Here is a 55,349-nt window from a genome sequence, read left to right on the forward strand (position 1 = left end):
CTTGTCGAAGCCGTACTGCTTGAGGTCGACGAGCGCCTTGCCGAGGGCGAACTGCGGGATGGCGTAGTACTCGACCTGGGCGACGTCCGGCGCGCCGGAACCCGCCTTGATGGCGTTCTGCAGCTTGGTGTACTCGGTGGTGTTGGTGCCGGCGTTGAGCAGCTTGACCTTCACCTTCGGGTACTGCTTCTCGAACGCGGCGACCTGGGCCTCCGCGGACGGCGTCCACGACCAGTACGTGATCGTGCCGCCCTCCTTCAGGGCGGACTCGATGTCGGAGGAGCTGCCTCCGGATGCTGCGGTGCCTCCTGAGCAGGCGGCGAGCGACGCGCCGAGCACGGCACTGACGGCGATGGCCGTCGCGACGCGTCGAAGCACCGACGAACGCGAGATGCGCTTCATGGTGTTCCTTTCACTTCATTCACTTCATCGGGATGAGGGTGTGTGCTGGGCAGGACGCCCGTGGGAGGGGTGGTGCGGGTGCAAGCAGCGGTCTCCCGTCACTGCTTGACGCTTCCGGCGCTCAACCCCGACTGCCAGAACCGCTGCAGGAAGAGGAAGGCGATGACGATGGGCACGATGGTGAGCAGCGAGCCCGTGATGACGAGGTTGTAGATCGGCTGCGCTCCGACGCCGATGGCCTGGGCGCTCCACTGGCCGAGACCGACAGTGAGCGGGTACCACTGCGGGTCGCTCAGCATGATCAGCGGCAGGAAGTAGTTGTTCCAGGTGGCGACGATGGCGAACAGCAGCACCGTGACGATGCCGGGGGCGAGCAGCCGCAACGAGATCGTGAAGAAGGTGCGGAACTCGCCTGCGCCGTCCATCCTGGCGGCTTCGAGCAACTCGGTCGGGATCGCCTCGGACGCGTACGTCCAGACCAGGTAGAGGCCGAACGGGCTCACCAGGGACGGCAGGATGACCGCCCAGGGCGTGTTGGTCAGGCCCACCTGGCTGAACATCAGGAAGGTCGGGACAGCGAGCGCTGTGCCAGGCACGGCGATGGCGCCGAGGACGATCGCGAAGACCGCGCGCTTTCCGGGGAACGTGTACTTCGCGAGACCGTAGCCTGCGACCGTCGCGAGCAGCGTCGCGCCTCCCGCCCCGACCACCACGTAGAGCAGTGTGTTGCCGAACCACTGCAGGAAGATCCCGTTGCGATAGCTGAGGGTGTCCGCGATGTTCTGGAACAGCGAGAATCCGTTGCCGAACCAGAGGCCGAACGAGGAGAACAGCTCCGGCTGCGTCTTGGTTGCGTTCACGATCAGCCAGACCAGCGGAACGATCGAGTAGATCGTGAAGATCACCATGACGATCGTGAGCACGATCGACCGGCGCTGGCGGGGGTTGCGGCGGCCGGAGCCGGCTCTGACAGGGCGGCGGGAGGCACCGGATGCGCGGCGCGCCGGGGTGCGGACCTTGCGCTCGGGGGCGATGACGGCCATCAGGCGTTCTCCTTCCTCGAGCCGCGCAACTGCACGACGTAGGCGATCACCGCGGTGAGGACGCCCATGACGATCGCGACGGTGGCCGCGTAGTTGAATTGCTGACCGGCGAACGAGAGGTTGTATGCGTACATGTTCGGGGTGAAGTAGCTGGAGATCGCGTTCGGTGCGAGGGGCTTCAGCAGGTTGGGCTCGTTGAACAACTGGAAGCTGCCGATGATCGAGAAGATCGTCGCGATCACGATAGCGCCGCGCACCGCGGGGATCTTGATGCTGAACACGGTGCGGAACGCACCAGCCCCGTCGATCTCGGCCGCCTCGTACAGCTCGCCGGGGATGACCTTGAGCGCCGCGTAGAAGATGAGCATGTTGTAGCCCATGAACTCCCAGGTGACGATGTTGCCGATGGAGCCGAGGATCCAGGAGCCGCTGAGCGGGGCGAAGCTGGTGCCGAGCAGATCGTTGATGCTTGCCGTGAGGCCGAACTGGTCGCCGTAGATGAAGCCCCAGATCAGGGCGGCGACGACGCCGGGGACCGCATACGGCAGGAAGATCGCGATGCGGAAGAACCCTGCTCCGTGCAGCCGGGCGCTGTCGAGGGCGAGCGCCGCGGTGAGCGAGAGCACGAGCATGATCGGCACCTGCACCACGAGGAAGACGGTGACGCGGCCGAGGGACTCCCAGAACTTCGCATCGGTGAAGACGGCGATGTAGTTCTCGAGTCCGGCGAACACGGTGCCGCCGACGAGCTGCTCGCGGAACAGGCTGAGGTAGATCGCGTAGAGGACGGGGGCGATGATCATCGCCGCGAACACGACCATGAACGGTGCCACAAACGCCCAGCCGCGCCAGTCGCGACGGTGGCGTCGGCGTGGCGCGCTCAGGGCGGCGCTACGGGGTGCGGACGTCGTTGTCACAGGGACCTTCCTTGTCGTTGCAGCGATGTTTACGTCAACATCAGCGGGGCTACACTAACATGTTGACGTCAACATGGCGCAAGTCCTTCTTTCGGATCTGCCAGAGTTGACCCAGAGATCCGCACAGACGTTCCGGGAAAGGGCAGCGCGATGACCGAGCAGAACACCGCGCGCAGCCGCGCCAGACGCGGGCCGTCGCTCGCCGATGTCGCCGGGCACGCCGGGGTCTCCACGCAGACCGTCTCCCGCGTCGCCAACGGCCTCACCAACGTCGAGCCGGCCACCAGAGACCGCGTGCTGCACTCGATGCAGGCACTCGGCTACCGGCCCAACCGCGCAGCCCGCGCGCTGCGCTCCGGCCACTTCCGCAGCATCGGCGTCGTCATGTTCACACTGTCGTCGTACGGAAACATGCGCACGCTCGACGCCATCGCCGTCTCCGCCGCACGCGCCGGATACTCGATCAACCTCGTCCCCGTCGAGCACCCCACCCAGCAGGATGTGTCCGTCGCGTTCTCCCGGCTGCTCGAGCAGGCGGTCGACGGCATCATCATCGTCATCGAGGCGCACATCGTCGACAGGGCGGACGTCGAACTGCCTCCCGGCCTGTCCGTCGTCGTCATCGACTCGACGGCGCGCGCCGACTACCCGCAGGTCGACACCGATCAGGCCCAGGGCGCCAGGCTCGCCACCGAGCATCTGCTCGCCCTCGGCCACGAGACCGTGTGGCACATCTCCGGCCCTGCCGACTCGTACTCCGCCACCCGGCGAGCACAGTCCTGGCGCTCTGTGCTGGAGGAGGCGGGCAGACCGGTGCCTGAGCCGATGCTCGGCGACTGGTCGACCGCAGCCGGATACGAGCACGGCAAGACGATCGCCGCGCATCCGGAGATCACGGCCGTGTTCGCCGCGAACGACCAGATGGCGCTCGGCGTGCTGCGCGCCCTGCACGAGAACGGCCGCCGCGTGCCGGAGGACATCAGCGTGGTGGGCTTCGACGACATGGCGGAGTCCGACTCGTTCTGGCCGCCGCTGACCACGGTTCACCAGGAGTTCGAGGCGACGGGCCACCGCGCGGTCGAATTGCTCATCGCGGAGATCGAGTCCCGCCCGGAGCCCGCCGCGGCCACCGTCCTTCCGACGCGGCTCGTCGTCCGCGCATCCACCGGACAGGCGCCGACGCGCTGAAACTGGGGCCCCGACCTGCCCGATGGATCGTCTGGCCGATGGATTGTCTGGCCGGAGATTTGTTTCCGCTGCAGAATGTCGATGGCGTGCGTCCTCGTTCGACGTGGGGGTGAAGCGTTCGCAATCGAAAGGATGAACGATGAAGTACATGATGTTCGTTGTCACCGACTCCAACCGCGACACCGAGTCGGATGAATCGGATGTGAACCTCTGGGTCGACGAGCTCGACGCCAGCGGCAAGCGCATCATCGGCGAGGTCCTCGAGCCGCCGGCGAAGTCGACGATCGTGCGCGTGCGCGACGGCAAGCGCCACGTCACGGACGGCCCGTTCGCGGAGACCAAGGAGTGGATCTGCGGCTTCGACATCCTGGAGTGCGAGAACCTGGACGAGGCGATCGAGATCGCGTCCCGTCACCCGATGGCGCGCAACGGCCAGCTGGAGCTCCGCCCCTTCATGACCTGGGAGTGACCGGCCGCCGCAGCGTCGGTCAGGCTCGGCGGTAGCGGTGCTCGGGGCGGCCGGTGGTGCCGTAGCGCAGAGCGACCTCGACGAGGCCCCGGGCGGCGAGCGCCGCGAGATAGCGCTGCGCCGTCGCCCGCGAGACGCCCGTGACGGCGGCGACGTCCGCCGCCGTCACCTCGCCGCCGTCGAGCTGGGCGAGCACGAGCTGCTCTGTCGCCGACCGCGACGACGAGGCGGCTGCCGTGTCGCCGGAGTGCAGGATGCGCAGTGCGCGCTCGACCGCTTCCTGGTCGGCTCCTCTGTCGTCGCGCAGCACGTTGCGGTAGCGCAGGTACGCGTCCAGCCTGTCGCCGAGCAGCCGGGCGTCGAACGGTTTGATGAGGTAGGTCAGCGCCCCGGATCGCAGCGCGCGGCGGATGGTCGCCCCGTCCGTCGCCGCGCTGATCACGAACGCGTCCGTGTCGAGCTCGGCGAGCAGCGCGAGGCCGTCGCCGTCCGGCAGGTAGACGTCGACCAGCACGAGGTCGGGCGTCTGGTCGCGCACGACGGCGCGCGCCTCACGGGCGGTGTGCACCGCATCCAGCGCCGTGAAGCCGGGCCGGACGGCGACGACGTCGCGGTGCAGGCCGGCGACGTGGAAGTCGTCGTCGACGACGAGAACGCGGATGTCGTCGCTCACGGGAGACCCCTTTCGATCGGTGGATGCGCTGACTCCGCCCGCATCGTGCCTGGCAGCCGCGCGCACAGCACCGCGCCGCCGCCCGACCCTGCCGCCCCTCCCGCGTCCACCAGCCACACGTCTCCCCCTCGCCGCCTGGCGATGTCACGGCAGAGCGGGAGCCCGAACCCGTGCCCGTGGACGGCGTCGGCCGGCGCCGGCTGCCTGTCGTCCCCGCGTTCGAACAGCACGGCAGGGTCGGCGACGCCCCTGCCGGAGTCTCCGACCGTCAGGAACAGGTCATCCCCGTCGTCCAGCAGCTCCACCTCCACCCACCGGGGCTCGTCCCCGTCGACCGCGGCGCTGATCGCGTTGTCGACCAGGTTGCCGAGCACGGTCGCCACGTCCTCCGGCTCTGCGACGGCGCCGGTGACCAGCGTCTCCGCCCCGAGCGTCAGCAGCACGCCGCGCTCCGCCGCCTCGATGCCCTTGGCCCCGAGCAGCGCCTGCAGGTACGGCTCCTGGATGCGGTCGGCGTGCTCCACAGGGAACTTGAGCGGACCGCGGGCGACCACGTCCGCGAGATAGCCGCGCGCATCCTGCACCCTGTCGGCGTCGATCAGCCCGGCGACGACGTGCACGCGGTTCGCGAACTCGTGCCGCTGCGCCCGCAGCGCGTTGGTCATGGTCGCGACGGCGTCGAGCCGTCTGGCCAGCGCGTCCAGGTCCGTCCTGTCGCGCAGCACGGCGACCGTGCCGAGGTCGCGGCCGCCGCGCTCGACCCTGCGAACGTCGACGTAGACCACGCGGCCGCCCGTGACGAAGACGTCCTGCACGGCGGTGTCTCCCGTCGCCGACTCCAGCGACAGCGCGAGCGGCGCGGGCAGTCCGAGTTCGCGCACCGGTGAACCGATCGGATGCGCCAGCCCCAGCATCCGCGCCGCCCGCTCGTTGCAGACGCTCACCTCGCCGGCCGGGGTGATGGCGAGCACTCCCTCTCCGACCCCGTCGAGCACGGCGGCCTGGTCCTGCACGAGCGCGCTCAGCTCCTCCGGCTGCAGTCCGATGGTCAACCGGGTGAGCCTGCGCCGGATGAGCACGGACGCGACCACCCCGATCGCGAGCGCGACCACGGCCGTCACTGCGATCCCGCCGAGCAGCGAGGGAAGCTCGGTGAACACGCTCGCGGCGGCGAAGCCGACGCTCACCTCCCCGACCGGCACGCGACTGCCGACGCCTGGCGCGTAGACGGGCACTTTCGCGCGAGCCGACTCCCCCAGGGTCCCCGTCTCCCAGGCCACCGTCTCCCGCCCGGCCACGGCGTCCTCGAAGCTCGTGCTCACCCGCTCGCCCAGGCGGCTCTCGTCCGGGTGCGCGAGCCGGATGCCGTGGTCGTCCGTGATCACGACGAACAGCGCGCCCGTGCGGGTCCGCACCGCTTCGGCGAGCGGCTGCAACGGGCCGGCGGCGACGGCCGCGTTGGTCGGCGTGCCAGGGTTCTCGCTGAACTCTGCCACGGAGGCGCGCACCTCCACGTCCTCTGCGACCGTGCGGGCGATGGCCAGCGCGGACGACTCCGCCTCCCGCTGCAACTGCTGCACGCCGAGCACGGCGAACACACCGGCGCTCACCGCGACGACCGCGGAGACGGTCGCCAGCTGGAGGAGCAGCACATGGCTGGCGAACCGCATCCCGAAACTCCTTCGTGTCCCGTCCAGGCTAGGCGTCCGCACCGCAAGACGCCGAATGAGCAGAATGCGCAGAACCCGGAGAATGCGCAGATCGTGCGGGAACGCGCGATACCCGGCTGCGCGCCGCCTCCCCTCGTAGCGTGTCAGCGTCGCATCCGCTCGACAGCTCCATCCACTACGACAAAGGAGTCGGCGTGCTCGTCATCCTCGGATTCGCCATGATCCTCACCTTCATGGCACTCATCATGACCAAACGGCTGACGCCGATGGTCGCCCTCATCCTGGTGCCCACCATCTTCGGCCTGTTCGCCGGGGCAGGGCTCGGGCTCGGCGACATGATCATGAAGGCGATCGGCGGCCTCGCCCCGACCGCCGCCCTGCTGATGTTCGCGATCATGTTCTTCGGCATCATGATCAATGTCGGCCTGTTCGACCCGCTCATCCGGTTCATCGTGCGGTTCCTCGGGGACGACCCCGCGAAGGTCGTACTCGGCACGGCGGTGCTCGCCGGCGCCGTCTCCCTCGACGGCGACGGCTCGACCACGTTCATCATCACCACGTCGGCCATGCTGCCGATCTACCTCCGGCTCGGGATGAGCCCGGTCGTCCTCACCTGCGTCGCCGGGCTGGTCAACGGCACCCTCAACATCGTGCCGTGGGGCGGACCGACCGCACGAGCGGCCTCCGCCCTGAACGTCTCGCCGACCGACATCTTCGTGCCCATGCTGCCGTCGCTCGGGGTCGGCCTGGTCGTGGCGTTCGCCCTGGTGTGGATGCTCGGAGTCGGCGAGCGCCGCCGCCTCGGCACGCTGGCACTCGCCACCCCGATGCTGCGCGAGCCCGTCGCGGCCGGCGCCGGTGCTGGTGCCGGAACGGCCAGCTCCGGCAGCGCATCCACACGATTCTCGCTGTTCCAGGGCGGACGACTGGTGCGCGGCTCGCAGGCGGCGCCAGGCGCCCGCGGCGCGGTGGACACCACGGGAATCGTGACCGTCTCCGGTGCACGGCCGGACAACGGCGACACGGCGATGGCCGACACCATGCTCGACCCGAACCGCCCGTCGCTGCGGCCGAAGCTGATCTGGGTCAACCTCGCGCTCACCGTCACCGTGATGGTGCTGCTCGTGCTCGACGTGCTGCCCCTCGCGTACATCTTCATGGTCGGAACGGCGCTCGCCCTCGTGATCAACTTCCCGAAGCTGCGCAGCCAGGCGGACGAGATCGTCGCGCACGCGCCCAGCATCGTCGGCGTCGTGTCGATGGTGCTCGCGGCCGGCGTCCTCGTCGGCGTGCTCAACGGCACCGGCATGGTCACCGCGATGGCCAACTGGGTGGTTCAGATCGTCCCGGCGTCGATGGGACCGTTCCTCGCGGTGATCACCGGACTGCTGTCCATCCCGATGACGTTCTTCATGTCGAACGACGCCTTCTACTTCGGCATCCTCCCGATCCTCTCGGAGACGGCCGCCAACTACGGCATCAGCCCGGTGGAGATGGCGCGGGCGTCGATCGTCGGCCAGCCCGTCCACCTGCAGAGCCCGCTCGTCCCCGCCATCCTGCTGCTGGTGTCACTGGCGAACGTGAACCTCGGCGACCACCACAAGAAGGTGCTCTGGCGGGCGCTCCTGGTGTCCCTGGTGATGCTCACCGTCGGGGTGGTGCTCGGCGCCATCCCGTTCGGCTGACGCCTGCGCGCGCCGGTCGATCACTCAGACGGTCGACCGGCGAGCAGCATGGCCCGGGGACACAGCATTCCCATAGGATCGGGGCCATGCTGCTCGTTCCGCTGCTCGCGCTCACGCTGTTCGTCTTCGCCCTGGTGGACATCATCCTGCGTCCGTCCGACCAGGTGCGGCACCTGCCGAAGCTGGTCTGGGTGTTCATCGTGATCCTGCTCCCGCTGATCGGAAGCATCCTGTGGTTCGCGCTCGGCAGGGAGTACGGGCCGCGCGAGCCGAGGCAGCGGCGCACCGTGGTGGTGCGGGAGGCCACGCCGCAGCGCGTCCAGCACGCGCGGACGCTCAGCACAGAGGAGCAGCTCGCCGCCGTCGAGAAGGAGATCGCATACCACGAGCGTCAGGAGCGCATCCGGCAGCTCGAGGAGGAAGTGCGACGCCGCAAGGACGCCACGGGAGACCCCGCCGTCTAGAGCACGAGCTCGCGCCGCACGATCTGCTGCGCCACCATCGTGAGCTGCATCCCGTTGCTGCGGGCATACGACCGGATGCGCGTGAACGCCTCGTCCACGGGGATGCGGTGCGAGTACGACACGACGCCCTTCGCCTGCTCGATGACCACCCTGCTGTCAAGCGCGTGCTGCAGCTGGTTGCGCACCACGTCACTCTCGGCGAGCGCCCTCTGCTGCATGATGCCGATCGTCGCCACGTCGGCCATCGCCTGCGCGGCAACCGTGTCGATCTCCGTCATCGAGCCCGTCTCGTCGCCGAACAGGTTGAGCGAGCCGATCGTCGCGCGCCGCAGCCTCAGCGGGAACGCGTGCACTGCGTGGAAGCCCTGCTCTGTCGCCTCCGCGTGGAACTGCGTCCAGGTGTCTGCGACGAGCGCCAGATCGGGCACCGCGACGGCCGAACCGCTCCGGTAGCATTCGACGCACGGTCCGCCGTCCGGCCCGAGCTGCATCAGCTCGATCAGGCCGCTGCGCTCGTCGGTGGAGGCGACGACGTGCAGCTCCCCTTCTCCGTCAGCGAGCAGGATGCCGGCCTGGCTGATACTCAGCAGCTCCTGGCAGCGCTCGACCAGCGTCTGCAGCAGATCGACGATGTCGTAGTCGGCCACCAGTGAGTCGGCGAGCACGGCGAACGTCTCCAGGATCCGGCCCTCGCGCGTAGTCTCCTGCATCGTCCCTACCTCTCGCCCTCTGCGGCGAAGTCCAGCCGCCACCCGAGGATGTCCTCGGCGACCTCGCGCATCGTCATGTCGTGCGCGAACGCGTGCGCGCGGATCACCAGCTCCGCGTCCTCCGGCGTCACCCCGAGCTGCGCGATGACGGCGCCCGTCGCCTGGTGGATGCGCCTGCGCGAGAACTCTCCGCCGTCTCCGTCCTCGTCCGGCTTCCTGTCGAGCCTGCCGAGCAGGTCGCGCAGCAGGAGCCGTCCGGCGTCTTCTGCGAGCTCCGCCGCCCGCTTGGTGTCCGCATCCCTGAGCCGGACGGGCTGGGAGCTGTAGAGGTCGATCACCCCGAGGTTGAGCGGCCCGATGGCGAGCGGGAAAGCGAACAGCGACGCCACGGGGAGCCCGGCCGCTGCGTGGGCGAACGACGGCCAGCCTGCTCCTGGCGCCCTACGAAGATCGGGGGTGAGCACAGGGCGCCTGGTGGCGAGCGCCTCCCAGCACGGGCCCTCGCGCAGGTCGAACTGCAGTTCGTCCAGGCGCGCGGCGACATCGTCGGTCGCGCACACGGTCTCCGGCGAGACCAGATCGCCGATGGTCGAGACGGCGGCGCCGGTCACCGGCAGCGCGCGGAGGAACGGTGCGCAGTATCCGGCATCGCCCACGGTGGCTCCTCGATCGTCGCTCACGTCGTCGCACCACCTTCCGTGTCCTTCTGCCATTGTCCCGCATCCCGTGGTGCGCGCGTCCAGGCTGGGGCACGGCAGTTTTGTTTCAGTTTTCGACAGCGCGTTGGCGCTCTGGACGATAGCCGAGGACAGTTGTCCCATGAGTGGCATTCACGCGCGACCTCTCGCCGACCTGCGCGAACGCAGGACCAGCATCAAGTGGCACCGGTTCCCCGCCGACGTCCTTCCGATGTCGGTGGCCGAGATGGACTTCGAGATCGCGCCGGCCGTCGCTCAGACCGCGATCGATCACCTGCTGCGCTCCGACACCGGATACCTCGACTCCCCCGGCCCGCTGGCAGAGGCGTTCGCCGAGTTCGCCTCCGGCGCGTGGGGCTGGCAGCTCGACGAGTCCAGGGTGCATCTCGCCACGGATGTGACGGTCGGCGTCCTGGAGACCCTGCGGCTCGCCGTTCCCGGCGTCGGCGGTCGCGTCGTGCTGACCCCGCCCGTGTACGCGCCGTTCTACGAGATGGTCGGCGAGGCCCGCGCAGAGGCCGTCGAGGTTCCGTTGCGCGAGGACGCAGGCTGGTCGCTCGACCTTCCCGCGATCGAGCGCGCCTTCGCCTCCGGGGTGGATGCGTTCCTCCTCTGCAACCCGCACAACCCCACCGGCCGTTCGCACGACAGGGAGAGCCTCGCGGAGCTCGCGCGCCTCGCAGCGCAGTACGACGTCCTCGTGGTGAGCGACGAGGTGCACGCCCCGCTCGCGCATCCAGGCTCTCCGTTCACACCCTTCGCTGTGGCGTGTACCGGGGCGGGGGTCCGCTCCGTCACCGTGACCTCCGCCAGCAAAGGCTGGAACCTCGCAGCCCTCAAGTGCGCCGTCGCCGTCGCGAACGACGCAGACTCCGCCGCGATGCTCACCCGGTTCCCGGAAGAGCTCGCCGCCCGCACCAGCATCATCGGCCTGCACGCCAACATCGCCGCATACGAGGCGCAGACCTGGCTGCACCAGACCATCGACCGCATCACGGACAACTACCGCCTGCTCGTCGGCGAGCTGAGCATCCACCTGCCGGAGGTCCGCGTGGTGGAGCCGGATGCCGGTTACCTGGTCTGGCTGGACTTCCGCGCCATCGGTCTCGGCGACGACCCTGCCGCGACCCTGCTGGCCGATGCACGGGTCGCCCTCAACTCCGGCCCCACCTTCGGCCAGGGCGGCCACGGCTTCGCCCGCATGAACATCGCCTGCGACCCCGCCACCATCACCGAGGCGGTCCGCCGCATCGCCGCCCTCGTCCACGCCCGCAGCACCCAGTCAGCGCGCACGTCCGTCCCAGCCTGATCGGCAGGAAGTCTCAGCTAGCCCGCGGCCACCAGGCCTCGCTCCAGGTCTTCGATCACGTCGCGCACGCTCTCCAGCCCGATCGACAACCGGACGAGCCCCGGCGTGATCCCCGCGTCGAGCCGCTCCTGCTCGGTGAGCTTGGCGTGGATCGTGCTGCCCAGGTGGATCGCGAGCGTGCGAACGTCGCCGATGTGCGTCATCGGGCTGACCAGCTCCAGCGCGTCGATGAACCGGCGCGCCGCCGGCCGCCCGCCTGCCAGGTCGATGCTGACGATCGACCCTGGCCCGAGCGGCAGGTACTTCCCCGCGCGCTCGTGGAACGGGCTGGCGGCGAGGCCGGGGTAGTGCACGGCCGCCAGCTCCGGCCGCCCATCCAGCCACTCCGCGATGGCCTGTGCGTTCTGCACGTGCCTGTCCATCCGCAGCGACAGCGTCTCGACGCCGTGCAGCAGCAGGAAGCTGCTCGTCGGCGGAACGGTCGGCCCGTACTCCAGCACCGTCACGGTGCGCAGATAGGCGAGGTACGCCCCGGCGCCGAAGCGCTCCACGAACGACGGGACACCCGGCCTCGGCGCATCCACCAGATGAGGGAAGCGCTCGGCGTTGGCGGCCCAGTCGAACCGGCCGCCGTCGATCACGGCACCGCCGATCACGGCCCCGTGCCCCGCCAGCCATTTGGAGGTGGAGTGCACCACGATGTCCGCTCCCCACTCGATGGGGCGACAGAGGTAGGGCGTCGCCACCGTGCTGTCCACCACGAGCGGCACGCCTGCGCTGTGCGCGATCCCCGCGAGCCGCTCCAGGTCGACGACCTGGTTGAGCGGGTTCGGGATGGTCTCGGTGTAGATTGCGCGCGTGCGGTCGGTGACGCGCGCCGACCACTCCGCCTCGTCGGCGTCGTCCGGCACGTACTCCACGTCGAGCCCCTGCCGCTGCAGCGCGCCGCGGAACATCTCCCGCGTTCCTTCGTACAGCGACGACGTGGCCAGGATGTGATCGCCGGCCCGCGCGAGCGAGAACAGCGCTGCGGCGATGGCGGCCTGCCCGCTGGAGACGACGATGCCGTCGACTCCGCCCTCCAGGTCGGCGAGCCTGCGCCCTGCGACCGCGTTCGTCGGGTTCTCGTTGCGGGAGTACGCCCGCATCGCGCTGCGCCCGGCGAAGCGCTCCTCTCCGTCGTCGAAGTCCGAGAAGACGTAGCCGGCGGTCTGGTAGATCGGCGTCACCCGCGCACTGGTCTGCGCATCCACGACGGCGCCGGCGTGGATCTGCCTGGTCTCGAAGTCAGCCATGGAGCAACTGTACGAACCGCGGAACGGATGCGCGTACCTTCGCGCAACATTCGGTCGTACGGGAACCGGCTCAGTCCGGGTCGCTCGGGTCCACCGGCGCGTGATGGTCGAGGGCGACCACGCCGCGCTTCCAGTACCCGCTGACCACGACCTGCTCCTGCGGTAGCCCCAGCTCGCGCCTCAGGTAGTGCCGCAACGGGATGAGCGTGCCTGCCTCGCCCGCGAGGAACACGAACGTGTCCTCGCCGATCGGCCTCAGCGCGCGCAGGGCGACCTCGACAGGGGATGCGCCACTCGGGTCGCTCAAGCCACTCGCCCTGCTCAGCCACCGCGCATCCACCCGGCCTGCGACGGCGGCGGGCAGGTAGGCGGACACGCTGTCGTCGGCCACGTCGAACAGCGCCGTCACCGGCACGGAGGGGCCGACGGCGTCCAGCCACTTGCTCGCGGCTGGCAACGCCGTCTCGTCGGCGACCAGGATCAGCCGGCCGATGCCCTCCGGGGCGAGCTGCGATCCGCGCGGTCCGCCGATGGCGACCACGTCGCCCGGCGTCGCTCTGACCGCCCACGCAGAGGCCGGGCCTTCGTCGCCGTGCAGCACGAAGTCGATGTCGAGCTCTGCCGGGTCCCCGTCCGCCGCGGGGCGGAAGGCGAGCGGCGTGTAATCCCGCGCGATCGGCGTGCCGCTCTCCGGCGGACGGATGCCCTCCGGTGTCACGGTCGGCACCACGAGCATCCCGGACTGGTGGTCGGGGAAGAACACCTTGACGTGGTCGGCCGGTCCTGCACTCGCGAAGCCGTCAAGATCCTTCCCGCCGAAGGTCACACGGACGATCGACGGGACGATTCTGCTCACACGGCGGACGGTGACGTGGCGGACGGCGAACTCGTGCCGAAGGCGCTGACGAGCGAAGGTCATCTCCTGAGACTCCAGTCGACGGGGGGGCGAACTGTTGATGAGGCCAACCTAACCTAGCCGACATGCGACACCTTTCAGGCCACGCAGCGCAGCGATCGACCGAGGCCGATTCCACCGAAAACCCCACAGCCACCGCCGCGCGGTCCAGAATGTCTCCATGACCAGCTTGACCGTGATCGAGCGGTCGCCAGACCCCGACCTTCCCGAGTCAGGTGCCCGCCGTCCCTCCATCGCAGAGCGCATCCGCAATCTGGGCCAGAATCGGATCGGCGCTCTTCTCCTGCTCCTGGCGACCGTCATCGCCATCGTCTGGGCGAACGTGTCGTCCAGCTCGTACGACGCGCTGTGGGAGACGCACTTCACCGTCGGCGTGCAGGACATCCATCTGGACTTCACGCTGCACGCGCTCGTCAACGACGCGCTCATGGCGATCTTCTTCTTCACGGTCGGGCTGGAGGTGCGGCGCGAGTTCGCGATCGGCGAGCTGACGAGCTGGTCGCGCGCCGTGATCCCCGTGGTCGCCGCTGTCGCAGGACTCGTGATGCCAGCGCTCCTGTTCGTGCTGATCAGCGCCGGGTCGGGTCAGGAGCACGCCTGGGGTGTCGTCATCTCCACCGACACGGCGTTCCTGGTCGGTGCGCTCGCGCTCGTCGGACCGCACGCGCCTGGCAGGCTCCGCGTCTTCCTCCTGGCCCTCGCGGTCGTCGACGACATCGGCGCGCTCAGCATCATCGCCCTCGTGTACACCGAGAACTTCAACCCGCTGCCGCTCATCGTCGCGGCGGTGTGCCTGGTCGGCGTCTACTTCACCCGCTACCTGCGCGGCGGGCGCGGGCCGGTGTATGCGACGCTCGCCGTCATCGTCTGGTTCTCGTTCCTGGCGTCCGGCGTGCATCCCACCCTCGCCGGTGTCGCCATCGCCCTGCTGGTGCCGGTGTACCGCCCGAACCGCCGCGATGTGGAGCACGCCCTCGACCTCGCCAGGACGTTCCGGCAGTCGCCGAACACCGAGTACGCCAGGGCGGCGGCGAACAGCCTCCGCGAGTCGATCTCGATCAACGAGCGCCTCCAGTCCGCGTATGCGCCATACGTCGCGTACGTGATCCTGCCGCTGTTCGCCCTCGCGAACGCCGGCGTGCAGCTCAGCGGGGACATCCTCGCCGCCGCCGTCACCTCACCGGTGAGCTGGGGCATCCTGATCGGCCTGGTCGGCGGCAAGTTCATCGGCGTGTTCGGGTCGAGCGCGCTCCTGCGCGCCTTCCGGATCGGCGACTTCGGAGCCGGTCTCTCACTCGACAGGGTGGCGGGCGGGGCCGCGCTGTGCGGCATCGGCTTCACGATCTCGCTGTTCATCATCGACCTCGCCATCGACGACCCCGGCGTCCAGAACGAGGCCCGCGTCGCCGTGCTGACCGCATCCGTCGTCGCGTTCCTGCTGTCCACGCTCATCTTCCGCATCTCGGATGCCCGCCACCCAGGCAAGGAGAGCGGCCGGGTCCTCGCGCGCCCCGTCGACCCGCGCCGCGACCACATCTACGGCAGGGCGGACGCTCCGTACACGCTGGTGGAGTACGGCGACTTCCAGTGCGGCTTCTGCCTGAAGGCCACCGGCTCGGTCGAGGAGGTCAGGCGCGAGATCGGCGACCAGCTCCGCTATGTCTGGCGTCACGCCCCGCTCACGCGCTACCACCCGAACGCGCAGGCGGCGGCGGAGGCCTCGGAGGCCGCGTCCCTCCAGGGCCGCTTCTTCGACTTCGAGCGCAGCCTTTTCGCCGACCAGGAGCACCAGCTCCCGTCCGACATCATGAGACGCGCCACCGACCTGGGCCTCGACGTCGAACGCTTCGAGTCCGACCTGAACTCCGCCGAGGTCGCCGCCCGCGTCCGCGACGACATGCTGGATGCGGAGGCGATGGACATCACCGCGGTGCCGACATTCTTCGTCAACGGCCGCCGCCATGTGGGCCCGTACGACGCGCAGACGCTGATCCGTGCTTTGGAGGCGACGGCGCCGGGCACGAAAGACTTGGGCTGAGCTACAGCGGCGCCCAGTGCACCTGAAGAGCCTCCCACGTGCCGACGTTAATCCGCTCGACTCCGACACCGACGGCCTTCTCGCCCGTGGCTGACAACCTGAAGATAAATTCGCGTCCACCTTCGACAAGCTGTTTGAGCTTCTCGGCTGTCACGAAGTCATCGAGTTCTCTGTACGCACTAGGCGTCGCATTGAAGACAATCTCTCGGAGAGGCATCACTGCACCGCGGATGTAGGTCGAGTCGACAGAGTGTGTCTCAAACACGCTTTCTTGCCTGTTCCAAGCGATTACGCAAAGCCGACCTGATCCGGCGATTCCCTGGCTCGAGGGCACCGCTACCACCACATCTGCCCACCGATTTTCGAGCGCACCGAACGCAGAGTGCACCGATAGGGATGCGGCGGCTTTCTCGACCCGTCCCCCTACGTACTCGCTTAGGCAGTTGTCTCCCGACCACGCTGATTCAGCCTCGATACCTAGCTGGATGAGGTTCCCAAGAATTCCCGTCGGCGGCACAGCACTTCCGGGGTCTCGATCCACGACCGACACCTTCGCATCCTTCGGGGCTTGGTTAACGAGTTGACTTGCGACACGGTCCTCCGCGGGAAGCGAATAGCCCATGAGCGTGATCTCCGAGGCAGCGGCGACGAGCGAGCGCGCCTGCCTCCAGAGTGTGTGGCTGAGGTAGGACGAGTAAAAGCCATCCTTACTTGTTATTGGCGGCACGAGGTATCGATCTAGCTTGGTTGCACCGTCGAAGTCGGAGTCGGGCGTCATCGGAACAAGCGATCCGAACACTTGCTTCTCTCGAATGCGAATCAGTGTGGAACCGCTGGAATCGCCAGCCGCCCAGTACCACGCAAGTGAACCGTGCAGTTTCAATATTTCAAAGGACTGATCTGTATGTCCCGCCCCCATATCTCCCAGAAACTGCGCTTGCGGAGCAGGCGGAGCGGGAAACACAACATGGTCGCCCATCACGTAATGCACTTGCCCGTCTGTGGAGGTCGTCGTAGGAGGGTTGCCGTTAACGGCGCGCTCAATCAACGTGTCGTAATTGAAGGTGAGGATGACGGCTCGTTCCTGGTGCCACAAAGCGACGAGTTGACGAAGCCAAAGCGGGCATTCCGACGTTGACGCCACGGCCATCGTCTCATCGAGCACATGAGCGATCTCCGCAACGATATGGGCGCCATGCGCAGCGCGGGTCGCGTTCTCATAACTCTCCAAGAACGGAAGTGGCGTCATTTGGAGTGTTAGCCAATCCTCGAATGATTGTCCAACGCGGAGATCAAAGCTCACCTGCGAGCCTAGGCGAGACGCCAGAGCCTCTCCGAGTTCGTTGGTAATAGGCATAGCACGGTGAATCGCCTTCGAGAAACCCGCGCCCAGCACGTAGACGGGACGGCGAGCAGCAGCATCTCTCATGCCCCAAATCTACCGAGGCTGACCAGCGTACGAGTCGAGCAGGCGACAGCGGTGCGAAAGCGCACATCAATTGCTAATTTGATCGGGCATGTTGGTCGCAGACACAGCCTCGGCGAGCGAGGACCCCGTGGCAAATCTGCGCATCCGATTGTTGTAGATCCCGAGCTGTTCGATTGGTGCCGCCCGGACGCGTTCGAAAGAACTGGAATCCGACGGCACCGGATGCGCGCGGCTCGTCCACGCCCCGCTGAGAGAGCCGGCCACGGGACTCGAACCCGTAACCCCCGCTTTACAAGAGCGGTGCGCTACCAATTGCGCCAGGCCGGCAGTCGACGGTCGCCCGTCGTCGGCACCATCCTAAGGGATCGCGCCCGTCCGCTCCGTCAGCCTGCGCTGGGGCTCGGCGTCGGGGTCGCGGTCGACGAGTACTGGTCGCCCTGCGCCTGCAGCACGAACGCTTTGAAGTCGGCCGCGCTGGTGAGCGAGCCGGTGTACTGCTTGCCGTTGACGAGCACCAGCAGGGCGTTCGTCATCTTCTTGACCGTCGAGTTCGGGATGGGGCCGCTCAGTGCGCGGTCGCTCGCGGTCGTCGCCCAGGTCTTGAAGCGGCCGTCGTCGATGCACGACGAGATCTCGCTCGTCTTGCCGGCGCCTGCAGCACTCACACGCTTCTTGATCTGCGCGTCGGTGAGGCCCGGGCCGCCCTCCTTGGGCTGGCTCATGAACATCGTGGCGTTGAACTTCCAGAACGCGTTCGGCGAGTAGTTCGCCACGCACGCTGCCGCGTTGGCGGCACGCAGCGAGTACTTGGTCCCTGCCGAGTGGCTGGTGTAGATCGCGACGGGGTGCACCTCCATCGTCACGGCGCCGTTCTTGACGAGCGGTTCGAGCTGCTTGAGGTTGGTGCGCTGGAAGTCGCCGCAGAGCTCGCACAGGTAGTCCGCGTACACGCGGATGTCGACCACGCTGCCGCTGGGGTCTGGGGTGGATGGGATCGGCTTGGCGTCGGCCGCGAGCGCCGGGGTGGGCGTCACCTTGAGGCCCGAGCCGATCAGCACGCCGTCGCTCGCCATGTTCTTCGGGCCGGGGACGGTGGGCCGGATCGCACTCACGATGATGAGCGCAACGACCGTCACGACAGCGAGCACGCCGATCACGATTCCGCCGGTCAGGAGCGTCTTGTTCCTGCGATCCTTCCGCTGCTGCGTCGTGCGCAGCTGGCGGGCCTTCTCCCTGGCTGCCTCGCGCCGCTCGTTCGCAGGGCGGCTGTCGTCGGGACCGTCGGTCATGGATGTCACTTTCAGGGGGATCGCTAGGGGGTACTGCGCTTCGGGTGCAGTGTTCGGCTTCGCGTGCGCTGCACGCAACCGGACGATCGTAATTCGGCAGTCTGGGAATCGCCCAGACGCCAGCTGAACGCGCGCGGAGCCCGGGGGTTCGCGCGTGGTCACGACGCCGTCGCCGATGTCATACTATGGGGTCGTGGCACCGTCGCCTCAGGATGACAGTTCCACCTACCCATTCACAACGGATCGTCCGGCACGTACCTGCCGGTGAAGGAGTAAGAAAGAAATGGCGTCAGTCACCTATGACAAGGCAACCCGTCTGTACCCGGGTTCCAACCGCCCTGCAGTGGATGCACTCGACCTCGAGATCGCCGATGGCGAATTCCTCGTTCTGGTCGGCCCCTCCGGCTGCGGCAAGTCCACCTCGCTGCGAATGCTCGCCGGCCTCGAAGAGGTCAACGACGGCAACATCTTCATCGGCGAGCGCAACGTCACCGACGTTCCGCCGAAGGACCGCGACATCGCGATGGTGTTCCAGAACTACGCTCTCTACCCGCACATGACCGTCGCAGAGAACATGGGCTTCGCGCTCAAGATCGCCGGCGTCAACAAGGACGAGCGCGCATCCCGTGTGCTCGAGGCCGCCAAGCTGCTCGACCTGGAGCCATACCTCGGCCGCAAGCCGAAGGCGCTCTCCGGTGGTCAGCGTCAGCGCGTCGCGATGGGCCGCGCGATCGTCCGCAGCCCTCAGGTGTTCCTCATGGACGAGCCGCTGTCCAACCTCGACGCCAAGCTCCGCGTCCAGACCCGCACGCAGATCGCGTCGCTCACCCGTCGCCTCGGCGTCACCACGGTCTACGTCACCCACGACCAGACCGAGGCGCTGACCATGGGCGACCGCATCGCGGTCCTCAAGGACGGCGTCCTGCAGCAGGTCGGCACCCCGCGCGACCTGTACGCGCAGCCGAACAACGTGTTCGTCGCCGGCTTCATCGGAAGCCCGGCCATGAACCTGTTCTCGGCTGACGTCACCGACGGCGGTGTCAAGTTCGGCACCTCGGTCGTCCCGATCGAGCGCGAGGTCCTCGCGAACGCCGGTTCGGCCGTCACCATCGGTGTCCGCCCGGAGGACGTCGTCGTCTCCACCGCAGAGAACACCGGCCTCAAGGTCACGGTGGACCTGGTCGAGGAGCTCGGCGCCGACGGCTACCTCTACGGTCACTCGGAGATCGACGGCAAGCGCACCGACATCGTCGGCCGTGTCGACGGTCGTATGCACCCCAACGCGGGCGACACCGTCTACATCACCCCGAAGCCCGGCCACGTCCACGCGTTCCACGCGGAAAGCGGCGAGCGCCTCGGCGGTGCGGTCGTCGACTGAGGTCGTAACGCAACCTGACAGTGCCGCAGTCCTTCACGGACTGCGGCACTGTCTTTTTCCCCGCTGCTCGTTCCCCGCCTCCAGCGCTCCCACCCGCATCCGATAGGTTTTCATCATGGCAGGCTCCCTCAACATCACCGCGGCGACCGTCGATCCCGCCCTCCTCGACCTCCCGTGGAACCTTCCACTCGACGAGTGGACGAGCGAGCACATCGCGGTCCTCCCGAAGGGCATCTCGCGCCACCTCGTCCGCTTCGCGAACCTGTCCGGCTACGTCATCGCCATCAAGGAGACGACGGCGGAGATGGCCACCCGCGAGTACGAGATGCTGCGCACCCTGCAGCGCGTCGACATCCCGTGCGTCGACCCCGTCGCGGTCATCAAGAACCGCACGGACGACGAGGGCGACCCGTTGAAGGCCGTGCTGGTCACCCGCCACCTCAAGTTCTCGCTCCCCTACCGCGCGCTGTTCTCGCAGACTCTGCGCCCCGACACCGCGACCAGGCTGGTGGATGCGCTGGCCGTGCTGCTCGTGCGCCTGCACATCGTCGGCTTCTTCTGGGGCGACGTGTCGCTGTCCAACACGCTCTTCCGTCGCGACGCCGGTGCGTTCGCCGCCTACCTGGTGGATGCGGAGACCGGCCAGCTCTACGACGGCGGCCTCTCCAACGGTCAGCGCGAGAACGACCTGGAGATCGCACGCGTCAACATCGCCGGCGAGCTGATGGACCTCGAGGCGGGGGGCCGCGTCGACGAGGAGCTCGACCCGATCAAGGTCTCCAACGGTATCGTCGCCGCGTACCGGTCGCTCTGGAAGGAGCTGACAGGCAGCGAGTCGTTCAAGTCGTCCGAGCGCTGGCGCATCAACCAGCGGGTGGACCGCCTCAACGACCTCGGTTTCGACATCGAGGAGCTCGCGATCAAGACCTCCGACGAGGGAACCACCGTGCGCATCCAGCCGAAGGTGGTGGACGCCGGGCACCACCAGCGCAGGCTGCTGCGGCTCACCGGCCTCGACACCGGCGAGAACCAGGCCCGCCGTCTGCTCAACGACCTGGACTCGTACTCGGCGACGCTCGGCAAGCAGGGCCTCGACGAGGAGGCGATGGCGCACGAGTGGCTGATGCGCGTCTTCGAGCCGGTCGTCCGGGCGATCCCCGCCGACCTCAAGGGCAAGCTGGAACCGGCGGAGGTCTTCCACCAGCTCCTGGAGCACCGCTGGTTCATGTCGCAGGCTGAGGGCAGGGATGTGCCGCTCGCCGAGGCGCTGACGTCGTACATCAACGACATCCTCCGCCACCGCCGCGACGAGGCCACCGTGATCGCGCCGCCGACGGAGACCATCAGCATCCCGATCCTCGCCTCGGAGACGGGAACGGGCGACGAGGACGACGACGCCGACGACTGGCGCAGCAAGGTCTGACCCGCCGCACCCCTCACCCGCCTCACAACGACGAGATGCCGGTAACGGCGCTGAGATCAATCGAAATCGGCGCCGTTACCGGCATCTCGCTGTTCGCGGGCTACTTCGTGCCGGCCTCGGCGCGCAGCTTCGCGATCTCGTAGAGGGTGACGCTGGTGGCGATACCCGCGTTCAGCGACTCGGTGGTCGCCGTGATCGGGATGGACACGATCGCGTCGCAGGTCTCCGTGACGAGACGCGACAGCCCCTTGCCCTCGCTTCCGACCACGATCACCACGGGCCGGTCGGCGAACGACAGCCCGGGCAGCGACACGTCGCCTCCGCCGTCGAGGCCGAGCACGAAGACGCCTGCCTCCTTGAACGCCTTGAGCGTCTGGGTGAGGTTGGCGGCCATCGCGACGGGGGTGCGCGCCGCGGCGCCGGCCGACGTCTTCCACGCGGACGCGGTCATGCCCACGGAGCGACGCTGCGGGACGATGACGCCCTGCCCGCCGAACGCGGCCGTCGAGCGGATGATCGCCCCGAGGTTGCGCGGGTCGGTGATCCCGTCGAGAGCGACGAACAGCGGCGTCTGGCCCTTGCGGATGGTGAGGTCGAGCAGGTCGGCCGGGTGCGCGTACTCGTACGGCGGAACCTTGAGCGCGACACCCTGGTGCACCGAGTCGCGACCGGCGAGCCGGTCGAGCTCCGGACGCATGACCTCGAGGATCGGGAGTCCGCGGCCGGTGGCGATCGACAGGATCTCCTTCACCCGCTCGTCCATCTCGACGCGTGCGGCGATGTAGAGCGTGCTGGCCGGAATGTGCGCCCGCAGCGCTTCGACGACCGAGTTGCGGCCGGTGACGATCTCGCTCTCGTCTCCCGACTTGGCACGGCGAGCAGCGCCGGACGCACCGCGGGGAGTGGTGTCGCCGCGCCCACGGCCCTGGCCGGAGCCCTGTCCTCGGCCCTCGCCCGGCTTGCCGCGCCCGCCGGCTGCGACGTAGCGCTCGCGCGCCGCCTTCGCCTTGCCAGCGGGGTGGTACGGACGGTCCTCCGCCTTCGGCGTCGGCTTCTTGCCTTCGAGAGCCTGCCGTCCCTGGCCGCCGGAGCCCACCTGGGGACCCTTGCGGCTTTTCCTCACGGCCCCGGCGCGGGGCTTTCCACCCGAGTTCTTCATGATTCGATGCTCCAATGCGACCCCGTCTGGGTGTCTTCGATGGTGATTCCCGCGCTCGTCAGTTCGTCGCGGATGCGGTCTGCTGCCGCAAAGTCTTTCGCCTGCCTGGCCGCCTGCCTGTCGGCGAGCAGTCGCTCGACCAGCTGACCGAGTGCGGCATCCGCCGCAGACGACCCTGCCGTGTTCCAGTGTGGGGACAACGGGTTGATGCCCAGCACCTCCGCCATCGCGAGCGCGTGCCCGCGTGCTGCGGCGGCGGCTTCCAAGTCTTCCGCATCCAGTGCCGCGTTTCCTGAACGCACCGTGTCGTGCAGCACGGCGATGGCCTGCGGCACGGCGAGGTCGTCGTCCATCGCCTCCGCGAAGGCGTCGGGGACGGTCTCGACGCCGCTGCCTGCGAAGCGCGTTCCCGCGAGCCGCCGGTCGACGCGCTCGAAGAACCCGGAGATGCGCTCGAGCGCCGCCTCCGCCTCCTCCAGCGATCCGTCGTGGAAGTCGATGGTGGACCGGTAGTGCGCTGCCCCGAGGTAGTACCGCACCACCAGCGGCCGTGCGGCGCCGAGTAGATCGGCCGCGTAGACCGAGTTGCCGAGCGACTTGCTCATCTTCTGGCCGTTCACGTTCACCAGGCCGTTGTGCACCCAGTAGTTGGCGAACGCATCCCCCGCCGCCGTTGACTGGGCGATCTCGTTCTCGTGGTGCGGGAAGCGCAGGTCGAGGCCCCCGCCGTGAATGTCGAACTGCGGCCCGAGGTAGCGGCGCGACATGGCTGAGCACTCGATGTGCCAGCCGGGGCGGCCATCGCCCCACGGCGACGGGAACGCCGCGGACTGCGGCTCGTCGGCCTTGCGGCCCTTCCACAGGGCGAAGTCGCGCGGGTCGCGTTTGTCGCGAGGGTCGGCGTCCGCCGCCGCCTCCATGTTGTCGATGCTCTGCCTGGTGAGCTCCCCGTACGCCGGCCAGCTCTTCACGTCGAAGTAGACGTCGCCGGAGCCGTCCGCCGCCGCGTACGCGTGACCACGCTCGATCAGCCTCGCGATGATCTCCTGCATCTGCGGGATGCTCGCGGTCGCCCGCGGCTCGTAGGTGGGCGCCTGCACGCCCAGCGCCGTATACCCCGCAGTGAATTCGAGCTCGAACCGGTACGCGAGCGCCCACCACTCCTCCGCGCTCCCCGATGCGCGGGCGGCGGCGGCGTTGATGAGGATCTTGTCGTCGATGTCTGTGACGTTGCGCACCAGCGTGACGTCGTATCCCCGGTAGGTCAGCCAGCGTCGCAGCTGGTCGTAGACGAGAGCGGAGCGCAGGTGGCCGATGTGCGGCGACGACTGCACGGTGGGTCCGCAGACGTAGATCCCCACTTCGCCGTCGCGGAGGGGGATGAAGTCGCGAAGGGCACCGGCCTTCGTGTCGTAGAGTCGCACAGTCACGGCATACAGCCTACGGGCCGGGCCGCGCAGGTGCCGCGCGAGCGATCGAACATGTCGACAACTCGTCAGAACTGCGGGCTGTGGAGAACGAGAGCTGTGGCGAACGCCGCAATGCCCTCTCCGCGGCCGGTGAATCCCAGGCCGTCCGTCGTCGTCGCCGACACCGACACCGGGGCGCCGAGGATGCCGCCGAGCAGCGCCTCCGCCTCCTCGCGTCGCGGCGCGAACTTCGGCCGGTTGCCGACGAGCTGAACGGATACGTTCCCGATCCGGAATCCCGCCTGCTCGACGAGCCGCCTGGTCTCGGTCAGGAACACCGCACCGTGCGCGCCGACGAAACGAGGGTCGCTCGTGCCGAACACCCCGCCGATGTCGCCCAGCCCTGCGGCGGCGAGCAGAGCGTCCGTGATCGCGTGCGCGACCGCATCCCCGTCGCTGTGCCCGGCCAGCCCCGCCTCGCCCGGCCAGTGCAGTCCGGCCAGCCAGAGCTCCGCATCCTGGTCGAACGCGTGCGTGTCCGTGCCGAAGCCGACGCGCGGCACGGCCTGCGAGACGCCCGAGACCAGCTCCTCAGCGCGGCGGAGGTCCCACGGCGTCGTGATCTTGAACGCCAGCGCATCCCCGGGGATGACGGAGACGGCCCGACCGGATGCGGCCACCAGCCCCGCGTCGTCCGTCTCGTCCGACTCCGCGGCGGCGTATGCGGCCTCCAGATCGGCGCGGGGGAAGCCCTGCGGGGTCTGCACCGCGGAGAGCACAGAGCGGTCGACGGTCTCGTGGATCTCGCCGTCGGCGCCCACCCGCTTGATGGTGTCGCTGACCGGCAGACCGGGCACGACGCCGTGGCCGCGCGCATCCACCGCTGCTGCGACGGCGTCGAAGAGCGAGGACGGCGTGAGCGCGCGGGCCGCGTCGTGCACGAGCACCACCTCGACGGAGGCATCGAGCGCCGCGATTCCCGCCGCGACCGACTGCTGGCGCGTTGCGCCACCGGACACGACGGTCACGGGCGCGCCGAACGCACCGGATGCGAGCTCCTCCGCCTCTGCGACGAGCTCGGCGGGCGCGACGACGACGACCTGCGCAGGCTCGCCCATTCCGGCGACGGCATGAACGGACCGCTCGAGAAGAGTAGAGCCCCCGAGAGCCACGAAGGCTTTCGGGAGCTCTGCACCCAGGCGCGTGCCATTACCGGCGGCAACGATCACCACCGCGAGGCGCGGCGACACTTAGGAGGCCAGGACCTCGTCGAGCAGGCTCGATGCCTTCTCGTCGTCGGTCTTCTCGGCGAGCGCGAGCTCGGAGATCAGGATCTGACGAGCCTTCGCGAGCATCCGCTTCTCACCGGCGGACAGGCCGCGGTCCTGGTCGCGGCGCCACAGGTCGCGGACGACCTCGGAGACCTTGATGACGTCGCCGGAGGCGAGCTTCTCAAGGTTCGCCTTGTAGCGGCGGGACCAGTTGGTGGGCTCCTCGGTGAACGGAGCGCGCAGCACCTCGAACACGCGGTCGAGGCCCTCTTTACCGATGACGTCGCGGACGCCGACCAGGTCGACGTTCTCAGCGGGCACCTCGATCGTGAGGTCGCCCTGAGTCACATTGAGCTTGAGGTACAGCTTCTCTTCACCCTTGATGATTCTCTTCTTGACTTCGGTGATAGTCGCAGCACCGTGGTGGGGGTAAACGACGGTTTCGCCAACCTCGAAAAGCATAGATTGATGTCCCTTCAGCAACTACTAGGATACCACATGAGGCACATGCTAAGGTTCGCCTTCGCGCGCCTGAGCGCCCGTGCGCATACGCTAAACTCGAACAGCATTCCGCTTCCTCACACGGCGCATTCGCAGGCCGAGCGGAACGATCTGGAGGGTCATTCAGTGAAAGCTCGTGTCGCAGCGTCCATCGCCCTTGCTCTGGCGGTCGCGTTCGGAACGGCGGGTTGCGGCTTCATCGCACCGCAGGCCACCACGAAGCACTACGACGCCAGTGACGGGGTGAGCGGCAACGTCGGCCAGATCGACGTGCGCAACGCCATCATCATCACGGATGCGAAGGACGGCACCGTCGGCAACCTGGTCGTCACGCTCGTCAACAACGACTCGAAGAGCATCGATCTCTCCATCCAGGGCGGCGACCAGAGCGCCGCGACCGCGCAGGTCACGGTCAATCCCGGCCAGGTCAAGCAGCTCGGCAGCCACCCGCAGTCCAGCTCCAGCAGCAACGTCTTCTTCGCCAACTTCGACGGCAAGCCCGGCTCGCTCTACAACGTCTTCTTCCAGTACGGAGACGAGACGGGCGTCAACCTCAAGGTCCCCGTGCTCGACGGCGCGCTGCCCGAATACCGCGACCTGGTTCCGCCGACCATCCTCCCGGCCACCAAGTAGCCCCACACGAACAATCGACTCCGGACTTCTTCATGCGACGCGCCGAGCGAAGCGTGAAGAAGTCCGGAGTCGATTGCGTTTCTACGCGTTGAAGCGGTAGCCGAGCCCGCGCACCGTGACCAGCATCGCCGGCTCGGACGGGCTCTCCTCGATCCGCGACCGGATGCGCTTGATGTGCACATCCAGGGTCTTGGTGTCGCCGAAGTAGTCGCTCCCCCACACCCGGTCGATCAGTTGACCACGCGTCAGCACGCGTCCTGCGTTGCGCAGCAGCAGCTCCAGCAGCTCGAATTCCTTCAGCGGCATGGAGATCTCCGAGCCGTTCACCTGCACGGTGTGCCTGTCCACATCCATGCGCACGGAACCGGCCTCGAGGATCGCCTCGTCGATCGCCTCCTCCGCCTCCACCCTGCGCCGCAGCACGGCCCGGATGCGCGCGAGCAGCTCGCGGGACGAGTACGGCTTGGTCACGTAGTCGTCGGCGCCGAGCTCCAGCCCTACCACGATGTCGACCTCGGAGTCCTTCGCCGTCAGCATGATGATCGGCACGGACGAGCGGGTGCGGATCTCCCTGCACACCTCGGTGCCGGGGATGCCGGGGAGCATCAGGTCGAGGAGGACCAGGTCCGCCCCTCCCTTGTCGAACTCGGCGAGCGCAGTCGGCCCGTCCTCTGCGACCGTCACGTCGTAGCCTTCGCGCTTCAGAAGGTAGGCGAGCGGCTCGCTCAGAGCGGCCTCATCCTCGACGAGCAGGATGGATGTCACGTTGGTTCTCCTATCGGGGGACGAACAGTGGATGCTTCCGGCAGCCGGATGGTGAACGTCGAGCCGCGGCCGGGCTGCGACCAGACGCGCACCTCTCCGCCGTGGTTCTGCACGGCGTGCTTGACGATCGCGAGGCCGAGGCCGGTCCCTCCCGTGTTGCGGGAGCGGGCCTGGTCGACGCGGAAGAAGCGTTCGAACACGCGGTCGAGGTCGTCCTCGGGGATGCCCTCGCCCTGGTCGGTGACCGCGATCTCGACGACGCCGTCGATCACGCGCACGCCGACGCCGATGCGCGAGTTGTCCGGGGAGTACTGGATGGCGTTGGAGATGAGGTTGTGCACGGCCGTCACCAGCAGAGGCTCGTTGCCGATCACCTCGGCCCCCTTGTCCCCGCGCACCGCGAGCTCGATTCCGCGGGTCTCCGCCGCGACCCTGTTCTGGTCCACGGCGGCGCCGACCACGGAACGCGCACTGATCCGCTCCGCGTTGCCGATCGCATCCGTCGCCTGCAGCCTGCTGAGCTCGATGATGTCCTGGGTGATGCGGGCGAGGCGATGCGCCTCCTGGGTGAGCCGGTGGGCGAAGCGACGCACCTGGTCAGGGTCGTCGGACGCCCCGTCCAGCGCCTCCGCCAGCAGGCCGACGGCGCCGATCGGCGTCTTGAGCTCGTGGCTGATGTTGGCGACGAAGTCGCGCCGCACCGTCTCGAGCCTGAACGACTCCGTGCGGTCCTCGGCGAGCAGCAGCACGTACCGCGAGCCGAGCCTGGCGACGCGCACGCTCAAGTGGATGTTCGCGTCGCCGAACGGGCCGCGAGCGAGCTCGCAGTCCTCGGTGATCGGATCGCCGTTGCGGCGCACCCTGTCGACCAGCTCCACCAGGTGGGGATGCACGAGGGCGCCGTTCCAGACCAGCCCGATCGCGTGCGCGCCAGGCGACGCCTTGATCACGTTGTTCGACGGGTCGAGCACGACACCGGCCGATTCCAGCGCATCCAGCACCTGATCGACACCGTCGGGAACGCTGGGGCTCACCACCTGCACGGCGTGATCGCCCCGTCTCGCGGCGATGTGCAGGATCCACACGAATCCGGCGCCGACCACGAGGCCGAGTGCCAGAGACAGCAGCACCAACCAGGCGGAGTCCATGAGGCAAGCGTATGGGATGCGCAAACCGGCCACCGCACTCGATGCGCGTCGACCCGCGTGTTTTCGCGGGTACTTTAGACAGTGTTCAGGCTGACGGCACCAACCGTTAACCTGGCGAAGGGAACATGCTCACGAGGTCAGAAGACCCCGCATCCCGCGTGCGTGCGCACGCCAGGAAGGACCACACCCCATGCGCGAAGTATTCCAGCAGGAGCTGGCGGAAGTTCAAGACCGTCTCGTCGAGATCGCGGAACTCGTCGTCGTCTCCATCCAGAATGCGACGCAGGCGTTCAACAACTCCGATGTCAGCCTCGCCGAGGACGTCATCGCCAACGACAACAAGATCGACGAGCTCACCGTGCTCCTCGACGAGCTGTCCATCCAGATCCTCGCCCGCCAGCAGCCGGTCGCCCGCGACCTGCGCATCGTGGTGAGCGCCCTGCGCATCAGCGCGTCGCTGGAGCGGATGGGCGACATGGCCGAGCACATCGCGCAGCTCGCGCGCTACCGCTTCCCCGACAAAGTCGTTCCGAAGAGCCTGCGCTCGACCTTCGCCGAGATGGGTCGCCTCGACGTGCTGATCGCGCAGAAGCTCACCGATCTGCTGCGCACCCAGGACCTCGCGCTGGCCGACGAGATCCGCAACGAGGACGACCAGATCGACGAGCTGCACGTCAGCGTCTTCGACAAGGTCCTCGGCGAGACCTGGAAGGGCCAGGCCGTCGACACCGTGGATGCGACGCTCGCCTCGCGCTACCACGAGCGCTTCGCGGACCACGCCGTCTCCATCGCCAAGAAGGTCCAGTACCTCGGCACCGGCGACTGGGCTCCGGAGATCGCCTCCTAGCCTCCACACACATCGAGTCCGAACTTGTTCAGGCGACGCGCCGAGCGCGGCCTGAACAAGTTCGGACTCGATTGTTTCTACTTCTTGCCCTGGGCGGCGACCGCCGCGGCGCCCGCTGCTGCGGCCTCCGGGTCGAGGTATGCGGCGGGGGCGATCGGGCGGAAGTCCTCGTCGAGCTGGTACACGAGCGGGATGCCGGTCGGGATGTTCAGCTCGGCGATGTCGTCGTCCGAGATGCCGTCGAGGTGCTTGACCAGGGCGCGCAATGAGTTGCCGTGCGCGGTCACCAGCACCGTCTTGCCTGCTGCGAGGTCCTTCGTGATGTCGGACTCCCAGTACGGGAGCATCCTGTCGATGACGTCCTTCAGGCACTCCGTGCGCGGCAGGTCGGCACCGAGGCCCGCGTAGCGCGGGTCGTGAGCCTGCGACCACTCGCTGTCGTCGTCGAGCGGCGGCGGCGGCACGTCGAACGACCGACGCCAGAGCTGGAACTGCTCCGGGCCGTACTTCTCCAGCGTCTCCGCCTTGTCGAGGCCCTGCAGCGCACCGTAGTGGCGCTCGTTGAGGCGCCACGACCGCTTGACATCGATCCAGAGCCGGTCGGCGACCTCGAGGGCGAGGTTCGCGGTCTGGATCGCGCGGGTGAGCACGGAGGTGTAGAGGACATCGGGGTGCAGACCGGATTCGGAGAGCAGCTCTCCAGCACGCTTGGCTTCTGCGACGCCCTGCTCGCTGAGGCGGACGTCCACCCAGCCGGTGAACAGGTTCTTCTGGTTCCACTCGCTGTTGCCGTGGCGGAGGAGGATCAAAGTGTGAGGCGCGGACATGCCTCCTAATCTATCGCTTCGCGTTTGGCAGACTGGACGTATGGCATCCGGCGCGATCGGCACGGTCACCCGTGGCACGACCAACACGAACAGGCTGCGCCGCGTCGACCGCTGGATCGCGACGCTCCCCGTGCTGCGCCGTGCGGCCGACCCTCTGGTGGTCGACCTCGGCTACGGCGCCAGCGGCGTCACAGCGCTGGAGCTGCACCAGCGCCTGGCCAAGGCACGACAGGATGTGGAGGTCATCGGCCTCGAGATCGAGCCCGGCCGGGTCGCCACAGCGCGTGCCCAGCTCGCTGCCGTGCGCGCGGGCGGCACCGGCTTCGCGGCGGATGCGCGGATCGGCTTCGCGCTCGGCGGCTTCGAGGTTCCACTCCCAGGCGACAGGCTGGCCGCGGTGATCCGCGCATCCAATGTGCTTCGCCAGTACGACGAGGCCGAGGTGGTTCCCGCCTGGCGGCGGCTGGTCACCCGGCTGCAGCCCGGCGGTGTGCTGATCGACGGCACCTGCGATGAGATCGGCCGCATCTCGGCCTGGGTGGACGTCACGGCGGACGGACCCCAGCACCTCAGCATCTCGCTGCGGCTCGCCGAACTCGACGCCCCGTCGATCGTGGCGGAGCGGCTGCCGAAGATCCTGATCCACCGCAACGTTCCCGGCGAGTCTGTGCACCGGCTGATGCTCGACCTCGACCGGCTGTGGCGCATCCACTCGCCGCTGGCGGCGTACGGGCCGACGCAGCGCTGGATCGCCGTGGCACAGGGGATGCGCGACGCCGGCTGGCCGGTGCGCGGCGGCCGCACCCGCTGGCGGCTCGGCGAGCTCACGGTCGACTGGGCGGCCGTAGAGCCGCGCAACTTCTCCTGGTAGCCGCTACGAACGCGGCTGGCGCGTGACGGCTCCGAGCCGGGGCAGCCGGGGCACGTTGGCTTCCGCGCCCGCCTCGGGCGGGACCACGATCTCCTGAGCCGCCGCGACGGCGGTGCCGTCCGCATCCACCACCAGGGTGGCGCCTGCAGGCGTCGACCGCTTCACGACCGCGAGCGCGATCGGCCCGAGCTCGTAGTGCAGCGCGGACGACGTGACCGTCCCCACGTCCTTGCCGTCGAACGAGACGGCAGCACCCCGCTCTGGATGCACGCCCTCCGATCCGTCGAGGTGCAGCATCACGAGGCGGCGAGGCGGGTGGCCGAGGTTGTGCACCTTCGCCACCGTCTCCTGCCCGCGATAGCAGCCCTTGGTGAGGTGCACGGCGGTGCGCAGCCAGTCGAGCTCGTGCGGGATGGTCTTCTCGTCGACCTCGGTGGAGAACCGCGGACGCCACGCGGCGATGCGGAGCGCGTCAGCGGCGAGCGTGCCTGCGGCAGGGAACTCGCCCGTCGTCACCCTGGAGGCGATGGAGGAGAGCGCATCCCTGGGCACCAGTCGCTCGCTCCACGTCCACGACGCTCCCGGATGCTCGCCCTGCGCGTACTGGTGGCCGCCGGGGGTGACCGCGTGCCACGGGTCGTGCCAGATCAGCGGGACGCCGTTGGGTGCGGCTATCGGCAGCGCCGGATCGCCCAGCGTACCGATGGTCGCGAGGTCCGCGGTGCGGTCGGCGAGTTCGACGCGGAGCATGAAGCGCATCCTGTCGAGCCACGCGAGCAGGCCTTCTGCTTCGGCACGGTCGACGAGCAGCCAGAGCGTCTCGCCGTCCTCGATCAGGCGGACGGCGTGCTCCAGCCGGCCGGTGACGTCGAGCAGAAGGGTCTCGGACGATTCGCCGGGCGCGAGCCCGAGCAGGCTCTGGCTGGTCAGCGAGTTGAGCCAGCTCAGCCGGTCGGGGCCGGTGATCGTCAGAACGGCGCGATCGGAGAGGTCGACGATCGCCCTGCCCTCCGCAAGGGCGCGCTGCTCGACGAGCGGGTTGCCGTAGTGCGACGGCACACCGGACTGCGCCGTGTCGACGGCGCCGGGAAGCGACAGGAAGGGCGAAGACGACATCACTCCGCCTTCGCGAGGCGGGCGGAGGCGTGCGTGCGCAGCTCCTGGCCGAGCGCGGCGATGTCCCACGCCCACAGCAGGTGCGCATCCACCAGGCCGTAGAGACGGGTGGCCGCCGTGTAGTCCTTGGCGCCCGCTGTGCGGACGACCGCATCCGTCGCCAGGTCGATGCGCGGGCCGTTGACCTGACCGAGGTAGAGCTCGCTCACGCCGTCGGGATGGATGATCGACACGTCGATGTCGAAGCCGCCGTGGGAGTTGCGAAGCGTCTCGACCGACTGGGCGGTGGAGAACGGCCGCGCGCCCTGGCCTGGCAGCATCGCCGGACCTGAATCGCCCTCGATCAGTTTGCGGCTGAGCCGCCAGTATCCGGTCTCAGCGGCGAGCGGCGTATTGCCCTCGTCGAGCACCCACGATGTGGAGGAGTAGTTGAGGTACGGCTGGCCGTCGTGGCTGAAACTCACGCGCTGGCCGAATTCGAGCTGGGTGTGGTCGTCTCCGACCGCGTAGTCGAGCACACCGGTGCCCTCCCACACTCCGATCAACCAGGAGAGGGGGACCAGTTCGGCGGGCAGATCGGTCGGGATCTCGATCATGGGAGTCGCGAAGCGCTTAGCGCTGGCCCCTGAACAGGTTGTAGACGACGACGACCGAGACTCCGGCGATGGCGAGCGATGCCAGACCGAGGAGTCCGACGAAGAAGAGTTCGAGGGCAACCAGCATGCGGCCAGTCTAGTCAGTGTGCGCGGGCTGTCGCGACGGGCGGGCCGCCTCGACGGCGTGGCTGCCCCCGTGGTCGCCTACTGCGCGGCGGCGACGATGCCGAGGACGACCCCGAAGATCCCCAGGATGACGAACGACCCCGTCACCGTGGCGGCGAGCCTGTTCACGAAGCCCTCCTTCTGCTGGGTGGCGAGCTGGGCGATCAGTCCGAGCAGCACGCAGGCGGCGAGCGCGAGGGACAGCCAGGATGCGTACCGGTCGACAGGCGAGATCGCGGCGATCAGCACGGCGAAGACGAGGGCGAGCAGCCAGACGGCGCCGATGCTCCCGTAGCGGACGCCTGGGGAGAGCGTCGCGTCGCCGTCGAAGGCTGCGGCCGGACCCATGCTGCTGTCGCTCACCCCTCCATTGTGCCCCGAACGCCGGGAAAGGGTTCACACGCATTTCCGGTAGCATTGCCGCACAGCACGTTCAGGAGGCTTGAGTGGCGCAGTTGTTGATCCTCACCTCTGCGCCAGACGCGGAGGTGCTCCCCTCCCTCGCGCTCCTCAGCCATCGCACCAGGCAGATCCTCGCTGAGCCGGCGTCGCTCGTCAACGCGCCCAGCTGCGACCTGATCTTCGTGGATGCGCGGCGCGATCTCGCCGGAGCCAAGTCGCTCTGCAAGATCCTCACCACGACCGGCATCACGGTGCCGCTGCTGCTGGTCCTCACCGAGGGCGGCCTCACCGCCGTCAGCGCCGACTGGGGCGTCAACGACGTCGTGCTGGAGACCGCTGGTCCCGCCGAGGTGGATGCGCGCATCCGGCTGGCGATCGGGCGGCAGACCCAGGAGCACACGCAGACCAAGATCCAGGCGTCGGGCGTCACCATCGACGAGGCGAGCTATTCCGCCAAGGCGCACGGCCGTCAGCTCGACCTGACCTTCAAGGAGTTCGAGCTGCTGCGGTTCTTCGCCACGCATCCGTCCAGGGTGTTCACGCGCGAGCAGCTGCTCAGCGAGGTCTGGGGATACGACTACTTCGGCGGCACCCGCACCGTGGATGTGCACGTGCGGCGGCTGCGCGCCAAGCTGGGCGACCTGGAGTCGCTGATCGGGACCGTGCGCAACGTCGGCTACCGGTTCAACGTGTACGAAGAGGACAACGACCGGCTCCCTTCGTCGGTCAGGTCCTGACCCCACCGGCTCTCTGCACAGGGTCCGTTTATCCACAGTTAACCTGGTGCGGTGCCGCCGCTGTGCACACGGTGCAATGATGTTGGGATGGACGGCGAGCGCACCACACTGGAGAACGGCCTTCTGGACAACGGGCTGAGCGGCAGCTTCGGCAGCGACTTCGACGACGACTTCACGCCGTTCGTCTACGAGCCGGACCCCGATCTGCCGGAGGACAGGTACCTCGACAGGGAGCTGAGCTGGCTGGCGTTCAACCAGCGCGTGCTCGAACTGGCCGAGGACCCGACGCTGCCGGTGCTGGAACGCGCCAACTTCCTCGCCATCTTCGCCACGAATCTCGACGAGTTCTTCATGGTGCGCGTCGCGGGCCTCAAGCGCCGCATCGCGACCGGCCTCGCCGTTCCGACCAACGTCGGCCGCGCGCCGGTCGACGTCCTCGCCGACATCTCCGAGAAGGCGCACGAACTGCAGTCGCGGCACGCGGCCGTCTATCGCGACCAGGTGCTGCCTGCACTCGAAGAGGCCGGGATCACCGTCGCCAAGTGGGATGAGCTCGACGACGCGGACAAGGCGCAGATGCGCGAGATCTTCTCGCAGCAGATCTTCCCCGTGCTGATGCCGCTCGCCGTCGACCCTGCCCACCCGTTCCCGTACATCTCCGGGCTCTCGCTCAACCTCTCCGTCCGGGTGCGCAACTCCCGCACGGGCAAGGAGCAGTTCGCGCGCCTCAAGGTGCCGCAGATGCTGCCCCGCTTCGTGCGCATCGACCAGCGCGAGACGGTCGACCAGATGCGGTTCATCGCGCTCGAAGACCTCATCGCCAACCACCTGGGCGACCTCTTCCCCGGCATGGAGATCCTCGACCACCACGTGTTCCGCGTCACGCGCAACGAGGACGTCGAGGTCGACGAGGACGAGACGGAGAACCTGATCCAGGCACTCGAGCGCGAGCTGCTCCGCCGCCGGTTCGGTCCGCCCATCCGGCTCGAGGTCACAGAGGACATGGACCAGGTCACGCTCGGCCTGCTCGTGCGCGAACTCGACGTGACGGAGCAGGAGGTCTACCGCCTGCCATCGCCTCTCGACCTCGGCGGACTCTTTGTGCTCGCCAAGATCGACCGGCCGGATCTGCACTACCCCAACCACGTCCCGACCACGGCCGCCCAGCTCATGCCGAGCGAGCCGAACGCGAAGCCGGACATCTTCTCCGCCATCGCAAGGCAGGACATCCTGCTGCACCACCCGTACGAGTCCTTCGCCACCAGCGTGCAGGCCTTCCTCGAGCAGGCAGCGGCCGACCCGCACGTCCTCGCGATCAAGCAGACGCTGTACCGCACCTCGGGAGACAGCCCGATCGTCGAAGCGCTGATCGACGCTGCGGAGTCCGGCAAGCAGGTGCTCGCCCTCGTCGAGATCAAGGCGCGCTTCGACGAGCAGAACAACATCTCCTGGGCCCGCAAGCTGGAGAAGGCCGGCGTGCACGTCGTCTACGGTCTCGTCGGGCTGAAGACGCACTGCAAGCTCGCCCTGGTCATCCGCGAGGAGAAGGGCATCCTCAAGCACTACAGCCACATCGGCACGGGCAACTACAACCCCAAGACGTCACGCATCTACGAAGACCTGGGGCTGCTGACCGCCGACGACCAGGTGGGCAAAGACCTCACCAGGCTGTTCAACGAGCTGTCCGGCTACGCGATCGAGAAGAAGTTCAAGCGCCTGCTCGTCGCTCCGCTGCACCTCAGGAAGGGGCTGCTCAAGCGCATCCAGATCGAGACGGCGAACGCTGCGGCGGGCAGGCCGTCCGGCATCAGGATCAAACTCAACTCCATCGTCGACGAAGCGATCATCGACGCGCTGTACCGCGCGAGCGAGGCCGGCGTTCCCGTCGACCTGTGGGTGCGGGGCATCTGCGGGCTCCGCCCGGGCCAGAAGGGACTTTCGTCGAACATCCGGGTGCGCTCGATCCTCGGCCGCTACCTGGAGCACTCGCGCATCTTCTCGTTCGTGAACGACGGCGACCCTCAGGTCTACATCGGCAGCGCCGACATGATGCACCGCAACCTCGACCGCCGTGTCGAAGCGCTGGTGCGTCTCACCGACCCTGCGCACCTCACCGAACTGGATGCGCTGTTCAACCGCGCGTTCGATGACCGCACCTCCGCGTGGGAGCTCGACGAGAGCGGCACCTGGACGCGCCACAACCTCGACGACGGAGGCCAGCCCCTCGATGACCTGCAGAATAAACTCATGCAGCAGATCAGCCACCGTCCACGCTCCACCCGCACGGGCTCGAGGCGGTGAGCGCGGCCATCTACGCCGCGGGCGCCCTCTGCTGGCGCGTCGTGGACGAGAAGATCGTGGTGCTCGTCGTCCACCGAGCCAAGTACGGCGACGTCACCATCCCGAAGGGCAAGGTCGACCCCGGCGAGACCCTGCCCCAGACCGCCGTGCGTGAGATCGAGGAGGAGACGGGGCTGCGCGTCGCGCTCGGCGTCCCACTCGGCATCTCCACGTACCCGATCGCCAGCGGTCGGGAGAAGATCGTGCACTTCTGGGCGGCCGAGGTCGGCGACAAGGCCATCGCGCAGTCGACCTTCGTCCCCAACTCGGAGATCGCCGCCATCGAGTGGGTCACGCTGAAGAAGGCGCGCGGCTACCTCACCTACGAGCGCGATGTCGAGATCCTGGACGAGTTCGAGAAGCTCGTGCGGCAGGGAGTGACGTCCACGTTCGCTCTCATCGCCCTCCGGCACGGCAAGGCGGCGCCGCGCGGCGACTGGGACGGCTCCGACGCCTCGCGCCCGCTCACCGACCGCGGGGTCAAGCAGGCCTGCTCCGACGTTCCGACCATCTCGGCCTGGCGTCCGAAGCGCATCGTGACGAGCGACGCCGTCCGCTGCGTCGCGACCGTCGCGCCGCTCGCGGCCTCCACCGGCATCAAGCCGCGCCACGAGCCAGGCATCAGCCAGGACGCATACGAGGACGGCCGGGGCGAGGTGCGCGGCGTCATCGGCAAGCGGGTGCGCTCCCGCAAGACAGCCGTGCTCTGCAGCCACGGCCCCGTGCTCCCCGAGATCATGCGGGAGATCGCCCTCGCCACGGGCACGATGCCCGGCGCCTACCTCAACGACGCCGCCGACCTCGACACCGGCGGCTTCTCGATCGTGCACCTGTCGGCCAGCAACCCCGCATCCGGAATCATCTCGATCGAGACGTACGCACCTGTCGCGTGACGGGCGCGTGCGGCTGAGGTCGCGCGGCTGACCGTCACGCGGCTGACCGTCGAGCGGCTGACCGTCGCGCGGCTGAGGCCCTTGGCCGCCCGTGGCCGCCATCCGCTCGTCCTGAAGGGCGTCTCCGCACAGGCCCTTCCCCGCTCCGCGTCCCCAAGAGCACACTCCGCGTTAACCTCCCGTTTACCGCTGCGGGGGACTCTGGACAGACACCGGGAATAGCGTCGCAGGCGGGTCGCACCGGCCCCGTCCTGTTGTTACTGATTCCCCGGAAGGGACAACTGTGAAACTCAAGCGTGTTGGCGCTCCTCTGGCCATCCTGGCCGCTGTCGCCATCTCACTGACCGCCTGCGCGTCGAACGAGGGCAGCACCCCGGCGACGACGACGGCGAAGCCGTCGAACCTCTCCGGCACCCTCAACGGCATCGGCTCCTCCGCCCAGGGCGCAGCCCAGACCGTGTGGGCCGCCGGCTTCCAGACCGCCAACCCCAAGGTCACCGTCAACTACGACCCGCAGGGCTCCGGCGCCGGCCGCACCAGCTTCATCTCCGGAGCAGCCGACTTCGCCGGCTCGGACGCCGCTCTCAAGGACGCCGAGCTCGCCAGCACCTTCGCCGGGTGCGCAGCGGGTTCCAAGGGCATCGACCTCCCCGTCTACATCTCCCCGATCGCCATCGCGTACAACCTCGACGGCGTCAAGGACCTGAAGCTTGACGCCGCGACCATCGCCGGCATCTTCTCCGGCGCGATCACCACCTGGGACGACGCCAAGATCAAGGCGCTGAACTCGGGCGCATCGCTTCCGTCCGCGCCGATCACCGTCGTGCACCGCTCCGACGACTCCGGCACCACCCAGAACTTCACCGAGTACCTCGCGGCGAACGCTCCGGACGTGTGGACCAAGCCGGCAGCGCAGACCTTCCCGTTCCAGGTCGGCGACGCAGCCAAGGGCACCTCCGGTGTCGCTGACGCCACCAAGAACGCGAAGAACTCGATCACCTACATCGACGAGTCGGGTTCGGCCGGACTCAGCATCGCGCAGCTCAAGGTCGGCGACAGCTTCGAGAAGCTCAGCGCCGACGGCGCGGCGGCAGTCGTCGCAGCGTCCCCGATCGCCTCGGGCCGCGGCACCAACGACCTGGCCATCCAGATCAACCGCAAGGACACCAGCAAGGGCGCATGGCCGCTCGTGCTCGTCTCCTACGTGATCGCCTGCCAGGAGTACAAGGACTCGGCCAAGGCCGACCTCGTCAAGGGCTACGTCGACTACATCATCAGCGACGACGCCCAGAAGGCGGCCGCTGAGCAGGCAGGGTCCGCCCCGCTGTCCTCCGACCTCGCCTCCAAGGTGAGCAAGGCTGTCGCAAGCATCAAGTAATGACAGTGCCACTCGGCCTGGGCTCTCCGCCCAGGCCGAGTGGCGCATCCTCACCACCCGAAAGTGAGAGCCAGATGAGAAGCTGGGCCGTGACGAAAGATTGGCAGGAATGACCGCCGGAACCGCAGGCGCCATCAGACCGAGGGCGAAGACCCGCCTCGGAGATCGCGTGTTCTCCACGAGCACCATCGTCGCCGGCTCGCTCATCCTCGCGGTGCTCGCCGCCGTCGCCCTCTTCCTCGTCGTGCAGAGCATCCCTGCTCTGTTCGCCGGCATGGGAGAGCTGCCGAACAACGCCACCAACTTCTGGGCCTGGGTGTGGCCGCTCGTCTTCGGCACGATCTGGGCCGCGATCATCGCGCTGCTCATCGCCACCCCGCTCTCCATCGGGATCGCGCTCTTCATCTCGCACTACGCCCCGCGTCGCGTCGCGCAGACGCTCGGCTACGTCATCGACCTCCTCGCCGCGGTCCCGTCCGTCGTGTTCGGCCTCTGGGGCATCGCGACACTGGCGCCGTTCGTCCAGCCGTTCTACGCCTGGCTCGGCGACAACCTCGGCTGGTTCCCGCTCTTCGCACCGCCCGTCTCCGGCACAGGCCGCACCATCCTCACCGCCGCGATCGTCCTCGCCGTCATGGTCATCCCGATCATGACCGCGATCTGCCGCGAGATCTTCCTGCAGACGCCCCGACTCCACGAGGAGGCGGCGCTCGCCCTCGGCGCGACCCGCTGGGAGATGGTCAAGATGGCCGTGCTCCCGTTCGCCAGGTCCGGCATCATCTCGGCGATCATGCTCGGCCTCGGCCGCGCCCTGGGTGAGACGCTCGCCATCGCGATGGTCCTCTCCCCCGCACTGATCGTGAAGTTCGCCGTCCTGCAGGCGCAGAGCCCGAACACGATCGCGGCCAACATCGCCCTGCAGTTCCCCGAGGCGACAGGGCTCTCCACCAACGCGCTGATCGCATCCGGTCTCGTGCTGTTCGTGGTGACACTGCTCATCAATATGCTCGCCCGCTACATCGTCAGCCGCCGCAAGGCCTTCTCTGGAGCGAACTGATGACCGCCACCACCTCCGCTCCCCTGACCAGGCCGATGACCAACTCGCTGACCGCAGGCAAGCTGCCGCGCGGCTCAGCGTGGATGATGCTCGTCGGGTCCTGGATCGTCTTCATCGCGATCTTCGCGATCCTTGCAGCGAGCGGCGCGACCAAGGACTTCAACGCCGTCGGCGCGATCTTCTTCGGAACGGTGCTGTTCGACGTGGTGATCTTCACCACGTCGCTGCTCGTCGAAGGCGGACGCAAGGCGAGGGACAGGCTCGTCACGTCGCTCGTGGCGACCGCGTTCATCATCGCGCTGCTCCCCCTCGTGTCGCTGATGTGGACCGTGATCAGTTCCGGCCTCGCCCGCTTCGACATCCAGTTCTTCTCCGAGTCGATGCGCAACGTGATCGGTGCGGGCGGCGGTGCGCTGCACGCCATCGTCGGCACGCTGCTCGTCACGCTGATGGCGGCGATCATCTCGGTGCCGATCGGCCTGCTCACGTCCATCTACCTCGTCGAGTACGGGCGCGGGATGCTCGCCCGCGGCATCACCTTCTTCGTCGACGTGATGACGGGCATCCCGTCGATCGTCGCCGGTCTGTTCGCATACGCGCTGTTCGCCCTGTTCTTCGGGCCGGGCATCCGGAGCGGTTTCATGGGGTCCGTCGCCCTGTCCGTGCTGATGATCCCCGTGGTCGTGCGGTCGAGCGAGGAGATCCTGCGCCTGGTGCCGAACGAACTGCGCGAGGCGTCGTACGCGCTCGGCGTCCCGAAGTGGCTGACGGTGCTGAAGATCGTCCTGCCGACGTCGCTGGCGGGCCTCTCCACCGGCATCATGCTCGCCATCGCCCGCGTCATCGGCGAGACAGCCCCGCTCCTCATCGTCGCCGGCTTCACCACGAGCATGAACTACGACCTCTTCTCCGACCGGATGATGACCCTCCCCGTGTTCGTGTACACGCAGTACACGCAGGCGGCGGGCCTGCACGCGCAGGACTCGATCGACAGGGCATGGACGGGCGCTCTCGCCCTCATCATCATCGTGATGCTCCTCAACCTGGTCGGCCGCATCATCGCCAAGGCCTTCGCCCCCAAGTACGGCCGCTGAACGCGTCCACCCGAACCCAAGGAATCCACGTGTCCAAGCGCATCGAAGTCAACGACCTCAACGTCTACTACGGCAACTTCCAGGCCGTCGAGGGCGTCTCGCTCACCATCGAACCCCGCACCGTCACCGCGTTCATCGGCCCGTCCGGCTGCGGCAAGTCGACGTTCCTCCGCACCCTCAACCGGATGCACGAGGTCATCCCAGGCGCGTACGTCGAGGGCGAGGTGTCGATCGACGGCAACAACCTCTACGGTCCCGGCGTCGACCCGGTGCTCGTACGCCGCCAGGTCGGCATGGTGTTCCAGCGGCCGAACCCGTTCCCGACGATGTCCATCCGCGAGAACGTGCTCGCCGGGGTGAAGCTCAACAACCGCCGCATGGCGAAGCCGGAAGCCGACGAGCTCGTGGAGAGCTCGCTGCGCGGCGCCAACCTCTGGAACGAGGTCAAGGACCGCCTCAACCTTCCAGGCTCCGGCCTCTCCGGCGGCCAGCAGCAGCGTCTCTGCATCGCGCGTGCGATCGCCGTCTCCCCGGACGTGCTCCTGATGGACGAGCCGTGCTCCGCGCTCGACCCGATCTCGACCCTCGCTATCGAGGACCTGATCGAAGAACTCAAGAACGACTACACGATCGTGATCGTCACCCACAACATGCAGCAGGCGTCGCGAGTCTCCGACCGCACCGCGTTCTTCAACATCGCGGGCACGGGCAAGCCGGGCAAGCTGATCGAATACAACGACACCAACATGATCTTCTCGAACCCGAGCGTGCAGGCGACGGAAGACTACGTCTCCGGTCGCTTCGGCTGATCCGGACCACTTGTCGCGCGTAACGCAATCGGCCCCGGAGTAGTGCATCGCGCAGGACGACCGGGGTCGATTCCGTTTCAGCGTGTCGGCGTGTCAGCGCGGTGGAGCTTGGTGGGCGCTGTGGGCGGTGTGTGCTGGCTGTCCTGATTGCCTCAGTCGTAGACGTTTCGATACGCGGGCAGCTTACGGGTCAGTAGTGGTACCGAGCCTGCAGGATGATCACGTAGGCGTCGTCAACGAGGTACACGAGACGGTTGGCTTCATCGATGCGTCGTGACCACGCGCCTGCCAGCGCGTGCTTCAGAGGTTCCGGCTTGCCGACGCCCTCGAACGGGTCATCTCGCAGGATGTCTTCGATAAGGAAGTTGATGCGCTTGAGTGTTCGACGGTCCTGGCCCTGCCAGTAGACGTAGTCCTCCCAGCCGCCGGCGGTCCAGGCGAGCTTACGGTCACTCACCGGTCGGGTCGTGCTCGGTGATGTCTCCGGAGCGAGCGCTCTCGATGGCGTCGATCAGGCGTCGTGCGTTCTTGGGGGAGCGCAGGAGGTAGGTGGTCTCGAGCAGCGAGTCGTACTCGTCCTTCGACATCAGCACGGCGGAGCCGCGCTTGGACGTGATCTCGACTTCGGTCTGGTCGAGGTTGACGCGTTCGATGAGGCCGAACAGGTCGCTGCGAGCTTCGCTTGCTGTGATGGCCATGATTCCTCCAAGTGGTACAAGATATCGTACCACTTCGGCTGAGGGCGGCGGCGCGCGTTTTTCGATCCCAACCCGTGGGCGCGACTACTCGGGCCGCGGGGGCTTGGATTCCTGTGATTCAGTGAGTGGGCCCGGTGGGGCTCGAACCCACGACCCGCGGATTAAAAGTCCGATGCTCTGCCAACTGAGCTACAGGCCCTACCCATCTAATCTAGCGTGGTTTCACGAGTGCTCGTGTCGGGCGGAGAATGGGTGCATGACCGAGCGTTTCCACAAGCCGACCACGTTTCCGAGCGGGATGTTCGAGGCGTTCATGGGCGGGGAGGACCCTGCCCAGATCAGCAGGGTCGCGCACGAGACGGCGAACGCCCTGCTGGCCAGAGTGCGCTCCGATCCCGATCCTGAGGTGGTGGACCGACTGGTCGCGTTCACCGATGCGCACGGCATCGACGCGGTCGCCGAGCTGTGGTCGCGGTCGAGCGCGAAGAGCCTGCCTGGCGCGCTGTGGCGGATCTACCTGCTGCGGCTACTGATCCGGCAGGATGCGGCTGGTACCGCCCTGCTGTATCAGCGCGGCACAGAGGTGGTCCCGTCCATCGACCCCGTCGTCGCCGGTGCTCCGTCGCCGGCTGGGCCGGCGGAGGTCACCGAGTTGGCCGACGCGATCCTGCGCGGGGTGTTCGAGGGCGACTTCGCGGTCGCTCTCGATCGGGCGGCGGCGTTCTGCCGGGTCACGGCGGCAGGGTGCGTGTCGGTCGCCGACGACCAGGAGACGACGAACGCCGAACGCGCCAGCGAGCTGACGACGCGCGCCCTCCGCTTCTCGCGCACCGCAGAGGAGCTGACGTCGTGCGCCAAGCTCTGGCGGAGCGAGTCGCTCGAATAGTCCGCGGTACTCTCAGCCCTATGGACGACGGCAACCCCAAGCAAGCCTGGTGGATCATCGGACGGTCGGTGACCGCAGCGGTGCTGATCACCGTGTTCTTCGCCGCATCGTTGGCGCTGGCGATCACCCGGCTGTTGCGCACCGACCTTCACGACGCCAGCCCCGTGCTGACGTGGGGCGGAACTGGGTTGTCGATCGTGGGCGTCGGCCTGGGGATCGCCAGCATCGTGTACCACCTGCGCAGAGACCGCCGCCGCACCACCGAGCGCGACCGCGGCGACCGGGATTAGTCAACCCCGCCCCGCGCATCCGGCGTTCTCGGCCCGCGAACGCCACGCCGCGTCACCCGGCCTCAGCCTCGGGTAAACTTCTTCAGCCGGGCCGCAGTAACCCCGGGCTCCAAAATTAGCCGCTCCGAGCGGCCTCGCGCCGAGAGGCGTTCTGCGGCCCGGTTTTTCGCGCCCTGCGGAGGTGCTGGAAGCGGATGCGGCCTCGACCTGCAATGCTTGCAGTGCACCGAGAGACAGGAGACGACGTGGACGACGAGGTGACCGTCTCCTTCGACGACCTCCTGTCCCGCACGGCCACCGGTGACCAGGCCGCGTTCTCCGTCCTCTACGACCACATCGCATCCCGGGTTCTCGGACTGGTCAGGCGCGTGCTCGTCGACCCCGCCCAGTCGGAGGAGGTCACCCAGGAGGTCTTCCTCGAGGTGTGGCAATCCGCTTCCCGCTTCGATCCGAATAAGGGTCGAGCGTTGACGTGGATCATGACGATGGCCCACCGGCGCGCGATCGACCGTGTCCGTGCCGCGCAGGCGTCGCGGGACCGGGATGTCGCCGTCGGGATCCGTGATCTGCCGACGGCGTTCGACGAGGTGTCGGAGACGGTGGAGGTGCGCGTGGAGCACGAAAGGGTGGAGGTGGCGATGGCGAAGCTGTCCGAAACCCAGCGCGAAGCCGTCACGCTCGCCTACTACGGCGGCCTCAGTCAGAGCGAGGTCGCTGCCACGCTCGGCATCCCGCTCGGCACAGCGAAAACTCGGCTGCGCGATGCGATGATACGGCTACGAAACGAACTGGGGGTGACCTGATGACCGACGAACCACGCCGCTCCTCGGAGCGCCTCGGCTACGAACTGGGTGCAGACACCCCGGACGAGGCCCGCCAGTTCGAGGCCGTCGCCGCGGAGCTCGGCCTCGCCGCAGAACCCGTCGCCCCGCCGCCGTCGTTGAAGGCCGACCTGTTCGCCAAGCTCGCCTCCACGCCGCAATTGCCTGCGCTGGATGCGGCTGCCCCCGGCAGCGCGCCCGCCCCAGTGGATGCGCCTGCTCCGGTCGGCACGCCCACCCCGGCGGACGCGCGCCCCGCGGAAGCGTCTCACGCCCAGGAGATCCCCGCGCAGTCCCCTGCAGAGACTCCAGCGGAGACCAAAGCGCGCACCCGCTGGTTCACCCGCCCCATGACCATCGCGGCGGCGGCAGCGGCAGCCGTCGTGCTCTTCCTCGGCGGCACCTTCCTCGGCAGCTCCCTGGCCGGCAACAACTCGTTCCAGCAGCAGCAGGCGTCCTCTCTCGCACAGATCAACGCGGCACCGGATGCGCAGCGCGCCACCGCAGAGATCTCCGGCGGAGGAACGGCCACCCTCGTCTGGTCGGGCGACCTCGGCAAGTCGGCGCTCGTCGCGACCGACCTCCCCGCCCTCCCGAACGACAAGACGTACGAGCTCTGGTACATCCGCGGCGGCGAGGCGACGCCCGCCGGAACGATGACGGCCGCCGACTCCGGGTCCACCTGGCGCGTGCTCACCGGCACGATGAAGGCGGGCGACACCGTCGGCGTCACCGTGGAACCGCGCGGCGGCTCCGACCAGCCGACCACGCAGCCGATCGTCGCCATCAACTCCTGACACGAGGAGCGGGCGAACCCGCCACTGTTCCTCCGGCCGAGGCGCACACGGCGCCGGCGGGTATGAGGATGACATCGACACGGATCGTGGCGTTATCGCCGTCGGGGACGAACTCGAACTCGAGTGTGCCGTGCTTCTGCGCCGAGCCTTCGAAGATCGCGGACTGGCCGTCCCCGCCCGCCATCGTCCCGCTGAAGGTAAGACCCTCGACCGGATGCCGGGTGAGCCACGCGGACGCCGCGACGACGTTGGAGCTGTCCGTCGACCACCACTTCGTCGCCTGGACCAGCCAATCGCATCCCGCTGACGTGGCCGGCTGCTCCGGTCCCGACGGAGGCGCAGAAGCGAGAATCCGCACGCCTGGCGGGGGTGCGGCGGCCGCGATCCACTCTCGCGCGAGGGCGATGGCGTCAGGATCTGTCGGGGGCGTGGCCGTGGCGACTCCGCCTGGGCCAGGGACCATCGTCGGATCCGGCGACGGCGGCGAGGCCTGAACGCTCGACTGGCCTCCCGATGGGGTGCCGGTGGGCGATTGACGGCAGGCACTGAGCACCAGCGTCACCGAGACGGCAACGACGATCAGTGCCACGATTCGTACTCTCATCGGCCGGGAGCAGTGCGGAACCGCGTCGACCATGTCGGAGCTCCCGGTCACGCGACGCCCGTCACCCGCCCGCGCTCGAAGAGGTAGCCGACCGCAACCGCCCCTGCGACGCACAGCATCACCGGTGCGAACATGTCCGGGCCCTGGTTGGTGAACTCCATCACGAGGAGGAGGGCCGTCAGCGGGGCGCGCATGGAGACCGCGAGGAACGCGGCCGCGCCGATCAGGGCGAAGACCGCGACGGGGGCGCCCGGCCACACGAGGTTCCAGGCGGCGCCGATGGTGAGGCCGAAGCCTGCGCCGACCGCCAGGGCGGGGGTGAGGGTGCCTCCGGCGGCGCCGGAGCCGATCGTGCCGGCCGTCGCGAAGACCTTGAGGAGGGTCAGCACCAGGATCAGCAGCACGGGCAGGGATGCGGTCAGCGCGAGCTGGCCGAGGGAGCGGCCGTTGCCGAGGATAGCGGGGAACCACAGCGAGACCACGCCCACGGCGGTGAAGACCAGGGGCATCACGATCAGGATGCCCCATGACTTCGGGCGGATGCGCTGCGCGAACTGCATCAATCGCACGAAACCGATCGCCGCGAAACCGATCACCGGACCGGCGAGGATCGCCCAGACGACGATGGACGGCGACAGCGGGAACTGCTCGATCGGGTAGAGCGGGTTGGCGGGGACGACGACGCGAGCGACCAGGGTGGCGATGGCCGAGGACGCCAGCGCGGGCAGCACGGTGGCGAAGCTGATCTCCGCCAGCAGGATCTCCACGGCGAACACCGCTCCGCCGAACGGCACGTTGTAGACGGCGGCCAGTCCGGCGCCTGCGCCGCAGGCCACCAGGATGCGGCGCTCGCGGGCGTTCACGCCCGCCCTGTCTGTCAACCAGTCGGCGACCAGCGCGCCCAGCTCACGCGGGGCGACCTCGCGGCCGATGGATGCGCCGAGCCCGACGATCACGACCTGCAAGCCGGCGTTGGCGATGGTGACGAACCAGGGCATCCTGCGGCCGTTGACGGCCGACTCGACCGAGACGATCGCGTGCTTCGGGCGGAGCCTGCCCCAGCGGCGCAGCGCCCACCAGCCGACGCCGCCGATCACACCGGCGACGGCGAGCGCCACCACTCTGCTCACGGGAGGCGCATCCAGCAGCCCCTCGATGAAGGTGCCCTCCGAGTAGCCGAACGCCAGGTGCTGGATGGAGTGCAGTGCCAGATAGACGAGGCCGCCTCCTATCCCCGACCCGATGCCGACGAGGGCGGTCACGACCACCAGTCGGAGGATCCACTTCGGGGTGCTGGGCAGGGCGACGGGCACGCTCCAACGGTACTGGGTCAGCCGGCCTCGTCGATCAGCGCGCGCAGATATCCCGCGTACCCGCCGTCCACGCGGCCGATCAGTCTGGCCGAGGTGGTCACCGGGTGCTGCTCGGTCTCCGCGATGCGCGCATCCCGTGCCCGAAGGCGTTCGACGAGCGCGACGTCCTCGTCCATCGTCACGGGCGCGAAACCGCCGACGGCCAGGTAGAGGTCGGCGCGGAGGCCGAGGTTCGCGCCGTGCACGTGGCCGAGCGTGGCGCCGGGGTGGTGCTTGGACAGCCAGGCGTGCCTGCGCAGCGGGTCGAGGTCGTCCAGCGGAGGGACGACGGCGCCGACGAATGCGTCGGCGCCTGCATCCGCGTGGGCGAGCTGCTGGGCGAGCCATTCCTCAGGGACGGAGCCGTCCGCGTCCGTGGTGGCGATCCACACCGACGCCGGGTCCGTTCCGGCGAGGCTCAGACCGACGGCGGTACCGAGGGCACGGCTGCGTCCGACGCTCGCCACGTCCGTCTCGACGACGGTCACCTGCGGGAAGGCCGCGGCGACCTGCGCTGAACCGTCGGTGCAGGCGTCCAGGACGAGCACGATCACCGGGGCGCGCATCCCGTGTCGGCGGAGCGCGTCGGCGGAGCGGACGATCGACGCCAGGCAGGCGGCGAGCGTCTCCTCCTCGTTCCTGGCGGGGACGACGACGATCACGCGCTCGATGCCGCCGGTCACGAGAACACCTCCAGCAGAAACTCCGCGTCGCGGTGCACGACGGAGGCGGTGAGCCCTGATGCGCTCCGGAACGTCTCGTTGGCCTGCTCGCCGCTCTGGGCGAAATCGTCTGCGGCGCCGAGCCAGTGGCAGAGCAGCACGTCGCCTCCCGGGGTGAGCGAGCCGATGCAGCGCTGGATGAGCGAGCGCCACTCGTCGTCAGCGAGGTAGTAGGCGAGTTCGGAGACGACGATCAGGTCGAAGGCGCCGGACGGCCAGGTGCCTGGCACCCGCATCCTGGTCACCGTGACACCCGCACGGTCGGCGAGGCGCGTGCGAGCCGTGTCGACGGCGGCGGCGGAGCCGTCGATGGCCAGGACGGTGTCCGCCCGTTCAGACAGCTCGGCCGTCAGCTCGCCGACCGACGCGCCCAGCTCCAGGATGCTCCCATAGCGCTCCCTGGGCAGGCTCGCGACCGTCAGCGCACGCTTCCGCCGCTCGTACCAGCGCGAGCGCACGGCCCACGGGTCATCGCTGCCGCGGTGCAGAGCCTCGAAATGCTCGGCGAGCCGGTCGGAGGCGCGGAGCTCCGGCCGGATGAGCACCTCGCGGCCGTCGCGGGCGCGGTCGAGGAACTCCGGGGTGAGGACGCCGTCCGGATTGTCATCGGACCAGTGCTGCGATCCGAAGGCGTCGAGCGCTGCGCCCTTGCGTGCGCGGTGCACGCCGGCAATCGGAAGGTCGATGGTGCGCTCCCACGGGACGTCGGCCGGTTCTCCCCACTGCCAGAGCCACACCGGGTAGAAGAACACGGTGTCGCCGGTCGCGGTCGCGGCATCCGCTACTTCTCTGCCGAGCGTCCGGTGGTCGCCGTGCCGGTCGCCCGGCCACGGTGCCAGCACCCAGCGACGGCCGGTGGATGCGGCGAGCACCGTGTCTACCTCGGCGCGCAGCCGCTCGGCGTGGTGCTTGAGTTCGCCGTCCGGGAAGCCGAGGAACTGCGGGCTCGCGGCCACCCCGAGTCGCGTGAGGGCGCTGCGGAGCTCGTCGGCCCTGCCCTGGTCGTCGCCGGTCGCCACGATGACGCGGACGGGGAGCCTTCTGTCCGCGGCGAGAGCCAGGAGGCCGCCGAGCGCGATGGTCTCGTCGTCCGGATGCGCGGAGAACACGACCAGCTCGTCGAGGCCGTCGAGGTCGCGCTGGTCCAGCGATTCGACGGCCTGCCACGCGCCCCGCGCCTCCCACTCCGCCGCGGTCGTGACCGTGCGGAGGGCGTCGAACGCTACCATCGCACTCCCCCGTCCGGCAGGTGCCCGACGAGTGAGACGTCGTCTGCGCCGCGGTGGTACTGCGACACGTAGAGGTCGAGGTCGGCGTAGCGACGGGCGAGCGACTCGTCGAAGGCGAGCGCGGAGGGTCCGAGCACGTCGCGCTCGCCGGCGAGCGTCTCGACGACGGCGTCGGCGACCGTGCCACGGACGGCGTGTGCGAGGACGGCGGCCTCGTCGGTGCTCGGCGCCTGTTCGTCGATGACGGCGGCGGCCGTGTCCAGGTGTGCGCGGGCGGCAGCGAGCATCCGGTGCACCCGCCCCGCACGGGATGCGGTGAGCTGGCTCGCGCCCTGTCGCTTGGCCTTCGCGAGGATGGCGTCGGCCAGCGGCAGGCATCCGCCCCACCACGCGGCGGCCACGCTGATGGCTCCCCAGCGGAAGCCTGCGCGATCCAAATACCAGCCTGGACCGCCGACCGGGCGGGCGGGGACGCTCACGAACTCGAGCGGCCCGCTCTCGACCTCGGCGAGGCCGCGCGCCACCCAGGCGGTCTCCTTGGCGGTGACGCCCGACTGCCGCAGGGAGACGCGGAACATGCGCCGCTCTCCGTCCCCGGTCGTCGCAGTCACCAGCGCGTTCGTGAGGCTGGCGCCGAGCGAGCACCACGGTTTCACTCCGTCGAGCACCCAGCCATCACCGTCGTCGGTCGCCCGCAGCACTGCGCCAGGCGCCTCAGCAGCGAAAACGCCCCACGTCGTCCCCACGGCGGCCGGTTCCTCCCCCGCCTCGTGCAGAATGGCCAGCGCGTCGAGGTGCGGTTCGAGGACCCGCGCCGCCGTCACGTCGGCCGCGGCGACGCGCGCCAGGAAGGCGAACCGCTCGGCTGTTCCACCCTCGCCGGGGAACGGCGCTAGGTCGTCACCCCGCACGCCGGCGAGCGCATCCAGCAGCGGACCCACCCGGCCGCCGCAGGCCGCGGCGGCGTCGAGATAGTCCTGGTGCGCCGGTCTCACTTGGTGGCGGGGGTGCGGTTCTCGGCGCTCACCATCCAGGCGTACTGCTCCAGCGATGCGATGATCGCGTGCAGCAGGTCGGCCGAGGTCGGGTCTTCGTCGTCCACCTCATCGTGCACCTCGCGCATGGTCGCGACGGTCGCCTCCAGGCGTTCGGTGATCAGGTCGACCGTCTCCGCCGTGTCGACCTCGCCGTTCGGGAACTCCGGCAGGCTGGTCGACTTCGCGACGACCGAGCTGCGGCCGTCCGGGGTGGCGTGCAGGGCGCGCAGGCGCTCGGCGACCTCGTCGCTGAACTCGCGGACGGCCTCGATGATCTCGTCGAGCTGCAGGTGCAGGTCGCGGAAGTTCTTGCCGACCACGTTCCAGTGCGCCTGCTTGCCCTGCAGGTGCAGCTCGATGAGGTCGACGTGCACGCGCTGCAGGTCGGCGACGAGCTCCGGCGACGCGACGAAGCCGTGCTCCGCGTGCTCCCTGCGCGTGGCGTGGGCTCCAGCGCGGGCGCCTCCGGAGGTCTTCGCCGCAGCGCTCGTCGTGGTCTTCTTCGCAGTGGTCGTGGTCGCGGTCGTTGCCATGAGCATCCCGTTCTCTCGTGTCCGTTGGTGGAACACGAACGGTAGACGCGCCTGGCGCATCCGGTAACCGGGTTGACGGGACGTGGATGCTCTGCTCAGTGTTCGCTCCGGGCGCGGGCGCTCAGGCGGCGTCGCGGTGCTCGGCGCGCACCAGCTCGGCGACGATGGCGCGATACTGCTCAGGGTCCAGGCCGAAGGTGCGGCGGATCGCCTCGTCTTTGGCGGCGCGATCCGCCGCCTCCGGGTGCTCGGCTTCGAACAGCAGCAGGAGTCTCTCGCGCGGCGTCGGCATGTCCCCAGTGTTCAGGGGACCACCGACATCGCGGCCAGGGGTCAGCCCTGGACGAGCGCCCCGACGGTCAGCAGCGAGATCGAGTCGGACGTGCACGCCGTCACATCGGCGTCCTTCACGAACAGCGACTCCTTCGATCCTGGCGGGTAGACCCGGAAACCGTCGGCCGGCTTCGGCTGGCAGTCGGACGTGGAGTAGTTGAGCGCCTGCGCGATCTTCAGCGGCGCCGTCGCCGTTCCGCCCGGCGCCAGGTTCACCGTGGGATGCGGCGTCGACCTGTCGAACTCGGCCGCCTTGCCGAGCTGTGTGCCGTTTCCGTCACCCACGAACGACACCCCTGGCCAGCCCTGGAGCGCGCAGGCCGTCGTGCCGTTGTTCGTCAGCACCAGTGTCACCTCGACGCTTCCGGCCGCTCCCCCGCCGCCCGTGCCGATCGTGCCCGTCAGGTTGGCGGTGTCGCACTGCCCGTCCACGGGGACGGCCGTGGTGGTCCCTGTCGGCCGCGGCGTCGACGACGACGTGGATGACGACGAGACCGGGCTCGAGCTCGGCGACCCGCTCGGCGTGGAGGCCGAGCATGCGGTCAGCGCGAGCGCGAACCCGACGGTGATCAGGGAGGCTGAGACGATCCTCAAAGAAGTCATGCCCCTATCTGACCATCAACCGAAGGTGAACGAGTATGCCGAAACACCTTTCGGGATGGTCACGATCACATTTCCGGTCTTCGCCGACGCCGATTTCAGCAGTTCGTACGAGTCCGGCGTGCCCGTCACATCGATGGTCTTGGTCACGCCGTCCGCGGTGTAGCTCACCGTTCCGCTGCCGGAGAGGACCATGCGCACCTCCGCGGCTTTGTAGTTCAGCCGGATGCGCGCATCCTGTGCTGTCGGCTCGACGAACTGGGTGTTCAGGGTCCAGGCGCCGTCGAGGGCGAACGAGTTGGCCGGCTGCTTCGCCGGGAAGGCGAACGTCGGGGTGGAACCCGAGTACTTCTCCGAGCCGCCGAAGTTCACGACCTTCGTGGTGCCGAGATAGGTCTCGCGCGTCGTGCTGCCGGCAGTCGGGGTAGTGTCCTTGACCTCTGTGGCGGCGGGGAGGCTCACGCCGGGCTTCGCATCCTGCAGCAACTGGCGGATGAGCTTCTCCGTGGAGGCGTAGTTGCCCTCGCCGAACTGCACGTTGCGCACGACACCCTTCGCGTCGATCAGGTAGTGCGCCGGCCAGTAGCGATTGCGGTAGTTGGTCCAGGTGCTCAGCGTGTTGTCGATCGCCACCGGGTATGTGATGCCGAAGCCCTTCGCCCCCGCCTCGACGTTGGCCGGGACCTTCTCGAACGCGTACTCAGGCGAGTGGACGCCGATCACGTCGAGGCCGGCTGCCCTGTACGCCTTGTCCCACGCCACGACGTGCGGGATGCTGCGCTGACAGTTGATGCAGGAGTACGCCCAGAAGTCGACCAGCACCACTCTGCCCTTCAGCTGATCGAGCGCGATCGGTTTGTCGCCCGGCGTGTTGAACCACTGCTGGATGCCCGTGATGTCCGGCGCCGTGCCGCAGCTCTGCAGCTGGTCGGCGTTGTTCGTGCACTTGGACAGATTCTTGTTCTGCGCGTTGACGATGCCGCCCAGGTTCAGCGCATCCGACACCTGGCTGGAGTTGGAGAACTGGTCCTGCAGCGCGCTGGTGTAGTCGGGGATGAGCCGCTGCAACGCCTGCGGCAGGTTGAACAGCAGACCGACGGCGAGCGCCAGCATCAGGACGCCGCCGGTGAGGCGGATGCCCTTCTGGTGCTTGCGGAACGACTTCACCCGCTCGGCCACACGCCGGCCTGCCAGGGCGAAGATCAACAGCGGGATGGCAGCGCCGATGGCGAAGGTGACGGTGAGCACGATCGTCTCCGGGCCGATCCTGCCTGTCGAGCCCGCGACGGTGATCGCGGCCAGCACGGGTCCGGCGCACGGCACGTAGACCGCGCCGAGCGCGATGCCGAGCACGAAGCCGCCGCGTTCCGTCCCGACGTTGCGCTGCGGGATCCAGGAGAACGGCTTCTCCAAGTACTCCTCGAACTTCGGCACGATCAGGCCGACGCCGATCAGCACCAGCACGACGATGCCCGCGTAGCGCAGCACGTCCTGCGGCAGGTGCAGCAGCGCCAGGATGAGCGAACCGGCGAGCGTGAACACGCTGAAGCTCACGACGAGGCCGAGGATGACCTGGTACGGGCGCCAGCGGGACACGGTCGGCTCCGGGGGCGCCTGCTTCTCGGTCTCCGTGCGGGTCGCGGTGGCGACGGCGGTGCCGCCTGCGGTGGCGGCTGCGGTCGCGCTAGCCGCTGTGCCCGCAGCGTCCTTTCCCGCCGCATCCCTGGCCGCCGCATCCCGTGCGTCGTCCTTCTTCTGCTGTTTCGCCGTCCGCGCGCTCTGCGCCCCACCGGAGAAGAAGATGACCGGCAGGACCGGCAGGATGCACGGCGATATGCCGGTGATGAGGCCGCCGAGGAAGCCGATGATCGCAAGGGTGAGGTACATGCCAGGCGTTCGGAACGGAACGCCTCACGGATTGATCCGAACATTCTGCAATCCGTTTCCCACCCCGTCCCGAATGCCCTTCTGAAGCCGCTCCTGCGGCCGAGTAAGAAAGCACCGCACACAAAGGAGTAGTTCCCATGCGAGTTCAGAAGCGCCATGTCATCGCCGCCCTCGGACTCGCCGCAGTGGCCGCCCTCGGTCTCTCGGCGTGTTCCTCCGGAAGCTCAGGCTCCGGCTCATCCAGTTCATCGTCGTCGATGGCGTCGAGCTCCCCCAGCGCATCGGCCATGGACCCGGCGGCCGACCTCGTCGGCAGTGGATGCGCGGCATACGCCAAGGCCGTCCCGTCCGGTGCAGGCTCTGTCACCGGCATGGCTCAGGACCCAGTGGCCGTCGCAGCGAGCAACAACCCGCTGCTGACCACCCTCGTCGCCTCGGTCTCCGGCAAGCTCAACCCCGATGTGAACCTGGTCGACACGCTCAACGGCAGCGAGTTCACCGTCTTCGCACCCGTCGACGACGCGTTCAAGAAGATCGACGCCGCCACCATCGACACCCTGAAGACCCCCGCGGGCGCCGACACGCTCAAGAAGATCCTCACCTACCACGTGGTGCCGGGCCAGATCGCCCCTGACGCGATCGACGGCACCCACAAGACCGTCGAAGGCGGCGACGTCACCGTCACCGGCAGCGGCGACAACATCATGGTGAACGGCGCCAAGGTGATCTGCGGTGGCGTGCACACCGCCAATGCCACGGTGTACCTCATCGACACCGTGCTGATGCCGCCGGCCAACTGATCCCCTCCGTCACCGGCTGCATCGGAGAGCGGCCCACCGGTTCGTCCGGTGGGCCGCTTTTTTCGTCGCGCTCGTCGGCCGCGCGGACCGCCTGCTGCCATGATGGGAGGCATGAAGGGCATCACCACGTGGATCACCCGGTTCTGGCCGGTCGTCGTACCGATCCTCGGGGTGATCCTGCTCATCGCCTGCTGGAACGCCGAACTCGGGCCGTTCCTCGTCGCCCTGGTCGCCATCGTCCTGGCCGGTACGGTGCTGGCCGCCGTGCAGCACGCCGAGGTGGTCGCGCACAAGGTCGGAGAGCCGTTCGGCTCCCTCGTGCTCGCTGTCGCGGTGACGGTGATCGAGGTAGCGCTGATCGTCACCCTGATGACCAGCGGAAAGGACGCATCCACGCTCGCCAGGGACACCGTGTTCTCGGCCGTGATGATCACCATGAACGGCATCGTCGGCCTGTCGCTGCTGCTGAGTTCGTCCCGGAGCACGAGCAGCAAGTTCAACGCACAGGGCAGCGGAGCCGCGCTCGCGACGGTTGCTGCGATGGCGACCCTGACGATGGTGCTGCCGACCTTCACCGAGACGCCCGGCCCGCAGTTCTCGCCGAGCCAGCTCGTATTCGCCGCCGTCGCATCCGTCGCCCTGTACGCGATGTTCGTCTTCACGCAGACGATCGCCCACCGCGACTACTTCCTGCCTGTCACGTCGAAGGGCAAGCCGCTCGATGAGGACAGCCACGCGGACAGGCCGTCGACCAGGACGGCGCTCATCAGCCTCGGGCTGCTGCTCGTCGCGCTGGTCGCGGTGGTCGGCCTGGCCAAGCTGGAGTCGCCGTCGATCGAGCGCGGGGTCGCGGCGATCGGGTTCCCCCAGTCGTTCGTCGGCGTGGTCATCGCCCTGCTGGTGCTGCTGCCGGAGGGCATCGCCGCCGCGAAGGCCGCCGTGCGCAACCGGATGCAGACCAGCCTGAACCTGGCGCTCGGCTCCGCCATCGCCAGCATCGGGCTGACCATCCCGTCGATCGCCATCGCATCCATCTGGCTGACCGGGCCGCTGCACCTGGGGCTCGGGGCGAGCCAGATCGTGCTGCTCGCGCTCACGGTGGGGGTGAGCATCCTGACGCTGATGCCAGGGCGGGCCGTGCGGCTGCAGGGCGGCATCCACCTGGTGCTGTTCGCGGCGTTCGTGTTCCTGTCGATCGCGCCCTGACGGGTTCGGGCTTCGAGTGAGATCGCTCGGGAGGCTGGCGCAGCATCGTGCGCGGGAGCAAGCTGGGTCGTGAGGCCGACGCTTGCTGCGTGGCCGCAACCGAGACGAGGTGGATGCGATGACCGCTGAACGCGAACCGATCGAGTACCCGGACGAGGCAGGCTACCCGGACGGCACCGGCTTCCTGGATGAAGCGACGGCGGCCACGGATGCGGCGGACGCCCCGGACGCGGGCGCCGACCAGGACGCCGCTCCCTCCGTGGACGGCATCGCCGCCTTCGCCGACACGGACGAGGAGGACGCGGAGCCCGCGGACGGCCCCGACGTGTGACCGTGCGTCCTCCCCGCACCCGCCCGCGCCCTGACGTCCCGCGCTCCCCACGGGCCATTCCACCTCCCAGCGATCTCCGTTCGGACGGAGAACCGGCAGCGTGCGCTCGGCTTCTCCGTCTGAACGGAGGCCTGCGCGGCGTGGCGAGGACGAAGTCCTGCTGAACGATCCGCCGAAGGCGGCTCCGTTCGGACGGAGTCATGTGCGCC

The 55,349-nt window shown here is 68.4% G+C and carries 57 protein-coding genes and 2 tRNA genes (1 of these 59 running past the window's edge); 25 read left to right on the forward strand and 34 right to left on the reverse strand.

The genetic code is table 11. The features are described from left to right. The 3 genes from ACIRCZ_RS07995 to ACIRCZ_RS08005 all read right to left on the reverse strand — a co-directional run. Window positions 1–402 carry the 5' portion of an ABC transporter substrate-binding protein gene (locus tag ACIRCZ_RS07995; RefSeq protein ID WP_402851467.1) on the reverse strand. 945 nt of this gene lie to the left of the window's left edge, so the window shows 402 of its 1,347 coding nt (coding positions 1–402); its start codon is at window positions 400–402; the stop codon falls past the left edge of the window. A gap of 98 nt (window positions 403–500) precedes the next feature. Beyond that, window positions 501–1,445 (reverse strand): carbohydrate ABC transporter permease, encoded by a 945-nt coding sequence (locus ACIRCZ_RS08000; protein ID WP_055895140.1) that lies wholly within the window; start codon window positions 1,443–1,445, stop codon window positions 501–503. Then, complete coding sequence (locus tag ACIRCZ_RS08005) at window positions 1,445–2,362, reverse strand: carbohydrate ABC transporter permease (protein ID WP_402851470.1); 918 nt, start codon at window positions 2,360–2,362, stop codon at window positions 1,445–1,447. The genes ACIRCZ_RS08000 and ACIRCZ_RS08005 overlap by 1 nt, the downstream gene beginning before the upstream one ends. Window positions 2,363–2,512: 150 nt before the next feature. On the opposite strand from ACIRCZ_RS08005, the gene ACIRCZ_RS08010 reads away from it, so the two are divergent. Further along, window positions 2,513–3,550 carry a LacI family DNA-binding transcriptional regulator gene (locus tag ACIRCZ_RS08010; protein WP_055895136.1) on the forward strand — a complete coding sequence of 346 codons (1,038 nt, stop codon included), beginning with the start codon at window positions 2,513–2,515 and terminating at the stop codon, window positions 3,548–3,550. A 139-nt stretch (window positions 3,551–3,689) separates the two neighbouring features. Then, the gene (locus ACIRCZ_RS08015; protein ID WP_055895133.1) at window positions 3,690–4,019 is read left to right on the forward strand and encodes a YciI family protein; all 330 of its coding nucleotides are present in this window, start codon (window positions 3,690–3,692) and stop codon (window positions 4,017–4,019) included. A 19-nt stretch (window positions 4,020–4,038) separates the two neighbouring features. On the opposite strand, the gene ACIRCZ_RS08020 is transcribed toward ACIRCZ_RS08015, so the two are convergent. Together ACIRCZ_RS08020 and ACIRCZ_RS08025 are read right to left on the reverse strand one after the other, a co-directional pair. After that, window positions 4,039–4,692 (reverse strand): response regulator, encoded by a 654-nt coding sequence (locus ACIRCZ_RS08020; protein ID WP_402851474.1) that lies wholly within the window; start codon window positions 4,690–4,692, stop codon window positions 4,039–4,041. Next, the gene (locus tag ACIRCZ_RS08025) at window positions 4,689–6,362 is read right to left on the reverse strand and encodes an ATP-binding protein (RefSeq protein WP_402851477.1); all 1,674 of its coding nucleotides are present in this window, start codon (window positions 6,360–6,362) and stop codon (window positions 4,689–4,691) included. Before ACIRCZ_RS08025 ends, ACIRCZ_RS08020 begins: the two co-directional genes overlap by 4 nt. Window positions 6,363–6,580: 218 nt before the next feature. Here ACIRCZ_RS08025 and ACIRCZ_RS08030 point away from each other — a divergent pair, with 218 nt between their 5' ends. Beyond that, the gene (locus ACIRCZ_RS08030; protein WP_402851707.1) at window positions 6,581–8,047 is read left to right on the forward strand and encodes a CitMHS family transporter; all 1,467 of its coding nucleotides are present in this window, start codon (window positions 6,581–6,583) and stop codon (window positions 8,045–8,047) included. 86 nt (window positions 8,048–8,133) lie between these two features. Next, on the forward strand, window positions 8,134–8,511 hold the full coding sequence (locus ACIRCZ_RS08035) for a PLD nuclease N-terminal domain-containing protein (protein ID WP_055895126.1): 378 nt from the start codon (window positions 8,134–8,136) through the stop codon (window positions 8,509–8,511). Here ACIRCZ_RS08035 and ACIRCZ_RS08040 read toward each other — a convergent pair. Both ACIRCZ_RS08040 and ACIRCZ_RS08045 read right to left on the reverse strand, forming a co-directional pair. Continuing rightward, complete coding sequence (locus ACIRCZ_RS08040; RefSeq protein WP_055895123.1) at window positions 8,508–9,221, reverse strand: GAF and ANTAR domain-containing protein; 714 nt, start codon at window positions 9,219–9,221, stop codon at window positions 8,508–8,510. The genes ACIRCZ_RS08035 and ACIRCZ_RS08040 overlap by 4 nt on opposite strands. A gap of 5 nt (window positions 9,222–9,226) precedes the next feature. Then, entirely contained in the window at window positions 9,227–9,901 is a 675-nt protein-coding gene (locus tag ACIRCZ_RS08045; RefSeq protein ID WP_402851481.1) for a GAF and ANTAR domain-containing protein, read from the reverse strand. 139 nt (window positions 9,902–10,040) lie between these two features. Here ACIRCZ_RS08045 and ACIRCZ_RS08050 point away from each other — a divergent pair, with 139 nt between their 5' ends. Further along, window positions 10,041–11,228 (forward strand): MalY/PatB family protein, encoded by a 1,188-nt coding sequence (locus ACIRCZ_RS08050; RefSeq protein ID WP_402851484.1) that lies wholly within the window; start codon window positions 10,041–10,043, stop codon window positions 11,226–11,228. 17 nt (window positions 11,229–11,245) lie between these two features. Here ACIRCZ_RS08050 and ACIRCZ_RS08055 read toward each other — a convergent pair whose 3' ends face one another. Next, a complete protein-coding gene (locus tag ACIRCZ_RS08055) occupies window positions 11,246–12,523 on the reverse strand; it encodes an O-acetylhomoserine aminocarboxypropyltransferase/cysteine synthase family protein (RefSeq protein ID WP_402851487.1) in 1,278 nt (425 codons plus the stop codon). Window positions 12,524–12,593: 70 nt separating this feature from the next. Further along, window positions 12,594–13,442, reverse strand: a complete 849-nt coding sequence (locus ACIRCZ_RS08060) for a siderophore-interacting protein (RefSeq protein ID WP_402851490.1) — start codon at window positions 13,440–13,442, stop codon at window positions 12,594–12,596. A gap of 157 nt (window positions 13,443–13,599) precedes the next feature. Between ACIRCZ_RS08060 and nhaA the strand changes: the two genes are divergently transcribed. Continuing rightward, entirely contained in the window at window positions 13,600–15,477 is a 1,878-nt protein-coding gene (gene nhaA / locus ACIRCZ_RS08065; RefSeq protein ID WP_402851493.1) for a Na+/H+ antiporter NhaA, read from the forward strand. 1 nt (window position 15,478) lies between these two features. On the opposite strand, the gene ACIRCZ_RS08070 is transcribed toward nhaA, so the two are convergent. From ACIRCZ_RS08070 to ACIRCZ_RS08080, 3 genes are all read right to left on the reverse strand, one after another. Beyond that, complete coding sequence (locus tag ACIRCZ_RS08070) at window positions 15,479–16,906, reverse strand: hypothetical protein (RefSeq protein ID WP_402851495.1); 1,428 nt, start codon at window positions 16,904–16,906, stop codon at window positions 15,479–15,481. A gap of 254 nt (window positions 16,907–17,160) precedes the next feature. Beyond that, window positions 17,161–17,233, reverse strand: a tRNA-Thr gene (locus ACIRCZ_RS08075). A 56-nt stretch (window positions 17,234–17,289) separates the two neighbouring features. After that, window positions 17,290–18,195: a DsbA family protein gene (locus ACIRCZ_RS08080; protein ID WP_402851498.1), complete on the reverse strand. Its 906-nt coding sequence runs from the start codon at window positions 18,193–18,195 to the stop codon at window positions 17,290–17,292. 283 nt (window positions 18,196–18,478) lie between these two features. Here ACIRCZ_RS08080 and ACIRCZ_RS08085 point away from each other — a divergent pair, with 283 nt between their 5' ends. Together ACIRCZ_RS08085 and ACIRCZ_RS08090 are read left to right on the forward strand one after the other, a co-directional pair. After that, window positions 18,479–19,573: an ABC transporter ATP-binding protein gene (locus tag ACIRCZ_RS08085; protein ID WP_055895106.1), complete on the forward strand. Its 1,095-nt coding sequence runs from the start codon at window positions 18,479–18,481 to the stop codon at window positions 19,571–19,573. 115 nt (window positions 19,574–19,688) lie between these two features. Further along, window positions 19,689–20,996 carry a DUF4032 domain-containing protein gene (locus ACIRCZ_RS08090; RefSeq protein ID WP_055895105.1) on the forward strand — a complete coding sequence of 436 codons (1,308 nt, stop codon included), beginning with the start codon at window positions 19,689–19,691 and terminating at the stop codon, window positions 20,994–20,996. Window positions 20,997–21,096: 100 nt separating this feature from the next. On the opposite strand, the gene rlmB is transcribed toward ACIRCZ_RS08090, so the two are convergent. The 4 genes from rlmB to ACIRCZ_RS08110 form a co-directional block, all read right to left on the reverse strand. Beyond that, window positions 21,097–22,155, reverse strand: a complete 1,059-nt coding sequence (rlmB, locus tag ACIRCZ_RS08095; protein WP_055895102.1) for a 23S rRNA (guanosine(2251)-2'-O)-methyltransferase RlmB — start codon at window positions 22,153–22,155, stop codon at window positions 21,097–21,099. After that, entirely contained in the window at window positions 22,152–23,585 is a 1,434-nt protein-coding gene (gene cysS / locus ACIRCZ_RS08100) for a cysteine--tRNA ligase (protein ID WP_402851503.1), read from the reverse strand. The genes rlmB and cysS overlap by 4 nt, the downstream gene beginning before the upstream one ends. Before the next feature lie 65 nt (window positions 23,586–23,650). After that, on the reverse strand, window positions 23,651–24,814 hold the full coding sequence (gene ispD / locus ACIRCZ_RS08105) for a 2-C-methyl-D-erythritol 4-phosphate cytidylyltransferase (protein ID WP_402851506.1): 1,164 nt from the start codon (window positions 24,812–24,814) through the stop codon (window positions 23,651–23,653). Then, window positions 24,815–25,297 (reverse strand): CarD family transcriptional regulator, encoded by a 483-nt coding sequence (locus tag ACIRCZ_RS08110; RefSeq protein WP_021763858.1) that lies wholly within the window; start codon window positions 25,295–25,297, stop codon window positions 24,815–24,817. It abuts the gene before it with no gap. 165 nt (window positions 25,298–25,462) lie between these two features. On the opposite strand from ACIRCZ_RS08110, the gene ACIRCZ_RS08115 reads away from it, so the two are divergent. Then, window positions 25,463–25,969, forward strand: a complete 507-nt coding sequence (locus ACIRCZ_RS08115; protein WP_402851509.1) for a hypothetical protein — start codon at window positions 25,463–25,465, stop codon at window positions 25,967–25,969. Window positions 25,970–26,050: 81 nt separating this feature from the next. Here the strand turns inward: ACIRCZ_RS08115 and ACIRCZ_RS08120 are convergent, their stop codons facing one another. Together ACIRCZ_RS08120 and ACIRCZ_RS08125 are read right to left on the reverse strand one after the other, a co-directional pair. Beyond that, entirely contained in the window at window positions 26,051–26,734 is a 684-nt protein-coding gene (locus ACIRCZ_RS08120) for a response regulator transcription factor (RefSeq protein ID WP_055895093.1), read from the reverse strand. Continuing rightward, a complete protein-coding gene (locus ACIRCZ_RS08125) occupies window positions 26,731–27,882 on the reverse strand; it encodes a sensor histidine kinase (protein WP_402851512.1) in 1,152 nt (383 codons plus the stop codon). Before ACIRCZ_RS08125 ends, ACIRCZ_RS08120 begins: the two co-directional genes overlap by 4 nt. Window positions 27,883–28,072: 190 nt before the next feature. Between ACIRCZ_RS08125 and phoU the strand changes: the two genes are divergently transcribed. After that, complete coding sequence (phoU, locus tag ACIRCZ_RS08130; RefSeq protein ID WP_402851515.1) at window positions 28,073–28,729, forward strand: phosphate signaling complex protein PhoU; 657 nt, start codon at window positions 28,073–28,075, stop codon at window positions 28,727–28,729. 77 nt (window positions 28,730–28,806) lie between these two features. On the opposite strand, the gene ACIRCZ_RS08135 is transcribed toward phoU, so the two are convergent. After that, a complete protein-coding gene (locus ACIRCZ_RS08135; protein WP_402851518.1) occupies window positions 28,807–29,556 on the reverse strand; it encodes a phosphoglyceromutase in 750 nt (249 codons plus the stop codon). A gap of 40 nt (window positions 29,557–29,596) precedes the next feature. On the opposite strand from ACIRCZ_RS08135, the gene ACIRCZ_RS08140 reads away from it, so the two are divergent. Beyond that, window positions 29,597–30,427: a class I SAM-dependent methyltransferase gene (locus tag ACIRCZ_RS08140; protein ID WP_402851521.1), complete on the forward strand. Its 831-nt coding sequence runs from the start codon at window positions 29,597–29,599 to the stop codon at window positions 30,425–30,427. A 3-nt stretch (window positions 30,428–30,430) separates the two neighbouring features. On the opposite strand, the gene ACIRCZ_RS08145 is transcribed toward ACIRCZ_RS08140, so the two are convergent. From ACIRCZ_RS08145 to ACIRCZ_RS08155, 3 genes are all read right to left on the reverse strand, one after another. Then, the gene (locus ACIRCZ_RS08145) at window positions 30,431–31,543 is read right to left on the reverse strand and encodes a folate-binding protein YgfZ (protein WP_055895083.1); all 1,113 of its coding nucleotides are present in this window, start codon (window positions 31,541–31,543) and stop codon (window positions 30,431–30,433) included. Continuing rightward, window positions 31,543–32,139 carry an FABP family protein gene (locus ACIRCZ_RS08150; RefSeq protein ID WP_402851525.1) on the reverse strand — a complete coding sequence of 199 codons (597 nt, stop codon included), beginning with the start codon at window positions 32,137–32,139 and terminating at the stop codon, window positions 31,543–31,545. Before ACIRCZ_RS08150 ends, ACIRCZ_RS08145 begins: the two co-directional genes overlap by 1 nt. A gap of 204 nt (window positions 32,140–32,343) precedes the next feature. After that, window positions 32,344–32,667 carry a hypothetical protein gene (locus tag ACIRCZ_RS08155; protein WP_055895080.1) on the reverse strand — a complete coding sequence of 108 codons (324 nt, stop codon included), beginning with the start codon at window positions 32,665–32,667 and terminating at the stop codon, window positions 32,344–32,346. 83 nt (window positions 32,668–32,750) lie between these two features. On the opposite strand from ACIRCZ_RS08155, the gene ACIRCZ_RS08160 reads away from it, so the two are divergent. From ACIRCZ_RS08160 to pstB, 7 genes are all read left to right on the forward strand, one after another. After that, on the forward strand, window positions 32,751–33,443 hold the full coding sequence (locus ACIRCZ_RS08160) for a response regulator transcription factor (protein WP_055895077.1): 693 nt from the start codon (window positions 32,751–32,753) through the stop codon (window positions 33,441–33,443). Window positions 33,444–33,530: 87 nt separating this feature from the next. Then, on the forward strand, window positions 33,531–35,744 hold the full coding sequence (locus tag ACIRCZ_RS08165) for an RNA degradosome polyphosphate kinase (protein ID WP_402851529.1): 2,214 nt from the start codon (window positions 33,531–33,533) through the stop codon (window positions 35,742–35,744). Beyond that, window positions 35,741–36,676, forward strand: coding sequence for an NUDIX domain-containing protein (locus ACIRCZ_RS08170; protein ID WP_402851532.1), 936 nt, complete (start codon window positions 35,741–35,743; stop codon window positions 36,674–36,676). The genes ACIRCZ_RS08165 and ACIRCZ_RS08170 overlap by 4 nt, the downstream gene beginning before the upstream one ends. A 283-nt stretch (window positions 36,677–36,959) precedes the next feature. Continuing rightward, entirely contained in the window at window positions 36,960–38,054 is a 1,095-nt protein-coding gene (gene pstS, locus ACIRCZ_RS08175) for a phosphate ABC transporter substrate-binding protein PstS (protein ID WP_402851535.1), read from the forward strand. A 109-nt stretch (window positions 38,055–38,163) separates the two neighbouring features. Continuing rightward, window positions 38,164–39,111: a phosphate ABC transporter permease subunit PstC gene (gene pstC / locus ACIRCZ_RS08180; RefSeq protein ID WP_402851538.1), complete on the forward strand. Its 948-nt coding sequence runs from the start codon at window positions 38,164–38,166 to the stop codon at window positions 39,109–39,111. After that, window positions 39,111–40,205, forward strand: coding sequence for a phosphate ABC transporter permease PstA (pstA, locus tag ACIRCZ_RS08185; protein ID WP_055895063.1), 1,095 nt, complete (start codon window positions 39,111–39,113; stop codon window positions 40,203–40,205). The genes pstC and pstA overlap by 1 nt, the downstream gene beginning before the upstream one ends. A gap of 29 nt (window positions 40,206–40,234) precedes the next feature. Next, a complete protein-coding gene (gene pstB, locus ACIRCZ_RS08190; RefSeq protein WP_055895061.1) occupies window positions 40,235–41,014 on the forward strand; it encodes a phosphate ABC transporter ATP-binding protein PstB in 780 nt (259 codons plus the stop codon). A gap of 190 nt (window positions 41,015–41,204) precedes the next feature. Here the strand turns inward: pstB and ACIRCZ_RS08195 are convergent, their stop codons facing one another. The 3 genes from ACIRCZ_RS08195 to ACIRCZ_RS08205 form a co-directional block, all read right to left on the reverse strand. Continuing rightward, the gene (locus ACIRCZ_RS08195; protein ID WP_055895059.1) at window positions 41,205–41,471 is read right to left on the reverse strand and encodes a Txe/YoeB family addiction module toxin; all 267 of its coding nucleotides are present in this window, start codon (window positions 41,469–41,471) and stop codon (window positions 41,205–41,207) included. Next, the gene (locus tag ACIRCZ_RS08200) at window positions 41,464–41,712 is read right to left on the reverse strand and encodes a type II toxin-antitoxin system Phd/YefM family antitoxin (RefSeq protein ID WP_402851544.1); all 249 of its coding nucleotides are present in this window, start codon (window positions 41,710–41,712) and stop codon (window positions 41,464–41,466) included. The genes ACIRCZ_RS08195 and ACIRCZ_RS08200 overlap by 8 nt, the downstream gene beginning before the upstream one ends. 126 nt (window positions 41,713–41,838) lie before the next feature. Then, window positions 41,839–41,911, reverse strand: a tRNA-Lys gene (locus tag ACIRCZ_RS08205). Window positions 41,912–41,968: 57 nt separating this feature from the next. Between ACIRCZ_RS08205 and ACIRCZ_RS08210 the strand changes: the two genes are divergently transcribed. The 4 genes from ACIRCZ_RS08210 to ACIRCZ_RS08225 all read left to right on the forward strand — a co-directional run bounded on the left by ACIRCZ_RS08210 (window position 41,969) and on the right by ACIRCZ_RS08225 (window position 44,506). After that, a complete protein-coding gene (locus ACIRCZ_RS08210) occupies window positions 41,969–42,598 on the forward strand; it encodes a hypothetical protein (protein ID WP_055895053.1) in 630 nt (209 codons plus the stop codon). A 20-nt stretch (window positions 42,599–42,618) separates the two neighbouring features. Next, entirely contained in the window at window positions 42,619–42,888 is a 270-nt protein-coding gene (locus ACIRCZ_RS08215; protein WP_055895052.1) for a hypothetical protein, read from the forward strand. Between the two features lie 212 nt (window positions 42,889–43,100). Further along, window positions 43,101–43,691, forward strand: coding sequence for an ECF RNA polymerase sigma factor SigK (gene sigK, locus ACIRCZ_RS08220; RefSeq protein WP_157480346.1), 591 nt, complete (start codon window positions 43,101–43,103; stop codon window positions 43,689–43,691). Further along, window positions 43,691–44,506: an anti-sigma factor gene (locus ACIRCZ_RS08225; RefSeq protein ID WP_055895048.1), complete on the forward strand. Its 816-nt coding sequence runs from the start codon at window positions 43,691–43,693 to the stop codon at window positions 44,504–44,506. Before sigK ends, ACIRCZ_RS08225 begins: the two co-directional genes overlap by 1 nt. On the opposite strand, the gene ACIRCZ_RS08230 is transcribed toward ACIRCZ_RS08225, so the two are convergent. From ACIRCZ_RS08230 to ACIRCZ_RS08270, 9 genes are all read right to left on the reverse strand, one after another. After that, a complete protein-coding gene (locus ACIRCZ_RS08230) occupies window positions 44,496–45,095 on the reverse strand; it encodes a hypothetical protein (RefSeq protein ID WP_055895044.1) in 600 nt (199 codons plus the stop codon). The two genes, ACIRCZ_RS08225 and ACIRCZ_RS08230, sit on opposite strands and share 11 nt — an antisense overlap. Before the next feature lie 62 nt (window positions 45,096–45,157). After that, complete coding sequence (locus ACIRCZ_RS08235) at window positions 45,158–46,423, reverse strand: chloride channel protein (RefSeq protein ID WP_402851552.1); 1,266 nt, start codon at window positions 46,421–46,423, stop codon at window positions 45,158–45,160. A gap of 17 nt (window positions 46,424–46,440) precedes the next feature. Continuing rightward, window positions 46,441–47,145: a glycosyltransferase gene (locus tag ACIRCZ_RS08240; RefSeq protein WP_402851555.1), complete on the reverse strand. Its 705-nt coding sequence runs from the start codon at window positions 47,143–47,145 to the stop codon at window positions 46,441–46,443. After that, a complete protein-coding gene (locus ACIRCZ_RS08245) occupies window positions 47,142–48,413 on the reverse strand; it encodes a PIG-L family deacetylase (RefSeq protein WP_402851558.1) in 1,272 nt (423 codons plus the stop codon). Before ACIRCZ_RS08245 ends, ACIRCZ_RS08240 begins: the two co-directional genes overlap by 4 nt. Next, a complete protein-coding gene (locus ACIRCZ_RS08250; RefSeq protein ID WP_402851561.1) occupies window positions 48,407–49,408 on the reverse strand; it encodes an acyl-CoA dehydrogenase family protein in 1,002 nt (333 codons plus the stop codon). The genes ACIRCZ_RS08245 and ACIRCZ_RS08250 overlap by 7 nt, the downstream gene beginning before the upstream one ends. Next, window positions 49,405–49,983 carry a Dps family protein gene (locus tag ACIRCZ_RS08255; RefSeq protein WP_055896403.1) on the reverse strand — a complete coding sequence of 193 codons (579 nt, stop codon included), beginning with the start codon at window positions 49,981–49,983 and terminating at the stop codon, window positions 49,405–49,407. Before ACIRCZ_RS08255 ends, ACIRCZ_RS08250 begins: the two co-directional genes overlap by 4 nt. Window positions 49,984–50,104: 121 nt before the next feature. Beyond that, on the reverse strand, window positions 50,105–50,275 hold the full coding sequence (locus tag ACIRCZ_RS08260) for a DUF3263 domain-containing protein (RefSeq protein WP_157480342.1): 171 nt from the start codon (window positions 50,273–50,275) through the stop codon (window positions 50,105–50,107). Between the two features lie 41 nt (window positions 50,276–50,316). After that, the gene (locus tag ACIRCZ_RS08265; RefSeq protein WP_055895033.1) at window positions 50,317–50,919 is read right to left on the reverse strand and encodes a DUF4232 domain-containing protein; all 603 of its coding nucleotides are present in this window, start codon (window positions 50,917–50,919) and stop codon (window positions 50,317–50,319) included. 15 nt (window positions 50,920–50,934) lie between these two features. Beyond that, window positions 50,935–52,803, reverse strand: coding sequence for a cytochrome c biogenesis protein DipZ (locus ACIRCZ_RS08270; RefSeq protein ID WP_402851567.1), 1,869 nt, complete (start codon window positions 52,801–52,803; stop codon window positions 50,935–50,937). Between the two features lie 137 nt (window positions 52,804–52,940). Between ACIRCZ_RS08270 and ACIRCZ_RS08275 the strand changes: the two genes are divergently transcribed. The 3 genes from ACIRCZ_RS08275 to ACIRCZ_RS08285 all read left to right on the forward strand — a co-directional run bounded on the left by ACIRCZ_RS08275 (window position 52,941) and on the right by ACIRCZ_RS08285 (window position 55,140). Next, entirely contained in the window at window positions 52,941–53,603 is a 663-nt protein-coding gene (locus ACIRCZ_RS08275) for a fasciclin domain-containing protein (protein ID WP_055895030.1), read from the forward strand. Window positions 53,604–53,714: 111 nt separating this feature from the next. Further along, entirely contained in the window at window positions 53,715–54,809 is a 1,095-nt protein-coding gene (locus tag ACIRCZ_RS08280) for a calcium:proton antiporter (RefSeq protein ID WP_402851571.1), read from the forward strand. A gap of 118 nt (window positions 54,810–54,927) precedes the next feature. Further along, window positions 54,928–55,140, forward strand: coding sequence for a hypothetical protein (locus ACIRCZ_RS08285; protein WP_402851574.1), 213 nt, complete (start codon window positions 54,928–54,930; stop codon window positions 55,138–55,140). Window positions 55,141–55,349: the final 209 nt, after the last annotated feature.

It is taken from the genome of Leifsonia sp. NPDC102414 (genome assembly GCF_044765685.1).
Lineage (GTDB): Bacteria > Actinomycetota > Actinomycetes > Actinomycetales > Microbacteriaceae > Leifsonia.

Coding starts and splice junctions, on each gene's coding strand:
- ACIRCZ_RS08000 (WP_055895140.1), bottom strand. CDS start 1,445: ATGGCCGTCATCGCCCCCGAGCGCAAGGTCCGCACCCCGGCGCGCCGC.
- ACIRCZ_RS08010 (WP_055895136.1), top strand. CDS start 2,513: ATGACCGAGCAGAACACCGCGCGCAGCCGCGCCAGACGCGGGCCGTCG.
- ACIRCZ_RS08015 (WP_055895133.1), top strand. CDS start 3,690: ATGAAGTACATGATGTTCGTTGTCACCGACTCCAACCGCGACACCGAG.
- ACIRCZ_RS08025 (WP_402851477.1), bottom strand. CDS start 6,362: ATGCGGTTCGCCAGCCATGTGCTGCTCCTCCAGCTGGCGACCGTCTCC.
- ACIRCZ_RS08030 (WP_402851707.1), top strand. CDS start 6,581: ATGATCCTCACCTTCATGGCACTCATCATGACCAAACGGCTGACGCCG.
- ACIRCZ_RS08035 (WP_055895126.1), top strand. CDS start 8,134: ATGCTGCTCGTTCCGCTGCTCGCGCTCACGCTGTTCGTCTTCGCCCTG.
- ACIRCZ_RS08040 (WP_055895123.1), bottom strand. CDS start 9,221: ATGCAGGAGACTACGCGCGAGGGCCGGATCCTGGAGACGTTCGCCGTG.
- ACIRCZ_RS08050 (WP_402851484.1), top strand. CDS start 10,041: ATGAGTGGCATTCACGCGCGACCTCTCGCCGACCTGCGCGAACGCAGG.
- ACIRCZ_RS08055 (WP_402851487.1), bottom strand. CDS start 12,523: ATGGCTGACTTCGAGACCAGGCAGATCCACGCCGGCGCCGTCGTGGAT.
- ACIRCZ_RS08060 (WP_402851490.1), bottom strand. CDS start 13,442: ATGACCTTCGCTCGTCAGCGCCTTCGGCACGAGTTCGCCGTCCGCCAC.
- nhaA (WP_402851493.1), top strand. CDS start 13,600: ATGACCAGCTTGACCGTGATCGAGCGGTCGCCAGACCCCGACCTTCCC.
- ACIRCZ_RS08070 (WP_402851495.1), bottom strand. CDS start 16,906: ATGAGAGATGCTGCTGCTCGCCGTCCCGTCTACGTGCTGGGCGCGGGT.
- ACIRCZ_RS08080 (WP_402851498.1), bottom strand. CDS start 18,195: ATGACCGACGGTCCCGACGACAGCCGCCCTGCGAACGAGCGGCGCGAG.
- ACIRCZ_RS08085 (WP_055895106.1), top strand. CDS start 18,479: ATGGCGTCAGTCACCTATGACAAGGCAACCCGTCTGTACCCGGGTTCC.
- ACIRCZ_RS08090 (WP_055895105.1), top strand. CDS start 19,689: ATGGCAGGCTCCCTCAACATCACCGCGGCGACCGTCGATCCCGCCCTC.
- rlmB (WP_055895102.1), bottom strand. CDS start 22,155: ATGAAGAACTCGGGTGGAAAGCCCCGCGCCGGGGCCGTGAGGAAAAGC.
- ACIRCZ_RS08110 (WP_021763858.1), bottom strand. CDS start 25,297: ATGCTTTTCGAGGTTGGCGAAACCGTCGTTTACCCCCACCACGGTGCT.
- ACIRCZ_RS08125 (WP_402851512.1), bottom strand. CDS start 27,882: ATGGACTCCGCCTGGTTGGTGCTGCTGTCTCTGGCACTCGGCCTCGTG.
- phoU (WP_402851515.1), top strand. CDS start 28,073: ATGCGCGAAGTATTCCAGCAGGAGCTGGCGGAAGTTCAAGACCGTCTC.
- ACIRCZ_RS08135 (WP_402851518.1), bottom strand. CDS start 29,556: ATGTCCGCGCCTCACACTTTGATCCTCCTCCGCCACGGCAACAGCGAG.
- ACIRCZ_RS08140 (WP_402851521.1), top strand. CDS start 29,597: ATGGCATCCGGCGCGATCGGCACGGTCACCCGTGGCACGACCAACACG.
- ACIRCZ_RS08145 (WP_055895083.1), bottom strand. CDS start 31,543: ATGTCGTCTTCGCCCTTCCTGTCGCTTCCCGGCGCCGTCGACACGGCG.
- ACIRCZ_RS08150 (WP_402851525.1), bottom strand. CDS start 32,139: ATGATCGAGATCCCGACCGATCTGCCCGCCGAACTGGTCCCCCTCTCC.
- ACIRCZ_RS08165 (WP_402851529.1), top strand. CDS start 33,531: ATGGACGGCGAGCGCACCACACTGGAGAACGGCCTTCTGGACAACGGG.
- pstC (WP_402851538.1), top strand. CDS start 38,164: ATGACCGCCGGAACCGCAGGCGCCATCAGACCGAGGGCGAAGACCCGC.
- pstA (WP_055895063.1), top strand. CDS start 39,111: ATGACCGCCACCACCTCCGCTCCCCTGACCAGGCCGATGACCAACTCG.
- ACIRCZ_RS08200 (WP_402851544.1), bottom strand. CDS start 41,712: ATGGCCATCACAGCAAGCGAAGCTCGCAGCGACCTGTTCGGCCTCATC.
- ACIRCZ_RS08210 (WP_055895053.1), top strand. CDS start 41,969: ATGACCGAGCGTTTCCACAAGCCGACCACGTTTCCGAGCGGGATGTTC.
- ACIRCZ_RS08215 (WP_055895052.1), top strand. CDS start 42,619: ATGGACGACGGCAACCCCAAGCAAGCCTGGTGGATCATCGGACGGTCG.
- sigK (WP_157480346.1), top strand. CDS start 43,101: ATGCTTGCAGTGCACCGAGAGACAGGAGACGACGTGGACGACGAGGTG.
- ACIRCZ_RS08225 (WP_055895048.1), top strand. CDS start 43,691: ATGACCGACGAACCACGCCGCTCCTCGGAGCGCCTCGGCTACGAACTG.
- ACIRCZ_RS08245 (WP_402851558.1), bottom strand. CDS start 48,413: ATGGTAGCGTTCGACGCCCTCCGCACGGTCACGACCGCGGCGGAGTGG.
- ACIRCZ_RS08255 (WP_055896403.1), bottom strand. CDS start 49,983: ATGGCAACGACCGCGACCACGACCACTGCGAAGAAGACCACGACGAGC.
- ACIRCZ_RS08260 (WP_157480342.1), bottom strand. CDS start 50,275: ATGCCGACGCCGCGCGAGAGACTCCTGCTGCTGTTCGAAGCCGAGCAC.
- ACIRCZ_RS08265 (WP_055895033.1), bottom strand. CDS start 50,919: ATGACTTCTTTGAGGATCGTCTCAGCCTCCCTGATCACCGTCGGGTTC.
- ACIRCZ_RS08270 (WP_402851567.1), bottom strand. CDS start 52,803: ATGTACCTCACCCTTGCGATCATCGGCTTCCTCGGCGGCCTCATCACC.
- ACIRCZ_RS08275 (WP_055895030.1), top strand. CDS start 52,941: ATGCGAGTTCAGAAGCGCCATGTCATCGCCGCCCTCGGACTCGCCGCA.
- ACIRCZ_RS08280 (WP_402851571.1), top strand. CDS start 53,715: ATGAAGGGCATCACCACGTGGATCACCCGGTTCTGGCCGGTCGTCGTA.
- ACIRCZ_RS08285 (WP_402851574.1), top strand. CDS start 54,928: ATGACCGCTGAACGCGAACCGATCGAGTACCCGGACGAGGCAGGCTAC.